Origin of the sequence: Pseudomonas sp. Sample_21, from assembly GCF_004307525.1 — a bacterium.
Taxonomy (GTDB): domain Bacteria; phylum Pseudomonadota; class Gammaproteobacteria; order Pseudomonadales; family Pseudomonadaceae; genus Aquipseudomonas; species Aquipseudomonas atacamensis.
The window spans coordinates 113745-170807 of record NZ_RCNZ01000035.1; the positions used below are offsets into that span (position 1 = coordinate 113745).

Genomic DNA, 57063 nt, shown 5'->3' on the forward strand with positions numbered 1-57063 from the left:
GCACACTCACGGATTCCACGCCCAGGCCCATAACGCGCGCGTCATCGCTCACTCCGAGACTGCGCGGGCTGACAGCGTCCGGCAAATGCAGCTCGAGTCTCACCGCGCCATCCTCCGGCAGGGTTTGCCTGACCTGTTCATTCAACGGGATTTCCAGAGAATTGCCCTGAAAGGCTGTCAGCCGAGTCGAAAGAACTTCAACGCCGTTGAGCCTGACGATGACTCGCTGAGCAAGAGTTGGCGGCATGACGAACGCCAGCGCCTGGATCGAAATCGATTTAGCTTGCGCTGGCACGCGCAGCGCCATTTCCGCGTCATGGCCCTCACTCCAGGTGCCCCACGCTTCCGGCGCCCCCCAGCCTTTGATCAGTTGTCGACTCTTGCGATCGAATGTGTAGACGACGCCAGGACGGCTCAGCGCGATGGATGCCAGCGCCCGCCCCTCATCGATCATCGGCAGACATTGCTGACAACGCTTCCAGCCTGGTGCAAGCACAACGAAGTCATCGACCCGGGTCAGCAGATCGCTATCGCTGTGAACGCTTTTGGCCGCCAGAGCCTGCGCTTCATCGTCCAGGATATATAGAGAATCGGCTTCGTACTCTCCGGTTTGCAGCCGATGCCGAGCCACGCGCTGCGCCTTGTCGAGCGCCGAAATGCTCATGCGCCCCATGTACACCGAGTCGGTTTTCAGTCCATGTGCTCCAGCGAAATCAGCGATCGCTTGCCAGCGTTCGGGCTGGTTTTGCGGCAGCAACCCGCGAACATTCCTGTAGTGGCCGGCCGCGCTGTTCCAGAAGGGGTCGCGCATCGGACTGACCCAGTCCGATGCGGGGGCTACCATCCTTGATGCGCGCAGCCCCGCCCAGCCGTTGTGCGTATCTGCCACCTGCACCACCAGCGCCAAGGCGAGTAACCCTATGGCAACTGGCGCGCGAAAGCCCCGCACAAGCAGGTACACGAGGAACAGTTCGATTGCATAAAAGACCGGCCAGAACATGCGCCCTGAAGCGCGAAAAATACTGGCCAGCCGCTCGATGAATGTCGGCAACGGATAGTTGAAAGTCTGCGTCCCAACACCGATGTGATGGGATAACGCGAACAGGGTCAGGCCGATCATTGCGAACACCAGCCACCACCGCTCGCCCAGCGCAGCCCTCGGCGAAATCCCGCCGCGCAACCCTGCCACCGCCGCCAGCGGTAACAGCATCAGCACACCGAGGCCGAAATAATTGAAGCCTTCATAATCGCCGCCGCCGGTGCGGATGTCCGGCAATACCTGCGACCAGCCATCCGAATCGAATGGCGCCAGCAGATTCATCCGGTAAAAACCGAACCCCCCACTGCCGGCGCCGTCGGCAATGCTGAAGTATCCGGCCTGCCAGCAACACACGCTGACCAGTGCGAACAGACCGCCGAACTCGATCAGCCCCTCACGGCGAGTCAATCGGTCAAAAATGACTTTGCCGAGCAGATCGGCAAACCAGATCAACGCCACCATGACCAACAGATACGCATGCACCAGAGCTGTCGCCGCCAGCAGACAGCCCCAGGCCAGCCGCCGCCGTTGCAACGCGGGATGCAGCGCCAGGTAAAGTGCCGCCAGTAGCAGAAAGTGCCCGGCCAGAGACAGATGTCCTCCGGCACGAACAAACATCGGCGGGGAAAACAGCAACAGTCCCGTGGCCAGAAGCCGGATTACGACGTTATCCGTGATCAAGCCGAGCAGTTTCCAGCCGAACCACGCTTGCAGTACGAAACAGATGAGCAACCACAAGCCAAAATACTGGAACGTCTCTGGCAGCCAGGCGTTGAACGGTTTGAACAGCAGTGCCAGCAGCGGATTGGAGTCAGAAAAGATGATCGCACTGCCCAACTCCATGCCGTAGGACGGGTTGAGCCCGAGGGGAAAAGTCCACGGCGACTGGCGGAAAAAAACCCAGCCCAGATAATGCGTAGCCGGATCGCCCTCGCTGAGCCAGGCAATGTTCTGCGGATCGAGTGCACGCGGACCGATCACCATGAAAAAAGCAAGCACGCCCAACAGCAACGGCAGAATCGTCAACGCTGAAGATCTGTTCGAGGGCTTCATCGATACGTCCAGAAATTATGCAAAACGAAAGTAAATGCCGGCACCGTCAGGGCCACCGCGCCGATCCCGAGCAGATAGTGCAACCCAGCCATTTGCGCCGCCCAGGCAACCAGCATCGCCAATAGAAAACCACCCGCCGAGACCGACACAAAGCGCAGTAACGTGCGCCCGTGCAGGCGAGCTGAAAAGCTCCAGGTGGTGTTGATCACATAAGACACAACAGTCGCCACGGCAAAGGCGAAACCATTGGCCAGCGGCGGTTCGGGCGCGATGAAGCGGATGAACAGCACAGCCACCAGCGCATGCAGCGCAGTGACGAACAGCCCGGTCAGGGCAAAGCGCAGACCACGGCGGACCAACGCTGAACGCTCACTGCCGATCACGGTTTCTGCGCCAGCACGAAGACGCTCAAACCGGCCAGCCGGTTTCTGCCCATCAACGGCAATTCCAGCCGGCACAGGGTCTTGAGCACGCTGTTGACCCACGGGTGATGGCGCTTGAGTTGCGACTGTGGCTGTGCGGTCGGCGGACCTTGAGGCATCAGGCGCAACGCAGCGGCGATAGGAAACACCGCACCGAAATAGTAGGCGCCGCGCTGCACGGTCAAACCGGCATCGCCCGCCAGGGTTTCGAATTGCGCGAGGGTGTAGCGGCGCTTGTGCTCGAGAAAATCATCATGACCGCTCCAGAGAAACTGGAACGCTGGCACCGTCATCAGAAAACGACTGCCCGAAGGCACTTTATCGACATAGCTTTTGAGCAGGCCGAGGTCGTCGTCGACATGCTCGAGCACGTCCATCAGTAACACCAGATCGGCATCGATGCTGTCGATGCCGCGTCGGTAATGCACCGGTTTGCCCGCGCTGGTGGCGCTCGCATCGGCGGGGTAACTGATGTCGACGCACCACGCCTCATGCGCGTCGGTGTGGGTCAGCAAATGGTGCGAGAAAAACCCCGAGCCGGCACCGACATCGAGTATTCGCCGGATCGGCATGTCACCCAGCAATCGCCGGGTCGCCGCCGCTTTGCAGCAGTAATACCAATGCTCATCGATACTGTCGCCGAGGATGTCGGTTTCCTTGAGATCCATCTGTCAGTCCTTGGGGTCGTAGACGCGACGCACCAGAAAAACCGGTCGGCGTTTCGATTCGATATAAGTGCGGCCGAGGTATTCGCCGAGTACGCCAATACCGATCAATTGCAAACCGCCAAGGAACGTGACCGCGACCATCAGCGAGGCATAACCGGGCAAGTCGACGCCGTGGATCAGTGTGCGCAGGACAATGAACATAGCGAACGCAAACGACACCAGCGAAACTGTCGCTCCCAGGTAGGTCCAGACCCGCAGCGGTTCGGTGCTGAAACTGGTGATGCCTTCGAGCGCGAAGTTCCACAGCCGCCAGCCATTGAACTTGCTTTGCCCGGCCACGCGCTCGGGGCGCTCGTAGTCGACATGAGTGGTGCGGAAACCGACCCAGGCGAACAGACCTTTCATGAAGCGCCGCGACTCAGGCAGGGTCAGCAACGCATCGACCACGCAGCGGTCCATCAGGCGGAAGTCGCCAACGTTCTCCGGCAACGGCTGTTCGGCGATGCGGTTGTGCAGGCGATAGAACCAGTGGGCCGAGGTCGACTTGGCCCACGTGTCGCTGCGGCGGCTGACGCGATGACCCAGCACCACTTCGTAACCTTCGCGCCAGCGCTCGATCATTTGCAAGATGACTTCCGGCGGGTCCTGCAGATCGGCGTCGATCGGTACCACGATCTGCCCGCCGGCCATTTGCAGACCGGCCGACAACGCCGCTTCCTTACCAAAGTTTCGACTCAGGTCGACGATGCGCAGACGCGAGTCTTGCCGCTGCCGTTCAAGCAAGCGCTCAAGGGTCATGTCGGTGCTGCCATCGTTGATGAAGACCAGTTCAAGATCGATCAGCGCCTGCGCCTGAAAGACCTCGTCGATGCGCGAAAGAAAGCTGTCGAGGCTGTCGGCCTCGTTGAAAACGGGGATCACCAGCGACAACGCCACCTGCCCGGCCTGTTGCGTTCCGTGCTCAGTCAAAGGAGTGCTCTTTTTATAGTTTGTCGGTCATCGAAAGTTTTTCGAGGCCATGAGCCGTCCCGTATTAAGCAGTAGCAGGCACGCACGTGCAAGCATGACACGGCGTCATATCGGCCAATTCGCCGGGCAGTCGCGGCGCTCTGGGCAGGGTCTTTCAGAAACATCCGCGAACGATTGGAAACAAATCCGCGATAGCCAAAAAAACCCGCTGCGCTAGGCTTGCGTCGATGCGCCACACAGGTTGGCGCGCACATCCATCGCAGGGAGCGAACCCCATGTATTTCGAAATCTACCGACAAACCCGAGGCACCCCGAGCACTGGCAAAGGCCAATGGCGCTGGCGTCTGCGCGCGCGCAACCACGAGACCGTGGCCAGTGGCGAATCGTATGTGAACAAGGCTGATTGCTTGCATGTGATCAATCTGATCAAAGCCGTACAGGGCGAGACGCCGATCAAGGAAATTTGAGCGACGCCCTTTTCATCTGCAAAGCGGCACCGTCTGTCGCCCTGCAAAGGGTTTATTTGAATGCTTGTCAGCGGTGTTCATCAAAGGTGCATGTACTGCAATTTTTGCTGCCATGCACCCAAGGATTTCAGCCATGTCCCATGAGCACCGCTACCTCGTCAGTTTCATCGTCGACAACCAGCCGCAAAGCCGCACGCTGATCCACGATGGCGAGACCCTTGATCCGGGTCTCGCTGAAACCCTGGTCAAGACCGCTTTCGCCGAATTGAAGACCGCTTCACTGAGCGACGTCCAGGTGCAGAAACGCACCAGGCCCGACGAAGGCGACAACGTCCCCGGCCACTATCAGCAGCCATGAGCCGATCCCGGGCCGCCACCATCCATCGATGCTGCGGAGGTTACGCGCCATGAAATCACTCGCCGCGATCTGCCTTGCGGTCTTGGCTATGAGCGTCCAGCCAGGCCATGCAGACACTATCGACGCCTTCATCGAAGAGGCGGCACAGCAAAGCCTGTTCCAGCACAACAGTTCGCGCATCGCCTTGGAAAAGGCAACCTTGCCCGAAGTCAAAGCGTTCGCCAGACAAATGATCTCCGACCATGAGCGTTTCGATAAACAAATCAGGCAGCTGGGGCAAAGCCAGCATATGGTGGTTCCCGCCGAACCCTCGGTGGCATCCAAAGCCAAGCAGCTACGCCTTGAATCAAGGGATGACTCGTTCGACCGCATTTACATCGACAGCCAGGCCGAAACCCTTGAGCAAAAGCTGATGCTGTTCAAGAAAGAAGCGATGTCATCACAAAATCCGCAGCTCAAGGCTTTCGCCCAATCCGCATTGCCGGACATCGAGAAACAGGCAAAAACTGCCCGCGACCTGCAGGAAAAACTCAAGCCCTCCGCTGGCGCACTGAAATCCGTCAACCCCTGACTAACGGGGAACAATCAAAGCTGTAATAGAACCACGGCCACCAGTACGGCAATTACTGCCGATACCGCCAGCACTTGAGTCGAAGTCAAGGCCAGCGCCGCGTCCTTTGAGCGGCCGATAAAGCGGCCACGGGTCTGATGCCGATCCGGCTGCGCTTCGAACAGGTTGTCCGGGTGCTCGTTGTCTTCAGGCTCATTGGTCTGCTGACCGGACCATGCACTTCGCGCCATCAAACGGTCGAGCAGACCGGGCATGACCGATTGGCCGACAACCGCTTTGATCGTCGACCACCCCAGCCACAACTCTCGCGGCGGGTGCTTTACCACACTGAAGATCGCCCGTGCTGCCACGTCGGGGTCGTGAATCGGTGGCACCGGTTGGGGACGCTTGGGCAATTTGTTGCGTGCCCAATCGAACTGCGGGGTATTGATCGCCGGCAATTGCACCATGCACACGCGAATATTGCGGCGCTCATGCAGCAACTCACAGCGCAATGAATCAGTAAAACCGCGCACAGCGAACTTCGCCCCGCAATAGGCGGCCTGCAACGGAATGGCGCGATAGGCCAGTGCCGAGCCGACCTGGATGATCAGGCCCTTGTTGCGCGGACGCATCAACGACAGCGCCGCCAAGGTGCCATGAACCGTACCGAGATAGGTCACCTGAGTGACGCGCTCGATCTCGGCGGCGGACAATTGTTCTATCGGCGAGAGCACCGTGACCATCGCCGCGTTGACCCACACCGCCAGCGGCCCAAGCGTGGCTTCCAGTTGCTGCGCGGCCTGCTGCACGGCGAGCGCATCGGCGACATCGACGCTAACCGCTTCGACCTGAACGCCATACGCTTGCAGCTCTTCTTGCGTGGCGGCCTGTCCCGCCGGATCACGCGCCAACAGGCCGATACGGTAGCCGCCAGCGGCAAACCGGTGGGCCACCGCGCGACCCACGCCAGCACTGGCGCCGCTTATCACCACCAAAGGTTGCTCCTGCATGAACCGTTCTCCCTGATGCTCAGTCGATCGGCCCGATGTTGATCATCAGGTCATCGCCCAGTCCTTGCACCTTGGCCAGTACGTCCACCGGCGTTTCGCTGGAAAAATGCACGACGTAGCCCATGCCGCTGCCGTCCTCTTCGATTGCACTGACCCACGACTCCACCTCGTCAGCATCCAGCCCCAGCGCCTGACCGAACTGGCGGTTGCGGTGATCGGAATCGGTTTCGTCCATCGGATAATCACTCATAGCAAACATCTCCTCGGGGATCGTCCCCTCACTGGTTGCTCAATGTGGTCTTAAGGATGGACGCCGAACGTTCACTGACAGTTCGTTTTTTCAGCCGAGCATCGAGCGCAGCTTGCGCAACAGATCCACCGGCGCGTAGGGCTTGGCGATCAATTCGAACTCATTGTCAGCCAGCTCATTGGGCGTCGACTCGTCCGCGCAGTAGCCGGTCGTCAGCAGGATCTTCATGGTCGGATAGCGCTGGGTGATTTCCCGCGCCAGTGCCAGCCCGTTCATCTCACCGGGCATGACCAGATCGGTGAAGACCAGCTCAAAGTCGCTACTCTGCAACATCGCCAGTGCCTCGCTCGCGTCTGCAGCGATGGTGGTCCGGTAACCCTGTTCGGACAGTACGAAGCGCGCCAGTTCAGCAACTTCGGCGCGATCCTCGACGATCAGGATGCGCTCCGTGCCCTTGAGATTTTCTGCGGTTTCAGCGGAGCCAGGTGCCGATAGCTGACTGTCATCCGCCGGGAAGAACAGGCGCACCGTGGTGCCGAGCCCCAGTGTCGATTCGATTTTGACCACACCGCCGGATTGCTTGACGAAGCCGTAAACCATCGACAAACCGAGGCCGGCACCGTTGCCCTCCTCCTTGGTGGTGAAAAACGGTTCCATGACCTTTTCGAGATCGTCAGCGGCAATGCCCACGCCGTTATCGGCGATTGCGATGCAGACGTAACGCCCCGCCGCCAGTCCGCCCTGGTGCGGATCGGTCGCGTCCGGGACAACGACGTTGCGCGTCTGCACGGTGATCACGGGCTGTTGCTGTTGCTGCTGCCCCAATGCATCGCGGGCATTGGACAGCAGATGATTCAGTGCCATCTCGGCCTGCGCCGGGTCGAGCCGGCAGTTCCACAAATCCTCGGCCAGTTCGAATCGCGGTTCCAGATCGGCGGATTCATGCGTCGGCAGCGCAGAGCGCTCAAGCAAGGCATTGAGATTGATCACCCGGCCTTCGAGCCGCTGTCGGCGGGAGAATGCCAGCAGATGCTGGGTCAGCAAACGTGCTTTTTCCGCCGCCGCGCGAGCGTGGCCGGCGCCGACCACGATGCGTTGCGGATCAATGCTCGGCCGCTTGGCGGTGTGCTGGATCAGCTCGATGTAGCCGATCATCACTTGCAACAGATTGTTGAAATCGTGAGCGATGCCACCGGTCAACTGGCCCAGCGCTTCCATGTTCTCGCTGTAGCGCAAACCGTCCTCGGCGTCGCGTCGGCGGCTGACGTCCATTTGCGAGGCGAAGAAATACACCAGTTGCCCGCGCTCGTTGAATAGTGGCGCGATGAACAGCTCGTTCCAGAACGACGAGCCATCCTTGCGATAGTTGAGTACCTCCACGCAGGTTTCGTGTTGATGTTTGAGCGCTTGCTTGACCTGTTGCAAGACGGAACGATCAGTCTGCTCGCCTTGCAGAAACCTGCAGTTGCGCCCGAGCACTTCTTCCAGCTCGTAGCCGCTGAGTTCAAGAAACGCATTGTTGGCAAAAATGATGGGATCGTCGGGCTGCGCTGGATCGGTGACAATCATGGCCATACGGCTGACCTGCACCGCCGCGAAAAACACATCTTTGCGTTCTTGCGAAAGGGTCGCCGCATCGGCGCGGTCGACGATCGGCCTGGATTTTCTGGGCAAGTTGACCTCCGCTAAGTGACTCCGTTTCGCTGTGACCATCATCAGCGAGCGAAGTGCCAAGGCCGCACACCGCAACGGCGGGTGTCCGATGAATTGTCCCGGTACTTCGATGGATCCGAATCGCCTCGCTGATTGTCGAAAGCTCACCGAGAACTGCACGCAAGATCTGAAATCCGATCCGCCAGGGAGAACCACCGTGGATTTGTTGTTTCTGGGCACGTCTGCCGGCGTGCCGACCCGCCAGCGCAACGTCAGCGCAACAGCATTGATCGCCTCTGCCGGCAAGGGCTGGTACCTGATCGATTGCGGTGAAGGCACTCAGCATCAGGTGCTGCGCACGCCGCTGTCACTGAGTGAATTGCGGGCGATTTTCATCACTCATGTGCACGCCGATCACTGCCTGGGCTTGCCGGGTCTGCTGGCGAGCACCGGCATGTCCGGACGCACGCGGCCGCTGGACATTATTCTGCCGGCGGCGCTGCAGCCATGGCTGAGAATGAGCCTCGAGGTGACGCAATCGCATCTGCCCTTCGAGATCAACCTGCACGCCGTGGAAACGCTTACCGAATGGCGCAACCTCAACGTCCAGGTGCAGACCGTCGAGTTGTCGCACCGTGTGCCGTGTCACGGTTATGTATTTACCGAGTCCGATCCGGAACCGCGTCTCGACGTGCAGCGACTCGACGCTGAAGGCATCGAACGCGGCCCGCTCTGGGGTCAGTTGGCCCATGGTCAGGACGTGGAGGTTGACGGGCGAATGCTGCACGCTCGCGACTATCTGCTGAGCGCGCGACCTGATCGGCGCATCATCGTCTGCGGCGACAACGATCGGCCGGCACTGCTGGCAGAAGTGGCGCAATCGGCGGACGTGCTGGTGCATGAAGCGACATTCGTGCAGGCAGCAATCGACCGCGCTCGAGCCAGTTACGGCCACAGTAGCGCCGCCGCTGTCGCCGGTTTCGCCGAATCCGCTGGGGTGCGCAACCTGGTGCTGACGCACTTTAGCGCGCGCTATCAGGCCAACCCGGCGCTGAGTCCATCCATCGAAGATGTGCGCAGTGAAGCGGCGGCGCTGTATGACGGCCACCTGATTCTGGCGCGGGATCTGCAACGCTATCACTTGGATCGGCTGGGTCATTTGCAACCGGTGGAGATCGAGCGCAAGCCGCTGCAGGTCGCACCGTAATTTGATAGCGCGTCCGCCCGTCTGGCAGGCGGACGCCGGTGGCAAGGGTTACTTCTTGGCTTCTTTGTCCGGATCCGCCGAGCGTTCCAGAAACGCGTCGGTCAGTTGCGGCAAATGCTTGAGCAGCCATTCAGCCATGGCCACTTCCTGCGGCAGAATCTGTTCGCAGGCCTTCTGCGTCTGCGTGTCCCCCGCCGCTTTCGCCGCTGCGATCAGCACGGTATAGCTGGCGACCTCCATGTTCTCGAAAACGTAGCCGGCCATGGCGCCCTTGATCACTTCATCGCTCATCAAGGAGCCGCCGACAGCCTGACCGAACGCCATCAATTTGCCGCCCAGGTCTTTCATCGTCGAGGATTCACCGCCCAGACGTTGCAGGCATTCGTCGATGAGTTTCTGCTGGCCGAGGGTTTCTTCGATGTGCTGATCGATGCGCGCCTTGAGCTGCGGGTAATGTTCCAGACGCTTGGATTGTGCCTTGAGCATTTGCTCGGCCTGTTGCTCCATGGCATGGGCATCACGCAGCCAGTCGAGCAGGTTTTCCTGTGGAGTAGCCATTGTCGAGTCCTCTTCTTGATGATTTCACAGTGATCAACCGGGGCGCGCCGCTCGATGTCCGGCGCGCCCCACGTGCCTTACAAACCAGGCTTGGCCTGCGCGCCGGAGCCCAGATCCGCACCGGTGACCGGCTCGCTGTTGGGGTCGGACATGGTGCGCATCTTCATGTTTTCCAGCAGCGCTTCGTCGGCGCTGTCCAGTTGCACGGTGGCCAAGCCATCGCCGCCGTCGACCGCTGGCGTCGGGGTTTCGACGAACTCCCAATCGTCGCCCTGATTCCACGGGCCGCGCATGCTTTCGGTGCCTTGCGACATGTTGAAGTAGACGTTGGTGAACTCAGGCATGCCGGGCAGCTTGCCTTGCGGGAAGTTTGGCTGAATCGAATGCAGGGCTTTTTCGAACGACAACTGGTGGGCGATCTCACGGGTCATCAGAAAGCCCAGAGCCTCTTTCACGCCGGGGTCATCGGTCACGTTCATCAAGCGCTCATAAACAATCTTCGCCCGTGCCTCAGCAGCGATGTTGGAACGCATGTCGGCGGTCGGCTCACCGATGGTATCGACGTACGCCGCCGTCCATGGCACACCGGCAGAGTTGGTCAGCGGCGAACCGGCACCGTAGAGCAGGCTGGTGATGTGCGAGTCATTGCCGTTGCCATTGAGCGAGCGATACAGCTCGCCCTCCTGCTCGACGCCTTCGGCCATCCGGCCTTTCGCGCCCTTGTTGAGCATGACGATGATCGAGCCAATGATTTCCAAATGGCTGAGTTCTTCAGTGGCGATATCCATCAGCAAGTCCTTGCGTCCCGGATCGTCCTCGGCCAGGGCTTGAGTGAAATAGCGCGAAGCCGCCGCCAGTTCACCTTGTGCGCCGCCAAACTGCTCGAGCAACAGATTGGCCAGCCCCGGATTGGGCTCGGCGACACGAACGGTGTATTGAAGTCGCTTGTTATGTAGAAACATGACAAATCTCCTCAGTCGGGTAAGCGTGGCAAGTTCTGGGTAAAAGTTTGCCTACCCTTTTGTGAAGCATTGTCGTTGCGGAAATTTCAAAAAATTTGCGGCGACAGGACAAATGGTTTGAACCGCGCGAACAAGCGAAACGGGGTTATACCGCTGGGGATATTCGCACTGGAATGACCGGAACTTATTGCCGGAATCGAGTCTCCAGCGCGCGATTCGATTTCCGGCGCCGCGATCACTAACGCAGCAAATGCACCACCAACCCAACCAACGCACAGCCCAGCAACACCTGAATCACTCCGCGCTTGAAGCGAAACAGGGCAATGGCCGCGGCAAGCGCAATCAACGCCGACGGCCAATCCAGGCTGCCGCTGAAGCCTTGCGGCCAGAGCACGTGGTAGCCGAAGAAACACGCCAGATTGAGAATCACCCCAACCACCGCAGCGGTGATCGCGGTCAGTGGGGCGGTGAATTTGAGTTCGTCGTGCGTCGACTCCACTAGCGGACCGCCGGCGAGGATGAACAGGAAGGAAGGCAGAAAGGTGAACCACGTCACCAGCGCGGCGGCGACCGCTCCGGCGAAAAACACCTGATCGGCGCCGAACACCTGCGACACATAAGCCCCGACAAAACCGACAAACGCCACCACCATGATCAGCGGCCCCGGTGTGGTTTCGCCCAGCGCCAAGCCGTCGATCATCTGCGTCGGGGTCAGCCAGCCGTAGTGACCGACCGCACCTTGATAGACATAGGGCAGCACCGCATAAGCTCCACCGAAGGTGAGCAGCGCTGCCTTGGTGAAGAACCAGCTCATCTGCGTCAGTGTGCCCTGCCAGCCGAATAGCGCGGTCAACACGCCCATCGGCAACGCCCACAGCGCGGCGCCAATCACGGCGAGCGTGGCCAGTTTCGTCCAGCTGAAACGGGCATGGGCCGGGGTTGGCGTGTCGTCGTCGATCAACGCCGCGCCGAAAGACTTCTTCGCTGCGCTATGCCCGCCGGCCCTGAATTTCTCCGGCGCCAGTCGACCGCCGAAATAGCCAATCACCGCCGCACCCAGCACGATCAACGGGAACGGCACATTGAACGCAAAAATCGCCGTAAACGACGCCGCCGCAATCGCCCACAGCCAATTGTTCTTCAGCGCCCGCGAACCGATGCGATGCGCCGCCTGCACGACGATGGCCGTCACCGCAGGCTTGATCCCGTAAAACAGCCCGGCGACCATCGGCACTTCACCGAAGGCGATATAGAGCCACGACAGGAAAATCAGGATGAACAGCGAAGGCAACACAAACAACGCCCCGGCCACAATCCCGCCCCAGCTCCGATGCATCAGCCAGCCAATGTAAGTCGCCAACTGCTGCGCCTCAGGCCCGGGCAGCAACATGCAATAGTTCAAGGCATGCAGAAAACGCCGCTCGGAAATCCAGCGCCGCCGCTCGACCAACTCCTGGTGCATGATCGAAATCTGCCCGGCCGGCCCGCCGAAACTGATGAAGCCCAGCTTCAACCAGAACCAGAACGCCTCGCGCAGACTCACGGCCTGCGGCCTAACGTCGTCATCACTCACCAACGGCTGAACTTCACTCATCGAGCTGTTCCTTTTATGCAGTCGGCAGGTTGTACCCGAAAAGCCTCACGAACGAAACGCCAGAAACGAAAAAACCCCCGTAATCATCAATGATTACGGGGGCTTCGTCTTGTTCAATAATGGCGGAGAGATAGGGATTCGAACCCTAGGTACCGGTGAAGGTACAACGGATTTCGAATCCGTCCCATTCGGCCACTCTGGCATCTCTCCAACGGCGCGCATCATAACAACACTTTCGTTGGTTGCGAACCCCCCAAACGAAATTTTTTCCGTGCTATCAGATGCTTGCGTCGATTAAAGCGGTACGCCCAGACGAGCGGCGACTTCTTCGTAGGCTTCGATGACGTCACCGAGGCCTTGGCGGAAGCGGTCCTTGTCCATCTTCTTCTTGGTGTCCTTGTCCCACAGACGGCAGCCGTCCGGGCTGAACTCGTCGCCGAGGACGATGGAGCCGTCGCTGAACACGCCGAATTCAAGCTTGAAATCGACCAGCAGCAGGCCGGCGTCGTCGAACAGTTTGCTCAGGACTTCGTTGACCTTGAGCGACAGTTCTTTCATGCGCGCCAGTTGCTCGGCGGTGCCCCAACCGAATGCCACGACGTGGGATTCGTTGATGAACGGGTCGCCCTTGGCGTCGTCCTTCAAGAACAGTTCGAAGGTGTACGGGTTGAGCTTCATGCCCTCCTCGACGCCCAGACGCTTGACCAGGCTGCCGGCGGCGTAGTTACGCACGACGCATTCGACCGGGATCATGTCGAGCTTCTTCACCAGGCATTCATTGTCGCCCAGCAGTTTGTCGAACTGGGTCGGCACGCCGGCCGCTTCGAGTTTTTGCATGATGAAGGCGTTGAACTTGTTGTTCACCATACCTTTGCGATCAAGCTGTTCGATGCGCTTGCCGTCGAACGCCGAAGTGTCGTTGCGAAACAGCAGGATCAAGCGGTCAGCGTCGTCGGTCTTGTAAACCGATTTGGCTTTGCCGCGGTAGAGTTCTTCACGTTTTTCCATGATGGGCTCCGCTTGCTAAGTAGGTGGGCTAGGCGATGTGGCGCCAGTCGAGCCCTGAATCTTGATCGGCCAGTTGCAGCCAGTCCGGGTCGCACCCGAGGGTGTCGACAAAACATTGCCGGGCCAGCTGCGGCAGGTTGTTCTTGCTGCTCAGATGGGCCAGCACCAGGTGTTGCAAACCCTGCCAGCCCAACTCGGCCACCAGGAATGCCGCCTGATGGTTGTTCAGATGTCCGCGTTCGCCGCCCACCCGTTGCTTGAGAAAGTACGGGTAGTGACCACGGGCCAGCATGTCGCGGCAATGGTTCGACTCGATCATTAATGCATCGAGGTCCCGATAGCCATCCAGCACCCGCTCGCAGAACGATCCCAGGTCGGTCAACAGGCCGAAGCGCCGCTGTTCCTGATCGCTGAAAACGTACTGGGTCGGCTCCTGCGCGTCATGGGCCACGGCAATGACCCCGACGTTCAGTGCGCCGATCTGCAGTTGCTCGCCGCCGGCCAGAAAGCCTGCCGGTTCAAGCGGTTTGCGCATCCCGCGCAACGTGCCACGACTGAGGTAGACCGGCAGATTGTAGCGCCGAGACAGTAAACCCACGCCATGCACGTGGTCGGCATGTTCGTGGGTCACGAGTATCGCGCTCAGTTGCGCCGGGTGAACACCCAGGCGCAACAGACGTCTTTCGGTTTCCCGCAGGGAAAAACCACAATCCACCAGCACGTACGTATCAGCACTGGCGATCAGCGTGCCGTTCCCTTGGCTACCGCTGCCGAGAACGGCAAAACGCATATCGGATCAGCCCAGGTTGTCCTGAATCACGCTCAACACTTTACGCGCGACATCGGCCGGCGCGACGGTGTTGATGTTCTTTTCGACGGTGACCTGGATGTTCTCTCCCACCTTGCTCAGGCGAACCTGATAGCGCTCGGCACGGGCTTCGACTTCTTCCTTGCTCGGCGCACTGCCGAACAGGCTGCTGAAGAAGCCAGGCTTGTCGTCTTTCTTCTCGGCTTTTTCGGCCAGGTTGATGTAGTACAGACCCAGGCTGCGGTTGATGTCTTCAACGCGCCATTCGCCCTGTTCCAGCGCACGGCCGACGCTCGACCAGGCGCGGTCCAGATCGGTACCGACGTTCAACACCGGGTTGCCGCTGCCGTCTTCGTTCAGGCTGACACGGCTCGGCGCATCGAAATCACGCGAGGCCAGCATCGACACCGAACCGCCCTTCTCGGAGGTGCGGCTCATGCTCGCGAGCATGTCGTCGACCAGCGCAGCGTCCAGGCCAGTGTTGACCGAACGGTTGGTGAAAGCCACGTCGGCCGTGCTGCCGGCAGGACGCTCGGCGCTGACCACGTAGATCTCACTGGTGTTGCGCTGCACACCCGGCTCGATGCGCACACGCACGCGGGTTTCGCTGTCGCTGGCGATACCGGCCGCACTCAGGCGCTTGGCCATCGACGCGGACAACTCGTCGGAGTGCTGCCAGGTGGTGGTGAACTCACCGGTCTGCGGACGCTGTTCATCCAGACGGAAACCGTTGTCCTGGAAGAACTGCAGCGCCACTGGCCAGACTTCGGCCGGCGGGTGCTGGGCCACGACCCAACGCGAATCACCGCTCTTCTGCAGCGAGTAATCCGTGGCATCGGCAACCGCCGAAAGCGGCTGAGGACGCGGCACGACGTATTCGCCCGTCGCGGTGTCATCGGCCACGTTGCGCGGGATCGGCAACAGCGGATCGAGACGTTTGGCAGTGCTCACATCCGGTGGCAATTGCATCGGTGCAGTCTGTTGCGCTTGCAGGTAATCGCTTCCACGGTCGCGGAAATAACCTTCCGGCCCCCAGACCCATCCGCAGCCACTGGTGCTGGAGATAATCAAGGCAAGTGCGGAAAGTCCGGCCATTCGCTTCATGCGTTGTACTTCCTCAATTAAACCAGGACGTTGCACTGGCGCAGGGCCGAGCGCAGCGTTTCATGACAAGGGGTGCTCAGCCAGGTCAGTGGCAGGCGGATGCCTTCGTGCATCAGGCCCATTTCGACCAAAGCCCACTTCACCGGAATCGGGTTGGCTTCGATGAACAGGTCCTTGTGCAGCGGCATCAGTTTTTCGTTGATTGCGCGTGCGGTATCGGCGTCGCCCTTGAGCGCGGCCTCGCACAGGTCAGCCATTTCGCGCGGGGCGACGTTGGCGGTGACCGAGATGTTGCCTTTGCCGCCCAGCAGGATCAGCTCGACAGCGGTCGGATCATCGCCGGACAGGACGATGAAATCCTTGCTCACGCCATCGATGATCGCTTTGGCGCGCTTGAGGTCGCCGGTGGCTTCCTTGATGCCGATGATGTTCGGCACGGTGGAAAGGCGAATCACCGTCTCGGCCTGCATGTCGCAGGAGGTGCGGCCGGGAACGTTGTAGAGAATCTGCGGAATGTCGACCGCTTCAGCGATGTGCTTGAAGTGCTGGTACAGGCCTTCCTGGGTCGGCTTGTTGTAATAAGGAACCACCAGCAGGCAGGCATCGGCGCCGGCGGCCTTGGCGTTGCGAGTCAGCTCGACGGCTTCGCGGGTCGAATTGGCGCCGGTGCCGGCGATGACCGGAATGCGCCCGGCAACCTGTTTGACCACGGCTTTGATGACGGCGATGTGCTCTTCTACATCAAGGGTGGCCGACTCGCCGGTTGTACCGACGGCGACGATGGCATGGGTGCCGTTCTTGAGGTGGAAGTCCACGAGTTTGCTGAGGCTGTCCCAGTCAAGACGCCCTTGTGCATCCATGGGAGTGACCAGTGCCACCATACTGCCCGCAATCATGAAACCGCTCCTGCCGGAAAAAGAGAGCGGTAATGGTACTGGCGCCAAGATGCTTGCACAAGCGAAGTACTGCGCCGCCGCCATTCCCCTTGGCGCCGCTTTTCGCTACCCTTCAGACTTTGATCGGTACAGATCAGCTTGTACGCCGGGTTTCAGCCTCTCCTTTCGGCCTCCCAGGCCCCGTTCCTGCGTCGCATCGACGCGCTCCCGCACAGCGGAGCGAGCCGCGAACGCTGGCCGGGGCTCTTTATACGGACCGCCAGAACAGGCACTCCCGGCCGCCAATGCCCGTCAACCTACCGACCGCTCATCGCTTTAGGAATGCTGCATGTCCACCCCCACAGTTCGCGAACAATTCCTTGTCATCAGTGCCCTCGGCGCCAACCCCATGGAGCTGACCAACGTCCTGTGCCGCGCCAGCCATGAAAACCGCTGCGCCGTCGTCACCTCTCGCCTGACCCGCCACGGCGAGTGCAGCGCCCTGGTGCTGGAAATTTCCGGCAGCTGGGACGCCCTCGCGCGCCTCGAAGGCAGCCTGCCATTGCTGGCCAAGCGTCACGCATTCACCGTCAACGTGGTGCGCAGCGCCGCTCTGGAAAATCGCCCGCAAGCGCTGCCTTACGTGGCTTACGTCAGCTCGGCGTATCGCCCGGACATCATCAATGAGCTGTGCCAGTTCTTCATGGACCACAACGTCGAGCTGGAAAACCTCACCTGCGACACCTATCAGGCGCCACAGACCGGCGGCACCATGCTCAACGCCACGTTCACCGTGACCCTGCCGGCCAACACCCAGATCAGCTGGCTGCGCGATCAGTTCCTCGATTTCGCCGACGCGATGAACCTGGATGCCCTGATCGAGCCTTGGCGCCCACAAAACCCAATGTAAGGAAGCTTTCATGGCCGTTGTCATCGACCAACCGGTTGCGGATTTCACCGCACCTGCGACCAGCGGGCAGACCGTCAGCCTGTCCGAACTCAAGGGCAAGCAAGTGGTGATCTACTTCTACCCGAAGGACAGCACCCCGGGCTGCACCACTCAGGGCCAGGGCTTTCGCGATCAATATGCGGCGTTCAAGGCTGCCAACACCGAAGTCTTCGGCATTTCCCGCGACAGTTTGAAGTCGCACGAAAACTTCAAAGGCAAACAGGAGTTCCCCTTCGAACTGATCAGTGACAAGGACGAAGCGGTTTGCCAGTTGTTCGACGTGATCAAGCTGAAAAAACTGTATGGCAAGGAATACCTAGGCGTTGATCGCAGTACTTTCCTGATTGATAAGGACGGTGTGCTGCGTCAGGAATGGCGTGGCGTGAAAGTGCCGGGGCATGTTGATGCCGTGCTGGCGGCGGCTGAGGCTCTGAATAAAGCCTGATGTTTTTGCTGCGTCTGTAAAGACGCCTTCGCGAGCAGGCTCGCTCCCACAATTGAAATCTAATCACCGTGGGAGCGAGCCTGCTTGCGAATAGCCTCTCTGTAAAATCCGGATCAACCGCTAAAGCAACGGCGCCACCACCGGCTCCTTGCGAGGCCACGCATCCAGCACAGCCTTGAACAGCGTCGCCAGCGGGATCGCGAAGAACACACCCCAGAATCCCCACAACCCACCAAACAACAGCACCGCGCAGATGATTGCCACCGGATGCAGATTCACTGCTTCCGAAAACAGCAACGGCACCAGCACGTTGCCGTCCAGCGTCTGAATGATTCCGTAGACCGCCATCAGGTAGATGAACTGATCGCTCCAGCCCCACTGGAACAGCGCAATCAGCAGCACCGGTACGGTCACCACTACCGCACCGACATACGGCACCACCACCGACAAACCGACCAGCAACGCCAGCAGCGCCGCGTAGTTCAGGCCCAGCGCGATGAAGGCGATGTAGGTCACGCCGCCGCAAATCACGATCTCGATGCCTTTGCCACGTATGTAATTGGCGATCTGCCGGTTCATTTCCTGGGCGACGCGGGTGATCAGCGCGCGCTCGCGAGGCAGATAGCCGCGCACCCACTCGCCGATCATCGCCCGATCCTTGAGGAAGAAGAACACCAGAATCGGCACCAGCACCAGGTAGATCATGATGTTCACCAGCAGTGGCAAACTCGACAATGAGAAAGTCAGAGCCCACTGACCGAACTTGCCAATCTCGCCCCGCGCCGCTTCGATCGCTTGCAGGACTTGCTCGTCAGACACCAGATGCGGATAGCGCTCGGGCAATAGAAGCAGCAGCGATTGCCACTTGGCGAGCATGCCCGGCAACTCGTTGAACAGGGTGATCAACTGATGCCACAGCAATGGCAGCACCACGACGATAAACAGCATCAGCGCGCCCATGAACAGCGCAAACACCAGCCCCACGGCCACCCCGCCGGGCACACGCAGCCGCTCGAGCGTCACTACCAGGCCCTGCATCAGATACGCCAGCACCATCCCGGCCAGAACCGGCGCAAGCATGCCGCCGAGGGTAAGCACGGCGGTGAAGGCGAGAAACAGCAGCACTGCCAGCACCACCGCTTCTTCATCGGAGAAGTAGCGCTGAATCCAGTCGCGTAACACTTTGAACATCAATAATCCCTTCGATTTTAGGCGCGGCGCTTCAGGCTTTTTTCAACCAGTAACGGTAGACGCCAGCCTCGTCTTCTTCGCGCAACAGCGCATGACCGGCGAGTTTGGCAAAGGTACGGAAGTCGCGTTGCGAGCCGGCATCGGTAGCGATCACCTTGAGCACAGCGCCACTTTGCAGTTTGTTGAGTTCCATTTTTGCCTTGAGCAACGGCAACGGACAGTTCAGGCCACTGGCGTCCAGTTCCACGTCATGGGCTACAGCGTCAGTCATTGCGTCACTCCGGTTCGGGTTGTCGAGCTGCCTAGAATATCTGGTCGCGGCTTCGGTGTCCGGCTACAGTAAGGTCTTTGTCCTCCAAGGCTTTGTGCATGACTTTTCTGCGCCCTACCCTGCTGACGCTCGCTTGCCTGCTCGCCTCACCAGGCTTTGCCGACGATCTGCCGTCACTCGGCGACGCCAGCTCTGCCATTGTCTCGCCGCAACAGGAATACCAGCTCGGCCGTGCCTGGCTGGCCATGCTGCGCAGTCAGGTTTCCCAGCTCAACGATCCGCAGCTCAAGGATTACGTCGAATCCAGCGTGTACAAGCTGGTGGAGACCAGCCAGGTCTCCGACCGCCGCCTGGAATTCATCCTGATCAACAGCCCACAACTCAACGCCTTCGCAGCGCCGGGCGGCGTGGTCGGGGTCAACGGCGGCCTGTTCCTCAACGCCCAGACCGAAGGTGAATACGCCTCGGTGCTCGCTCACGAACTGGCGCACTTGTCGCAACGTCACTTCGCTCGAGGCGTCGAAGCCTCACAAAGAATGCAGGTGCCGATGATGGCCGCGTTGCTGGCGGGTATCGTCATCGCGGCGGCAGGCGGCGGTGATGCCGGCATCGCCACCATCGCCGGCACCCAGGCTGCGGCGTTGCAGGAACAACGGCGCTTCTCGCGGCAGAACGAACAGGAAGCGGACCGCATCGGCATCCTCAACCTGGAAAAGGCCGGTTACGACCCGCGCTCGATGCCGACCATGTTCGAGCGCCTGATGCGCCAGTACCGTTTTGACGCCAAACCGCCGGAATTCCTCCTGACTCACCCGGTCACCGAATCGCGTATCGCCGACACTCGCAACCGCGCCGAGCAGGCGAAACCGGGCGGCATCGAAGACAGCATGCGCTACCAGTTGATTCGCGCGCGGGTGCAGTTGATCTACGAGGAAACCCCGGGGCTGGGCGCCAAGCGTTTCCGCGCCCTGCTTGATGAGAACCCGAAAAACGATGTGGCGCGTTACGGCCTCGCCATCGCGCAGATCAAGGGCGGCCAGCTCAACGAAGCGCGAGAGAACCTCAAGCAATTGTTGGCCAAGTCGCCGAACGAGATCATCTACAACCTCGCGCAGGTCGATCTGGACATCACCAACAATCGTCTGCCCGATGCGCAGTCACGGGTCGACCGCATGCTTACGCAGTTCCCGGGCAACTACCCGCTGAATCAGGTGCGCGTCGATCTGCTGTTGAAACAGAATCGCGCTGCCGATGCCGAGAAGGCACTCGACAGCCTGCTCAAGTCACGCCCGGATGATCCGGACGTCTGGTATCAGGTTGCTGAAACCCGCGGCTTGTCGGGCAACATCATCGGCCTGCATCAGGCGCGCGCCGAGTATTTTGCACTGGTCGGCGATTACCGCCAGGCCATTCAGCAGCTGGACTTCGCCAAGCGCAAGGCGGGCAACAACTTCCCGCTGTCCTCGCGCATCGATGCCCGCCAGCGCGAGTTGATGGAGCAGGAGCGCATGGTCAAGGACATGATGGGCTGAGTCTTTCCCGACAAAGACAAAAGCTGCAGACACAAAAAAACCGCCTCTTTCCGAGGCGGTTTCTTTTTACCTGCCTGCTGGCTTATTCAGCCAGTTTGAAGGTGATGAAGCTGGCACGGCCCTGACGCAGCACGCGCATCGACACCGAACGGTTCTTCGGCAACGCCTTGGCGATGTCGGTGAACTCCTTGGCCGAGCCGATGGCTTGATTGTTCAGGTGGGTGATCACGTCACCCGGTTGCAGACCGATCAGGGCCGCAGGACCGTCCTGCACTTCCTTGATCACCACACCACCTTTGAGGTCGTAGGTTTTCTTCTGCTCGTCGGTCAATTCACCGACCGCAACACCGAGGCGGTTGCTGCTGCTTTCAGCGCCGGATTTCGGCAGACCTGCCAGCTCCTTGTCCTCGTCCGGGATTGCGCCGACGGTCAGCTCGACGTTCTTGCGCTTGCCTTCACGAATCACTTCCAGATTGGCTTTGGCGCCAGCCTTCAGCGCGCCGACCAGATGCGGCAGATCGGCGGACATGACGATCGGCTGACCGTTCATGCTCAGGATCACGTCGCCAACCTGCAGGCCGCCCTTGGCCGCAGGGCCGTCATCCTGGATCTGCGCTACCAGCGCGCCAGCTGGCTTGTCCAGACCGAACGACTCGGCCAGATCCTTGTTCACTTCCTGAATGACCACGCCCAGCCAGCCGCGGCTGACTTTGCCACCGCTTTTGAGCTGATTGGAAACATCCATCGCCACGTCGATCGGAATGGCGAAAGACACGCCCATGAAGCCACCGGAGCGGGTGTAGATCTGCGAGTTGATGCCGACCACTTCACCGTTCAGGTTGAACAGCGGGCCACCGGAGTTGCCCGGGTTGATCGGCACGTCGGTCTGAATGAACGGCACATAGTTTTCGTTTGGCAGGCTACGACCGACGGCGCTGACGATGCCTTGGGTCACGGTGTGGTCAAAGCCGAATGGCGAACCGATCGCGACGACCCACTGGCCGGCCTTCAGGTCCTGGGACTTGCCGAGCTTGAGCACCGGCAGATCCTTGCCTTCGATTTTCAGCAACGCCACGTCAGAGCGTGGATCGGTGCCGACCAGCTTGGCTTTCATCTCACTGCGGTCAGCCAGACGGACGAGGATTTCGTCAGCATCGGCGATCACGTGGTTGTTGGTGAGGATGTAGCCATCCGGCGAAATGATGAAACCCGAACCCAGCGATTGCGCTTCACGCTGGCGGCCATCGCCACGTGGCGAGCGCTGCTGAGGCGGCATGCCGCGCTCGAAGAATTCGCGCAGCATCGGTGGCAGGCCTTCCAGATCCGGCATCTGCTGGTTGACCCGACGGTCCGGCAGTTTCTGCGTGGTACTGATGTTCACCACCGCTGGCGACGCTTGTTCGACCAATTGGGTGAAATCAGGCAGATCGGCCGCTTGCGCTGCAGGCACCGCCTGACCGAGCAACAGCACGGTGGCGAAGATGGAAAGGTAAGACTTCAAACTTGGTATCGACATACAGCTCCCGTTACGACGAGCAGGGTTAAGCGATATGGAGCAAAGGAACACCGGAAACCACAGACCGGCATTTTTGTTCCGGGAACAACAAACAAGGCCAGAGCCGTGAGGCTCTGACCTATAAAAAATTTTCAGGGCTTTTGCAAATGAAAATGCTCAGCAAACATTTCGACGTCTCGACGACGAAGTGGAAATGACTGAAATCAGCTCACTGCTTGCTGGTCGCAGCGCCATCGTTGTTACGCATCGATAGAGCGATTCGTTCGGCGGTGCCAATCGGGATTTCGCCGACCACCGTGACCATCATTTCGCCTTGCGGCGTGGTCAGGCGACGGGATACCGCGACGGTCGGGCCCAACTGAGTGCGGGTGTCAGTGACCGTTGCGCCATTCAACGGTTCAAGGAACACCGAGAAACGCGCCAGACCATCGTCATACATCAAGCTGCTGACTTGGGTCTTGGTTTGCGCATCCTTGTGCGAACTGCTGCTGGTCAGCTCAAAGCCTGGCGGGAGCCAGTCCGAACGCCAGTTTTGCACGGTTTTAGCTGCAGAAGCCTTGTCGCTTGCGATATTGATCGGCTTACAATCCGGGTCCGCCAACAAGTCCTTGTCCGACGGGATTTCATCCGTGTCGAGGCTGGTGAACTGGAAACGCTCGAGCAACTGCCCTTTGTCGTTCAACAGTAACGACTTGAGCGGCAGCCCGGTTTTCTTGTCCAGATGCAGCTCGAAGCCGTAACGGTGCTGATCACGAGGGGTCAGCGACACGATCACTGCATCACGACCGGCCACGCGCGACTTGCCAATGACGGCAAGGTCATACCAATTCTTCAGCTTTTTGGGGTCCAGCGCACGGGCGGCAGCGTTGGGTGAATCACCCAATCCCGCAATCAGGGTGCCGCTGACGCATTGAGTACGTCCATCAATGCGCACGACTTCCTGAGCCGAACCGTCGAGCTGCAATAACCGCTCGCGGACCTGGCCATTCTGGACGCGATGCCAGATGTTGTGCGTGGAAAAACTGCCGTTGCGCTCGTAAACGAAAGTACCGTGAAAGCTTTGCTGCTGCTCGGCCTGGCCCAGACGGGTCAACCAGTCCTGGGCCTCGTCAGCGTGGGCTGGAACTATGAACCAGCCACTGAGCAGAAGCGAAAGTAGAGGGATGGCGCGCATGATCCTCCTTAACGGTTTTCCAGGCTTGCGGCACGTGCGTATGGCAGCGCGCTTTCAGTTCCTTTGAGTGCAGCCTGCTGAGCATGCTGACGCAGGTAGCCTGGCAGACGCTGATCATGCCAGCCTGGCTGACCTTGCAGAACGCCGTTGGCCATAGGGCCAGTCGCTTCCGAGCTTTCGCTATAACCAGCCAGAACTGCCGGACCCTTGACCTGTGGAGTAGCCAGAGTAGGCTGATTCGACTGCTGCGCCAGCTCAACACCAGCGATTTCGTCCTGGTTGTACAGGCGAACACCGGCCAGAACGGCCACGGTTACCGAAGCGGCAACAGCGAGGCGACCCAGGTTACGCCATGGGCTGCGGGATACTTTGGCCGGAGCCGTTTCGTCTTCCAGCGCAGCGGACACTGCCGCAGCGATATCCAGACGCGGAAGCAGCAGATCCTTGTGCATGGCTGCCCGAGCGATCTGGTAACGAGCCCAGGTCTCACGGGTATCAACATCATCCAGTGCGCTGAGCACTCGACGCAATTCCAGTTCGTCCGCTTCGTTATCCATCACTGCGGACAGCGATTCCTGCAGGGCTTCACGACTCATGGCGTTCCTCTCTTGGCTGTCGCCGCTGTCTCAGTTTTCCTGCAACAACGGTTGCAGGGCTTTGTCGATGGCCTCCCGAGCGCGGAAAATCCGGGAGCGCACGGTACCCACCGGACACTGCATGACGCTCGCAATGTCCTCGTAACTCAGACCATCGAATTCACGTAAAGTTAAAGCCGTACGCAAATCCTCTGGCAGTTGCTGGATGGTCCGATGGACAGTGCCTTCGATCTCATCCCGCAGCAATGCACGTTCTGGTGATTCGAGATCCTTGAGGCCGTGATCGCCATCGTAGAACTCTGCATCCTCCGAACTTACATCGCTATCCGGCGGCCGACGGCCGCGGGAAACCAGGTAGTTCTTTGCCGTGTTAATGGCAATACGGTACAGCCACGTATAAAACGCACTGTCACCGCGGAAATTTCCAAGTGCCCGATACGCCTTGATAAAGGCTTCCTGAGCAACGTCCTGGGCTTCATGGGTGTCGTGCACAAAACGCACGATCAACCCGAGAATTTTGTGCTGATATTTCAGCACCAGCAGATCGAAAGCTCGCTTGTCGCCACGCTGTACGCGTTCGACCAGCTGCTGATCCTCTTCCTGGGTTAGCATGAACACTCCTCGATAAGCCCGGAGGAGACTTGCATTACTAAACGACCAGACTTGCAAACATAGACTCGGGCTTTTCGCAAAAGTTCTCCCCCTCCAAGCAAGTTTCCTGCGGGCTCTGATTTGGCACGCACGAAAAACGCAGCGCGGGATAAACCGGCTGCGCGAATAATCTTGTTATCGGTTTCGCCGGCAGGAATCCAAACGCAGATTCCGCACTGAAGCCGACACTGTCCCTGGTTTCTGGCACCGTCTATTGATCTTGGGCCTTTGGCAAAAGTTCCAATTATTTATAGCCGTACCCACCTGACATTGCGCAACCCTGCTCGGAAAAGACTGTTTCAGCGCCGATACAGGTGTCATTTTTCAAAACCGATGAAAAAAACTTCCGACGAAGCACAGCGCTTTTTACTGCGCAGTAGTCTCACAATGCCATCTGGGCCCGGCTATTGTGCCGCCCAACCCCTCTATATACTAGTGGGCTGTGTGGCTGTCTTGACTCGCCGATCCAGCTGTCTTGCGCCAACCCCGACCCGGGTCGCTTTGAGCGGAATCCTGAAATGAGCCAACAGTTCCAACACGATGTTCTGGTGATTGGCAGCGGTGCTGCCGGTTTAACTCTCGCTTTGACCTTGCCCGGTCATCTGCGCATTGCCGTATTGAGCAAAGGCGATCTCGCCAACGGTTCGACCTTCTGGGCCCAAGGCGGCGTCGCTGCGGTGCTCGACGATACCGACACTGTCGAATCCCATGTCGACGACACCCTAAATGCGGGCGGCGGCTTGTGCCATGAAGACGCCGTACGCTTCACCGTCGAGCACAGCCGCGAAGCCATTCAATGGCTGATTGACCAGGGCGTGCCGTTCACCCGCGACGAACAGTCCGGCACTGAAGACGGTGGTTTCGAATTTCACCTGACCCGCGAAGGTGGCCACAGCCATCGACGGATTATCCATGCTGCCGACGCCACCGGCGCTGCGATCTTCAAGACCTTGCTGGCCCAGGCCAAAGAGCGCGATAACATCGAATTGCTGGAACAGCGCGTCGCCGTCGATTTGATCACCGAACGCCGCTTGGGCATGGAAGGCGATCGTTGCCTGGGCGCTTACGTGCTGAACCGCGCCACCGGCGAAGTCGACACCTACGGCGCACGCTTCGTGATTCTGGCTTCAGGCGGCGCAGCCAAGGTCTACCTTTATACCAGCAACCCCGACGGCGCCTGCGGTGACGGCATCGCCATGGCTTGGCGCTCCGGCTGCCGCGTAGCCAATCTGGAATTCAACCAGTTCCACCCGACCTGCCTGTATCACCCGCAAGCCAAGAGTTTCCTGATCACTGAAGCGTTGCGTGGCGAAGGCGCGCATTTGAAGCTGCCCAACGGCGAGCGCTTCATGTATCGCTTCGATAAACGTGCCGAGCTGGCGCCTCGTGACATTGTCGCGCGGGCCATCGACCATGAAATGAAGCGTCTGGGTGTCGACTGCGTATATCTCGACATCAGCCACAAGCCTGAATCGTTCGTCAAAAGCCACTTCCCGACTGTTTATGAGCGCTGCCTGGGCTTCGGCATCGACATCACCAAACAACCGATCCCGGTGGTCCCCGCCGCGCACTACACCTGTGGCGGGGTGATGGTTGATCAGCACGGTCGCACCGATGTACCCGGCCTCTACGCCATCGGCGAAACCAGCTTCACCGGCCTGCACGGCGCCAATCGCATGGCCAGCAACTCACTTCTGGAATGCTTCGTTTATGCCCGTTCGGCAGCGGCGGACATTCTTGCGCAACTCGATGACGTCGCGGCACCAAGCGCCCTGCCCGTCTGGGACGCCAGTCAGGTGACCGACTCGGATGAAGACGTGATCATCGCGCACAACTGGGACGAATTGCGCCGATTCATGTGGGACTACGTCGGCATCGTGCGCACCAACAAACGCCTGCAACGGGCGCAGCACCGGGTGCGTCTGCTGCTGGATGAGATCGATGAGTTTTACAGCAACTATAAAGTCAGCCGTGACCTGATCGAGTTGCGCAACCTGGCACAGGTTGCCGAATTGATGATCAGCTCAGCCATGGAACGCAAGGAAAGTCGCGGGCTGCATTACACCCTCGACTATCCGGATATGCTGCCCGAAGCGCTCGACACTATTCTGGTGCCGCCCACCTACGCCGGCTGAACTTGAGCCGCACTCGCAGGCGTCGGTGCAGATCCGCCGCTTGCGAGTCACGTGGCACGCAGATTGACCTGACCCGCCACTCTCCGCGCAGGCGAAAGCGCAGCACTACGATCAATGGCAGCGCCAGACTGTCCGGTCGTAACTGCGCAGCCTGCCAGCCATCAGCCTGATTCCACACCTGCCAGCCATCGCCGTCGCGCCGCAACCCGCAAAATGCTTTCGGATGACTCAGCAGAATCTGCCGTGGCAGCATCCAAAAACCGTGCAGCGCACAGGCGCAAGCGCCGAGCAGACTGGCCCAGAGCGGAATCGACAGCAGACACAGCGAACCCATGGCGAACGCCTGGGCCAGCAGATACGCCGCCAGCAACTGCCGTGAGGCATGCCAGCGGCATTCGAACGTATTACTTGGGCTGGACACGATCCAGAATCATCCGGACCATGCGTTGCAGCTCCGGATCTTCCGACTCGCTGCGCTCCATGAACCAGCCGAACATGTCCTGATCCTCACAGGTCAGCAAACGCACGTACAGATCGCGATCCACTTGATTCAACGTCGCGTAAACCTCCTGCACGAACGGCACCAGCAGCACGTCAAGCTCAAGCATGCCGCGACGGCTGTGCCAAAAGAGGCGATTCAGTTCAACTTGTTCGACCATGGAGCCCTCCTCGAATTTGCCGGGCAGTATACAGCCCCGGCGCGGGCCGCACAGTCGGCTTTGGTCGGGCACCCGTGATCCTTTATCAACTACCCATTTCAACCCTGCCCCCTTATGATGTGCCCCAGTCTATTTACCCTGCGATGACCCATGGCCGATTCTGCTTTTTTCTGCACCCTGTCTCATGAAGGCGTACTCGCGGTTCGCGGTGCGGACGCCGGAAAATTCCTGCAAGGCCAGTTGACCTGCAATATCAATTACCTGAGCGACACCCGCGCCAGCCTCGGCGCCCGCTGCACGCAGAAAGGCCGGATGCAGTCGAGCTTCCGCATCCTGCTTGAGGGCGACGGCGTGGTGATGGCGATGGCCAGCGAGCTGCTCGAGCCGCAACTGGCCGACCTGAAAAAGTACGCAGTGTTCTCCAAATCGAAACTGACCGATGAAAGCGCCGCCTGGGTGCGCTTCGGTCTGGCACATGGCGATGCAGCCCTGACCAGCCTCGGTCTGGCACTGCCGGCCGAAACCGACAGCGTTGTACGCAATGAAGGCCTGATCGCAATTCGCGTTTCGCCCGAGCGCGCCGAACTCTGGGTGCCTGCCGCTCAGGCGCCAAACATTCAAAGCCAACTGTCCGCCACGCTGGCTAAGGGCGAACTGAATCAATGGCTGCTGGGCCAGATCCGCGCCGGTATCGGCCAGGTCATGCCTTCCACTCGCGAACTGTTTATCCCGCAGATGCTCAATCTGCAGGCGGTCGGCGGGGTGAGTTTCAAGAAAGGCTGCTACACCGGCCAGGAAATCGTTGCGCGCATGCAGTACCTGGGCAAGCTCAAGCGGCGCCTGTACCGCCTGCGCCTCGACGCAGCCGAGTTGCCGGAGCCCGGCACTCAGTTGTTCGCGCCCAGCCACAACAGCTCGATCGGCGAAGTGGTGCTGGCGGCCAATGCCGAGGGAAACATTGAACTCCTGGCCGTGTTGCAGGCCGAAGCTGCCGAAGCCGGTGATTTGCGTCTGGGCGCCCTCGAAGGCCCCGCGTTGCACGTGCTCGACCTGCCTTACGAACTGGATCGCGACCGCGAAATCCAGCGTTGATCGCAGCATTGTTGCAACACCCTAGAGAGTCCAAATGAGCGAACTGGCGGAAAAGGTCCAACAGGATTTGGTTGCGGCCATCGATAACGATGACCTGGTTCTGCCAACTTTGCCGGAAGTGGCCCTGCAGATTCGCAAGGCCGCCGAGGATCCGGAAATCAGCGTCAGCGATCTGAGCAAAGTCATCGGCCGCGACACTGCGCTGTCGGCGCGCCTGATCAAAGTGGTCAACAGTCCGCTGCTGCGCGCGGCGCAGGAAGTCACCGACCTGCACACCGCCATCACCCGTTTGGGCATCAACTACAGCAGCAACCTGGCGATCGGTCTGGTGATGGAGCAGATCTTCAATGCCCGCTCCGAGGTGGTCGAACAGAAGATGCGCGAAGTCTGGCGCAGCAGTCTGGAAATCGCTGGCGTCAGCTATGCGCTGTGTCGTCGTCACACTCAGCTCAAACCCGATCAGGCGGCACTCGGCGGGCTGGTGCATCAGATTGGTGTGTTGCCGATCCTGACTTACGCCGAAGACCACAATGAACTGCTCTCGGATGCGGTCAGCCTGACCCATGTGATCGAGCAGATTCACCCATTGCTCGGCGAGAAATTGCTGCGGGTGTGGGAGTTTCCCGAGCGCCTGGTGCATTTGCCGTTGCTGTATCAAGACTTCAGCCGCGACTCGACGCGCATCGATTACGTCGATGTCGTGCAGGTGGCCAATCTGTATTGCCGCAAGGACACCGACCATCCGTTTGCGCGGATTGACCCGTTTAGCGTGCCGGCGTTCAGAAAGCTGGGGATTGACCCGGAGAACAAGCAGTTCTGCGCGGATCTGGAAGAATCGCGGTCGATGTTCTACTGACCTGTGGTGAGGGGATTTATCCCCGTTGGGTTGCGAAGCGACCCTAGACTCTGCGATCCGAACCGCGACTGCTGCGCAGCCGAGCGGGGATAAATCCCCTCGCCACAAAAAAACCTTGCCACAAAAGTATTACCCGGCAATAAAACTGACCCGCACCTTCAACCCTGCCTGCTCGCCATCATGCAAGGTGATCTGCGCCAGATGCGCGCGACAGATCTCGCCGACAATCGCCAAGCCCAGACCTGAACCGGCAACCTGCTGATTGCGCCGATAAAACCGTTCGAACACCCGATCACGCTCGTGCAGCGGGATGCCCGGCCCGTCGTCCTCGACCTCAAGCACCGCCGGGGCCGTGACCCGCAGAATCACATTGCCGCCCGATGGCGTATGCGCCAGCGCGTTGTCGACCAGATTGCTCAGCAGCTCATTGAGCAGCGTCGGCTCACCGCGCAGCCACACCGGTTCATCCGCTTCAAGCGCCAGCGCCACGCCGCGCTTGTGCGCCAAAGGCGCCATGGCCATGCCCAGCTCTCGGGCCAATTGACTCAGATCGAGCAACTGCGCGCCGCCCTCGGCAATCGCCCGCGCGCCGTTTTCGACCCGGGCCAGCGATAGCAGCTGATTGGCCAGATGGGTCAGGCGATCGGTGCTTTGCGCGGACGATTCAAGGGTGGTGCGCCAGGTCTCCGGCTCGTTCGAGCGCAGGCCCAGTTCCAGGCGTGCCTTGAGTGCGGCCAGCGGCGTACGCAACTCGTGAGCGGCATCGGCGATGAACTGCGCCTGCCGCTCGAACTGGCCGCGCAGACGCTCGGTGAAATGATTGAGCGCGCGGACCAGGGGTCCCAGTTCATGCTGCACTTCCACCAGCGGCAGTGGCCGCAAATCATCGGGCTGGCGTTCCTCAACAGCGGTTCTTAACCGCTCCAGCGGGCGCAACGCCGCACTCACCGCGAACCACACCAGCAGCAATGCACCGACAGCCAGCATGCCCAAGCGCAACAGGGTGTCAGCCGCCAGACTGCGCGCCATGCTGACCCGCGCTTCGTCGGTTTCAGCCACGCGGATTTCCGCCATGCCGTTCATGTTCGGCTCGCTTACGGCCTTGAGCAGACTGACCACACGCACGTTCTGGCCGTTGTACTTCGCGTTGTAAAAGCGCGCGAGCGCCGGATAGCTGTCGGTGCGCGGCGTGCCGGGCGGTGGCCCGGGGAGATTTTCGTAGCCGGAAATCAGCTTCTGGTGAATGTCGTTGACCTGGTAGTAAATGCGCCCGGCGCTGTCGTAGGCGAAGGTATCCAGCGCCACGTAAGGCACGTCGGCGCTGAGGCTGCCATCGCGCTGCGACAACCCGGCAGCGATGGTGCGTGCCGAGGCCAGCAGCGTGCGGTCATACGCGGTGTCGGCGGCTTCGCGACCGTTCCAGTAAGCGCTCAAACCACTGGCGAGCATCAGCACCACCAGCAACCATCCAAGGTTCCACAGCAACCGCCAGCGCAGGCTGCTGGGCTTATGCATCGCGGCTTTCCAGCAGATAGCCGAGGCCACGGAAGGTGACAATGGCCACGGGCTGGCCATCGAGCTTCTTGCGCAAGCGGTGCACGTAGATTTCGATGGCGTCGGGGCTGGCTTCTTCGTCGAGGCCGAACACCTGCGCGGCCAGTTGTTCCTTGCTCATCACTCGCCCCGGCCGCGCGATCAACGCTTCCAGGACAGCTTGCTCGCGGGAGGTGAGGGTCAGCAGTTCGTCGCCGAGGGTGAAGCGCCGCGTATCGAGGTCGTAAGCCAGCACACCACAGCGCTGCTGACGCTCGCCGCCCAGCACACTGCGGCGCAGCAAGGCTTTGACCCGCGCTTCCAGTTCCGTCAGTTCGAACGGCTTGGCCAGGTAGTCGTCAGCACCGAGATTGAGGCCATGCACGCGATCCTTGACGTCACTGCGCGCGGTCAGCATTAACACCGGCAGGTTCTTGCCGCGAGCACGCAGCCGCGCCAGCACCTCGAAACCGTCCATGCGCGGCAGGCCGACATCGAGGATCGCCACGGCGTATTCCTCACTGCCCAGCGCCAGGTCGGCAGCTACGCCATCGTGCAACACATCCACCGTCAGACCGGTGCTCTTGAGCGCCTGAGCCACGCTTTCGGCCAGTTGCAAATGGTCTTCGACGAGCAGGACACGCATGGATTTGTACCTCGTTCAGGGTTGGCCGACGCCGCGCTTTGCCGCGGAGTTTACAGCCGCAACCGCCGCTGTGAAGCCCGAAAACCGTGAAAGACAACTGAAAGGTTGTTGAAAGGTTAGCCGGTTAGAGTCGGCCCACGGACAGTTTCGACTGTCGCCGCTGCCGCCACACAGCGCAACGAAAAACGCCATGAAGCGTTTTCGACTCATAAGAACAATAACGGAGTACCCCAGCATGCCCTCCATGCGCACCAAGGCTGTAATGCCTGCTCGCCTTGCTCGATTCCACCGTTGCACTGTCGGTTTTTCGCCGCAGTCCTGTTTCCCCTCCGTTGTTTCAGTCGTTGCGCTCGCGCCGCGAGAGAACTGCGCCTGCCGCTAGGTTTTCGCGTTGCCCTTTGGTCATTCGGTCCATCCATAACAACAACTCCTCTGGAGACTCAAATGAACGTATCACTGCGTAAAGTCGCTCTCGCCGCTGGCGCGATGCTGTTTGCCGGCCAACTCATGGCCGAGCCGAAACGTCCGGAATGCATCGCCCCCGCCTCCCCCGGCGGTGGTTTCGACCTGACCTGCAAACTGGTGCAGAGCGCACTGGTCAACCAGAAGCTGTTGAGCAAACCGATGCGCGTCACCTACATGCCCGGCGGTGTCGGCGCGGTGGCATACAACGCAGTAGTGGCGCAACGTCCGGCGGATGCCGGAACGCTGGTGGCGTGGTCGAGCGGTTCGCTGTTGAACCTGGCTCAGGGCAAGTTCGGTCGCTTCGATGAAACCAACGTGCGCTGGCTCGCGGCCGTCGGCACCAGCTACGGCGCCATCGCAGTGAAAAGCGATTCGCCCTACAAGACCCTCGACGATCTCGTCCAGGCGTTGAAAAAAGATCCAGGCTCGGTGGTTATCGGCTCCGGCGGCACCGTCGGTAGCCAGGACTGGATGCAGACCGCACTGATCGCCAAGGCTGCCGGGATCAACCCGCGCGAACTGCGTTACGTGGCACTCGAAGGCGGTGGTGAGATCGCCACGGCCCTGCTCGGCGGCCACATCCAGGTCGGCAGTACCGACATCTCCGACTCCATGCCGCACATCCAGAGCGGTGACATGCGTCTGCTCGCGGTGTTCTCGGACAAGCGTCTCGACGAACCGGAAATGAAAGATATCCCGACCGCTCGCGAGCAAGGCTATGACATCGTCTGGCCAGTGGTGCGTGGCTTCTACCTCGGGCCAAAAGTCAGCGATGAAGACTACGCCTGGTGGAAAGACGCGTTCGACAAACTGCTGGCTTCCGACGAGTTCGCCAAGCTGCGCGATCAGCGTGAGCTGTTCCCGTTCGCCATGACCGGCCCGGAACTGGACACCTACGTGAAGAAGCAGGTCGCCGACTACAAAGTGCTGGCCAAAGAGTTCGGCCTGATCCAGTGATCGTCTCTGTCTAGTGGCTGCGTCTCCTACGCGGGGACGCAGCACAGGAGCTCCCATGCTTATTCAACGCATTTTCGCCTCGGTGTTGCTGCTGGTGTGTGCCGGCCTGGCACTGATGGCGTGGCCGTACCAAGCGGCTTTTTCCTATGAACCGGTCGGTCCACGCGCCTTTCCGCTGCTGATGCTCGGCCTGATGGGCCTGGCGCTGCTGTACATGGTGTTTCGCCCGGCGCCGATCAAACACAACCCGGATGAGCCGCCGCTGGATCGCGAAACCCTGACCAAGATCGGTCTGTGCGTGGTGTTGTTGCTGGTGTTTGCCGGCACCTTCGAACCCCTTGGTTTCATCGTGGCCAGCATCATTACCGGCGTACCGATGGCCCGTCTCTATGGCGGCCGCTGGCTGCCGAGCGTGGTGATCATCAGCCTGATGGCGGTTGGTCTCTATCTGCTGTTCGATCGCTTGATGGATGTTCCGCTGCCCCTCGGCCTGCTCAGCGTCCTGGAGAACTGATATGGATACCCTTGGCTATTTGGGTCAGGGCTTCGGCGTCGCGCTGAGCCCATACAACCTGGTGACCGCACTGTGCGGCACCCTGATCGGCACCGTCGTCGGCCTGTTGCCGGGCCTTGGTCCGATCAACGGCGTGGCGTTGCTGATTCCGATCGCGTTCGCGCTCGGCCTGCCGCCGGAGTCGGCGCTGATCCTGCTCGCGGCGGTGTATCTGGGCTGCGAATACGGCGGCCGGATCAGCTCGATCCTGCTGAACATTCCGGGTGAAGCTTCCACCGTCATGACCACCCTCGACGGCTACCCGATGGCCCGCAAAGGTATGGCCGGTGTCGCGCTGTCACTGTCGGCGTGGAGTTCGTTCATCGGCGCGTTCATCGCCACCTGCGGCATGGTCCTGTTTGCGCCGCTGCTGGCGAAATGGGCGATTGCCTTCGGACCGGCGGAATACTTCGTGCTGATGGTGTTCGCGATTGTCTGTCTCGGCGGCATGGCCGGTGATCGACCGTTGAAGACCTTTATTGCGGCGCTGATCGGTCTGTTCCTTTCCACCGTTGGCATCGACGCCAACAGTGGCGTATACCGCTTCACCGGCGACAACATTCACCTGACCGACGGCATCCAGTTCGTTGTGCTGGTGCTGGGTCTGTTCTCGATCAGCGAAATCCTTCTGCTGCTGGAAAAAACCCACCACGGCCAGGAAGCGGTGAAAGCCACCGGCCGGATGATGTTCAACTTCAAGGAAGCGGCGTCGGTTTTCGTCGTCAACGTGCGCTGCGGCGTGCTCGGTTTCATCATGGGCGTGCTGCCCGGTGCCGGCGCAACGCTCGCCAGTGCCGTGGCCTACATGACCGAGAAGCGCATCGCCGGCACCAGCGGCAAATTCGGTGAAGGCGATCCCCGTGGTCTGGCCGCGCCGGAAACCGCTATCGGCGGCGCGGCGTGCGGCGCTCTCGTTCCGATGCTGACCCTCGGCGTTCCGGGTTCGGGTACCACCGCAGTGATGATCGGCGCGCTGTCGCTGTACAACATCACCCCGGGCCCACTGCTGTTCCAACAGCAACCGGACATCGTCTGGGGCCTGATCGCTTCGTTGTTCATTGCCAACGTGATGCTGGTGATCCTCAACATCCCGATGATCCGCGTCTTCACCCGCATCCTCGCCGTGCCGAACTGGGCGCTGGTGCCGATCATCGCGATCATCACCGGGATCGGCGTTTACGCTGTGCACGCGACCACCTTCGATCTGTTCCTGATGATCGGTATCGGCATCTTCGGTTACATCCTGCGCAAGCTGGATTTCCCGCTGTCGCCGCTGCTGCTGGGCTTCATCCTCGGTGGCCTGATGGAGCAGAACCTGCGTCGCGCCCTGTCGATCTCCAATGGCGCGCTGGAGATTCTCTGGTCGAGTCCGATCACCTTCGGTTGCTGGATCCTCACCGCGATCATGCTGCTGATGCCGCTGATCCGCATCTGGCGCAAGCGTTCGGCGGCACGGCGCGTCATTGCCGATGTTTGATCGCTTGTCCCTGAGAGCTTGGTGGGGCACCCCGCTGGTCGGTCTGCTTGGTGGTTTCATCGCCAGCCAGATCGGCTGGCCGCTACCGTGGATGGTCGGCTCGTTGCTGGCGATCATCCTGGTGCGCTGCCTGACGCCGTGGCAACTGGCGGAAATCCCTGGCGGGCGCAAGTGCGGTCAGTGGATCGTCGGCATCGGTATCGGCCTGCACTTCACCCCGCTGGTGATGGAACAGGTGCTCAGTCATTTCGGTTTGATCTTCTTCGGTGCGCTGGTCACCAGCCTGTCGGCGGTGGTCGGCGTATGGCTGATGCGCCGCACCGGCGAGGATCGCGCCACGGCGTTTTTCTCAAGCATGCCCGGTGGTTCCGGGGAGATGGTCAACCTCGGTGCGCGCAACGGTGCTCTGCTCAGCCATGTCGCGGCCGGGCAGAGTCTGCGGGTGTTGGTGGTGGTGTTGTGCGTGCCGGCGGCGTTCAAGTATCTGCTCGGTGACGGCACGCCGATTTCTCACGCCGGCAGTGTCGATTGGCGCTGGCTGGCGATTCTGTTTCCGGCGGGCGCCCTGCTCGCCTGGCTCTGGCAGCGTCTGCGCCAACCCAATCCATGGCTGTTCGGGCCGTTGCTGGTCAGTGCGGCGGTGAGCATTACGTGGGATCTGCACATCGGCTTACCCAACGGCGGCAGTCAGATCGGCCAATGGCTGATTGGCAGCGGCCTGGGCTGTCACTTCAATCGGCAGTTCTTCCGCCGCGCGCCGTCGTTCATGGGCCGGACGTTGATCGGCACGGCGCTGACCATGTTGATCGCGTCGCTGGCGGCGCTGGGCTTGAGTGCATTGACCCATCTGGATCTGCGTTCACTGACCCTGGGCATGATGCCTGGGGGGATCGCCGAGATGAGCCTGACTGCGGAGACCCTGCAACTGTCGGTGCCGCTGGTGACGGCGATGCAGGTGATGCGGCTGTTGTTTGTGCTGTTTCTGGCGGAGCCGTTGTTCAGGTATTGGAATCGTATTCCAGAGTCCTGACTGACTGATCGTTCCCACGCTCTGCGTGGGAATGCCTCAATGGACGCTCCGCGTCCGCTTTGGGACGCAGAGCGTCCCGGGCTGCATTCCCACGAGGAGCGTGGGAACGATCTCAGGCGAGAGGTGGCAAGCGCCAGTCGATCGGCGTTTCGCCATTCTGTTCGAGAAACTTGTTGGTCCGGCTGAAATGCCCGCAGCCCAAAAACCCGCGATAGGCCGACAACGGCGACGGATGTACCGAGGTCAGCACCAGGTGCTTGGTCGCGTCGATCAGCTTCTGCTTGCTCTGCGCATGGGCGCCCCAGAGCATGAACACCAGATGCGGCTGCCGTTCGCTGACCACTTCAATGATGCGGTCGGTGAAGTGTTGCCAGCCCTTGTCCTTGTGCGCGTTGGCGTTGGCGCGCTCAACCGTCATGGTGGTGTTGAGCAGCAGCACGCCCTGTTCGGCCCAGCTCTGCAGGTAGCCGTGGTTGGGAATGTCGATGTTGAGGTCGCGTTTCAGCTCTTTATAGATGTTGACCAGCGACGGCGGCGCCGGCACGCCCGGTTGCACCGAGAAGCACAGACCGTGGGCCTGGCCCGGGCCGTGGTAAGGGTCCTGGCCGAGAATCACCACTTTCACCTTGTCCAGCGGCGTTGAGTTCAGGGCATTGAAAATCATCGGTCCCGGCGGATAGATCTCCTTGCCGGATGCCCGCTCCTGCTGCAGAAAGCTGCGCAACTCTGCCATGTAAGGCTGGTCGAACTCAGCACGCAGTGCCTCCTTCCAGCTCGGTTCGAGTTTGATACGGTCGTCAGCAGTCATGGTCATTTCCGGCAAAAACAATGGGGCGAACCCTAGGAAAGCCGACCACGCTTGTCAATTGATCTGACGCAGATCCGGCACTTTCCCCCATAGCGATCATACTGTTCGCTCAAATTCCCGATCGAGGTCACGATGAATCTGCACTTCGAAGAACTAACCGGTACCGACGGCGCCCGCATCGGCATCGCCAGCCTGGATGCCGAAAAATCGCTGAACGCACTGTCCCTGCCGATGATCAATGCGCTCAGCGACAAATTGAACGCCTGGGCCTCTGACCCGCAAATCGTCTGCGTGCTGCTGCGCGGCAACGGCAGCAAAGCCTTCTGCGCCGGTGGCGAAGTGCGCAGCCTGGTCGAAGCCTGCCGCGCTCACCCCGGCGAAGTGCCGCCGCTGGCCGCGCAATTTTTCAGCGCGGAATATCGCCTTGATTACAGCCTGCATACCTATCCGAAGCCGCTGATCTGCTGGGGTCACGGTTATGTGCTCGGTGGCGGCATGGGCCTGTTGCAGGGCGCGAGCACGCGGATCGTCACGCCGAGCAGCCGTCTGGCGATGCCGGAAATCACCATTGGACTGTATCCGGACGTTGGCGCCAGCTGGTTTCTTGCGCGGTTACCGGGCAAGCTCGGCTTGTTTCTCGGTCTGACCGGCGCGCATATCAACGGCCGTGATGCGCTGGATCTGGATCTGGCCGACCGCGTCCTGCTCGACGAACAGCAACCGCAATTGATCGAAGGCTTGCTGCAATTGAACTGGCAGGAACAGACCGCCATGCAGCTCAACAGCCTGCTCAAGGCTCTGCAGCAGGAAGCACTCGAACAAATGCCCGAAGCGCAGTGGCTGCCGCGTCGTCAGCAGATCGACGAACTGCTCGATGTCAGCGACGTTGCCTGTGCGTGGAAAGCCATCAGCCTGCACCGCGACAGCAGCGATCCGTTGATTGCCCGCGCGGCGAAAACCATGACCGAGGGCTCGCCGCTGACCGCGCATCTGGTCTGGGAACAGATCAGCCGCGCGCGGCACATGTCGCTGGCCGAAGTATTCCAGATGGAATACACCCTGAGCCTCAATTGCTGCCGTCATCCGGAATTCAGCGAAGGCGTGCGCGCGCGTTTGATCGACAAGGATCAGAAGCCGCACTGGCACTGGCCGGATATCAATAACGTGCCGGATGCAGTGGTCGAGGCGCACTTTCACAAGGTTTGGGAGGGGCGGCATCCGTTAGCGGATCTGACCCAGTATTGAGGTGACGCGAGGCCCGCGATGGCGACTGGATTGCCATTGCGGGCCGGCTCAATCGGTCGTCCTGTCAGACATTCAGTTCGTAGAACTCAATGATTTCCTTGATTGCCCGCTGCGCTGCATCGTCGCCTTTTTGCAAAATATCCTCGACATCCCTCAGTGGCGGAAGCGGGTGCAGACGTTCAGCAATTTGCCTTTCGCTGTAGTCTTGAATCGCTGTTCCTTCGCTGACTCTTATGAAGCCAATAGCGCTTTCACCTGCGGCAAAGTGCCTGGAAACCCGGATTTTCGGCGCCATGCCGTAATCCACCACGATCACCAGATCATCGCGCTCACGGTGAAATTTCAGGTTGTCGATCGTCAGCCTGCGTTCGGAAAAATCGATTCCGTCCAAACCGCCTCCGTTGTTGATGATCACGTCTCTGCCGAGGCCATCGTATCGGTAGAGATCATTTCCAGCACCGCCGGTCAGCGTGTCATTGCCCGGCCCACCCACCAGCAGGTCGTCACCGAGGCTGCCCGTGAGCACGTCATCCCCGTGCATGCCTCGGATCTCCGCCGCGCCGCTTATGGTGTCGTTGCCGCGACCGCCCACGAGTGGCAGCGCTCGTCCGTCTCGCAGGGAGGTTGAACGGGTGGGATGGTTGACGATGACACCCGTACGAAAAGTCTCGGGCGCAGGGCCGAGCTGACTTGATTCCAGGAGCTGCCTCAAACTTGCGACCGAGCCATCGGCGAACTTGACGAGCTCAATACCGGCGCCCTCAAGTTCACCGTTATGGGGCAAGACGATGCGGACTTTCTGCGTCCCACCCCATTGGATATCGAGTGTCGGATGAAGCATTTTCGCTCTCGGCGGGTTGCGGTAAGCCGCGCGATCCGGGTTGGGCTCCAGCTCGACATGGGTGGTCTCTATCAGCGCAGCACCCCAGCTCAATTGCAGTGCATCGCGCTGCGCATCTGCTGGAAGAACGACCGTGTCCTGATCGATCAATCCGTACTCGTCTTTCCACCCCGCTACGCCAACTTCTGCTCGGTGGAAAACAGGGTTGAGCACGTCCGCAATCGTGGTTGTCGCCCCGGCATGCGCTTGCACGATGTAAGTGTCGGCGCCGTCTTCGCCGTAGAGCCAGTCATCACCCGAGCCGCTGAGCAGATAGTCGGCGCCCTCGGAGCCGAGCAAGGTATCGTCACCTGCCCCGGCGGATAAAAACGCGCCCGGTGTTCTGTCGCCGACAGTGCCGTAGTCAAGTGGGGAGCCTGCATAAGCGACGATCAGATCATCACCCGCGCCGCCGTGGAAAACGTTTTCCACTTCGACGTTGACTCGCCCGCCGGCATCGTTGCCATGGACGATTTTGCGTTTGATCGTTTCAGTTGTGACATCCCAGCGAAACGCCTTGGGCACTGTTGCGCCCGAACTGAAGCTTGCCGCCGGATAGACGTACCAGCCTTCAAGCGCGCCGGATTCCTTTCGGTCTTCAACCAATACGTCGCCCGTATTGAAGGAAAACCCGTTGGCCGAGCCGGATCGATAATAGCGAGGCGCCTGACTTGAGGAGGCGACTGCTCCCTCGGCTTTCACCGGTTTATGTTCGACACGGGTTGTGGTTGTCGACTGCCTTTCACTGACTACGGCTTGCCTGCCATCAGCCTTCATCCATGGCGGCGTTTCCGACAGTGTTCCTGCGTCGACGCTGTCCTCGCTCAGCTCGGTGTGAGTGGTGTAACCGGTGTCGCTGGTGGTGACATGACTGCGCACCCAAACGCCTTGCTCATTCAAGGTAAAACCTGTGGCGTGTTTGCGGGCGGAGCGTTTTGACTTGGTTTGCGCGAGGAACTCATCGGTCCAGTTGACCGTTTGAACAGACGCCACCGGGCCTTGCGCCGCAGCGGTGACATCGTCTGGCTGAACCGGATCCTCAACTTTGCTTTCAGGGGCTGCCGAGGCGGTGACAGGTTCCGGTACGGGTGGCTCGGACATCTCTATCGGTGGCAATGTTTTGCGCAGGATATCTGCGTAATCCAGTACCCCGCCGTCGCTGAAACTGAATGTGGAATCCTTCCACTTCTCGTGATTCTTGATGAGTATCGCGTCGCCCGTGCCATTGGCCAGTCGCAACACCGTGCCGACGGTAGCGTCGATAACGTCGGCCTTCAGGCTTTGGGCGCAAAACCCTGCACCGAACTTGATGATGTTGCGGCCGCCGGCATCGGTGACGATATCCAGGCCGTCGCCAGCGCCGAAATAGTAGATGTCGGCGCCATCCATGCCATCCAGCACGTCAGCACCGGGACCGCCATCAAACACGTTGTCGCCAGAATCGCCGCGAAGGTAGTCCGTCCCTTCCCCGCCCAGCAAGGTGTCGTTGCCACCGCCTCCGAGCAGCGTGTCGTTACCTGAGCCACCGTGCAGATAATCGGCATTGTGCTCGGCCTCAGCGCTGTTTTCGTAATCGCCGGCAAGAATGTCGTCACCCGCACCGCCGTCCAGCGTGTCGGCACCGAAACCACCCTGTAACGTATCGTTTCCTTCGCCGCCCTGAAGCACGTCATTGTTGCTTCCGCCCGGTTTCAGGTCAGATACATCGCCATCGAGAAAATCAGCCCCTGAGCCACCCGCCAGCGTATCCGCGCCACCCATGCCGCGCAGGGTGTCATCCCCCGCGCCGCCATCGAGAAAGTCGTTGCCGTGATAGCGAACCGGATGCTCAGGGCTATCGCCGATCAGATCGTCATTACCTTCGCCGCCGAAAAGCAAATCATCGCCACCGCCGCCCCAGAGCGTGTCATCGCCGGAGCCACCGTCCAGCAGATCATCGCCAAAAAAATGCGCGGCATCGCCTTCGACGCCATCCAGTACGCCGTCATCACCCTGCAAAATGTCGTTGCCAGGGCCGCCATACAAAGCGTCGCTGCCACCGTTACCGCCGAGTGAATCATCACCACTGCCGCCGTCCAGCACATCGTTGCCATGGTGTCTGCTGGGCAGGCCACCGCCCCAATCGAGGTTGTCACCAAGCATCACGTCGTTGCCGCTGCCACCGGCCAGGGTGTCGTTACCTTGATCGCCTTTGAGAAAATCGTCGTCAGCTCCGCCGTCAAGCAGGTCCTCCCCCCAGCCGCCGTCGATAAAATCCCTGCCACCCTGCCCGTACAGCACGTCGTCACCGCCCTCGGACGCACTGTTTATCGAGGCCTTTGAAAAGACCGTTCGGTGACTGGTGACACCACCAGCTATGGGGACGTCAGCGCGTTTGACCGCCCAACCTTGTTCCAGCGCACCGGTGGTTTCGTCTCCTGACAAGACATCGTCACCAGCACCGCCGATCAAGGTATCCCGGTCATTGCCACCGAGCAGAACATCTCGGGACGCCGTACCGATAAGCAAATCGTCACCTTGCCCGCCGTCGAGCCAGTCTCCGCGATTCGCCTTGCCCTTTGCGTCACCGTCGGCCATAGCTTTTTCGAGCGTCGTCTGCTTGTCGCCGAATAACCGATCGTCTCCAGCCTTACCGAACAATCGATCAGAACCACCCAGGCCGAGAATGACGTCGTCTGCGGCGGAACCGTAAAGTACGTCGGCCTTGTTGCGCTGTTTGACCTTGGGCAGCAGCACCACGTTGCCCAGCTCATCAAAGGAGGGCTGATCGCCGGGGACAGTGGGATCGGCGTCTTTGGCTTTCCAGTCGCCCTGAAGCGTCAAATCCGCAGCAGTGAGCGGCTGCCCCTCGTATTCAGGGAGGCGGATGCCAAGCATTCCGGGCTGGAAGTTTTTGATCACCACCAGATCGCCCTGGCCGTATTTGATGTTGAGGGTGTTTTCAACAAGCGCCAGGGTGATGGACCGATCCTCGGTAGACCAGATATTGCTCAGAGGCGCGCGGCGTTTGAGATGGGGAATCGGCGCGCCGTTGATCCGCAGTTGCCCATCGGCGTTGGCATCAAGAATCTCGTCGATGCCATCGCCGCTGGCGAATTCATAACGGTCGTTGCCTTCGCCCCCAATCAAGGAGTCGTTACCCTTTCCTCCGAGCAGAACATCGTCACCGGCCATCCCGTACAACTCATCATTGCCGTCACCTCCGGTAAGCGAGTCATTGCCGCGACCACCTTCAATGACATCGTGACCGGCCATCCCATGGATCGAGTCATTGCCCACGCCGCCATACAGATGATCGGCATTTGCGCCGCCGGCGAAAGATCGCCCACCGTCATCACCGAACATGGCCAGCGGGTTCAGCACTCCGGTGGTCATCGGCGCCTGTTTGCCTGAGGCGAGATCGGAGTAGGAAAACTGCTGCAGCGAGTGTTCGCCAAACGAGCCCTGGGTTCGGGCAATCAACCGCGCCAGCATTTGCGCTCGATCCGCCAGCCACTGCGCGGTGATAAAGCCTTCGCCAGTATGCGGATCGTAAAGCTCGAGGTTGCGATCGGGATAACCGTCGGCTCGTTCTATGACGACTTCACTGAGTTGCTGCAAAGAGTTGCGCAACGCCAGCCCGAGCGGCGTCGCCTCGCCTGCCAGTTTCGCCCATGCATTGGCATTGCCGAACTCGCTTATTGTCCGGGTGACGATGCTTTGCGACTGCTCTGGGGAAAATGCCGAGAAGAAGGCGTAAGCGTTGCTGGCGAAGGTGTCGTTGGTGGTGGGTATGGCAGCAGAATCGCCGTCGTAAGTGCGCTTGGACATGTCGAGAAATTCGTTCTGGCCGTAGCGCAATATCAGCTCGACCACGGCGGCAACAGGCGTGCCTTTGACTACATGCTGAATCAGCGGATTCACACTGCCACTGGCCAGCGCGATGTTGATTTGCTCGGGTACGACCGAGAGCAGACTTTGCAGTGGATTGATGCCGAAATTGCTGATCGCCGCTTGCAGGCCGACGCTGTAGGCGTCGATGGCGAAGAGAATGTTTTTATAGTCGTCGAGCCGGTTGGGCTTTGCCTGGATGGGTGGGCCGCCATCTTCCGCATCCGGGTCGCCCGCAGAGATCAGTCTCCACGTTTCATAGGGAGGTTTACCGCCCAACAGGCTGAATCCGACTGTTCCAGACCAGCCGGCATTGCGTTTCACGGCGGTATCGTCCTCCCCGCAAACCTCCTTGAACAGCGCCTCGCCAATCGCGCTGGCGTCGATTTCAGCGATCTGGCTGATTGACGGAACCGTCCACGGCGCCAGTTGACCGGCAAGGGATCCGTTGATCAGGGTATTGATGAAGTTGACGGCAACCTGGTTGGATGAAAGCTGCATCAGGTCTTCACTGAAAATTGTATTCAGTCTCAGTTCACCCTGGCGGGAGGTGTAACCACGAATCAGGGCAGAGTAGGCACCGTTTCCACCGTTGGCATCAATGGCCACGGCGAGCCAGAGTCTGGCGCTTTTCAGCACGTCTCCAGCCTCTTTATCGGCAGCTGCAACGTCAGAAACTTTTTCACCAATAATGTCGAATAGCTTTTGGTACAGGGGTGCGCAGCTTGCCCCTGCTAATTCCAATGCAATGTACTCCACACCCTCAGAATTTAATGTCATGCCTTTGCAACTATTTGCCGCATTGAAAATTTCGGATTTTTCCATATCGTTAAAAACATAACTCATTGTTACTTCCTTGTAATAACAGAGCGTGAAAGATAATCACTGAGATACTTGAGCATCTCAGGTGCTTCGCGTAATGACGACAGACCAAGACCTACACTACCGTGCCCTCCAGCGAAGTCGAAGTTATCCAGATTGACCGTGCAGAAGAAATTCAGCTTGCCGAAATCCAGATTCTCCAATTCAGCCCTACCAAAACCTGCCAGCTTTTTGTCAGTCAGTTGCTCTTCGGAAGCCGGGCGAATCAAGCCGTCACACTTGATCAGCCGAGGGGTTCCGTCTCGCCGCGGCCAACCTGCAATGACAAAATTTCGTACGGATGACACATTCTTGAAATGCGGTGGCGGAGCATTCAGCCAAACTTCCAGCCCCGGATAATTCTTTAGTTTCACAATCAACTCATCCGGCCAGTTGACGTGCCGATAACCCCGTTCATGGGGCTCGGTAGTTTCCTTCCTGGTAAAAAGCCCGGCATTCAATTTATAGAGCCGCCAGCTTTCGGGGATCGGTTCCAGGCGCTGATTCTGGTGCCGATGCAGCCCCGTCCCGGTCCACCAGAAAAGGCCCTTCAGAGCAATCGCCAGACACGCTTTCTTGTTCACCATCTCAGGCATGCCAACGTAAAACTCAGGGACTAGCGTCTTATCTATATAGGCGCCGCCTAATATCGGCACTTGCTTCATGCTCGCCAGCTTGTTCTGGCAAGCTTTCTCGTTTGCCTGGTGAATAGCCGCCGACTCGGCAGATTGTTCTTTGCGAATATAAAATTCCGCTACGCAATAACAGACATAAAAGAACAATCCATACTTCAACAACCTTTTAAACCACTTGATCGCCTGCTTACGCGACTTCCTGGACATTTCAAACCTCCCGCTCAAACTGCGGAACGGTTGGTATGTCGTTATGCCCGGATATCGCGCTTGCAAAAACCTCAAAGTATTGGCTCACGCCCGATTCCACACTGAACCGACCTGCCGTCAACTTCGCGGCGCTGGCAAGTCCATCGTACTCACCTGCCGACTTCAAAACCTTGCTGACACTTCTGGCAATTCCTTGATGGTCGAAGAAATCCACCAACACGCCATTAGCCCCATCGACAATGACTTCCCTTACCGGAGCCGTATCCGACGCAACAACCACACAACCAGACGCCATCGCCTCCAGTAACGACCACGACAAGACAAACGGATACGTCAAATAAACATGGACTTTGGAACATGTCAGAACCGCGCGGTAAGTCTGGTAAGGAAGTTTCCCTGTGAAATGCACTCTGGAGTGATCGAAACTGAGCTCCGCCTCCATCCTGCTGCGCCAATCTGGGTACCCGACCGGCTTACTCCCATAACTGACACCATCACCGCCAACCACGATGATCTGCGCATCGGGGCACTCGGCCTGAATAAGCGGGATCGCTCGCATGAAACTGTGAAAGCCGCGATAAGGCTCAAGGTTTCTGGCGACATAGGTAACGATCGGCTGTCCCGCTTTGAGCTCGATTCCATTGGGCAATCTGACTGCCCCGACTTTCGCCAGGTCTGAACGTTGAATCACACCTTCGTGAATGACCCGAATCGCCGACCGGTAAGCGGCCGGAAACAGGCTGCGCTGCCACTGCGTAGGCGCGATTGCGATATCGCATTGTTCAAGATTCAACAGATGCAGCGAGTTGAGCACGCGCAGCCGTGACGACTCCCTCGCGGCTCGCCGGAATTCAGGGTCGAACCCGCAATCGGCGCCCTGCGCTCGATAGTAATACTCGCAATAGTGAATCAGCGGCGTATCGGCATAGACATCCTTGGCAAACAGCGTCTCCCCCCATCCCGGATGAGCAAGAATGACATCTGGCTGATAACCCGAACGCTTCAGCCTGCCCAGGATTTCAAAAACCTTCTGACCGTCGATCACCGCTTGTTCATAGCGGATCAGATAGGGGTGAATATTGCCGGGCGCTCGGCTGGTCGCTCGATATCGATGGATTTGCACACCGACGACGCCCGGTGCCGTGTCCCGACCTATCGCCACAACCTCATCACCGCGCTCCAGCGCTGCCAGCACCACATGACGGAACTGACCGGGAAAATTTTGATGAATAACCAGTAGCTTCATAGCGCTGAACGTCCATTTTTCGCCGCTATCGAGCTGAGGATTGCTCGCCTCGTTCGGCATCCACGAACGCTAACAAACACCACAAAATGAAACTGTAGGACGCTTCCGGGATTGCCTTGGGAGATGGCCCACGGAAGGACTTTTCGACGGGCAAAAAAAAGCGGCGCATCATGCGCCGCTTTTTTATTTACGGTCAGTTACCAGCGGTTACCACGGCCGTTGTAGTCACGGCGACCGCTGTGACGATCATAGTTGCCGCGACCCCGGTGGTCATTGTCCCAACCGCCGCGACGGTGGCCGTCCCAGCGTCCGCGATCATTGCCGTGCCAGCGACGGCTTTCGTAATGACGCGGGGCCGGTTGATAGTGCCGCGGCGCCTGGTAATACCGCGGTTGCTGGTAGTAACGCGGCGCTGGCTGGTAGTAGCGCGGCTGAGTGTAATAAGTGCCGCCGCTGCGGTAATAGGAGCCGCCACCGCTGTAATAGGCCGGTGCGGGTGATGTGTAGACCTCTGACCTGTAGTAGCTGTCTCCATAGGAATAAGGAACGCATCCGCCAAGGGAAAAAAGCATCACGGCAAGCAGTACGATTCGGCGATACATGGCGGCCTCCTGGACCGCGGGTTGGCCACACCAGCGACGCTGGCAGGCGACCGTCAGCAATTGAGTGACTGTCGAAGAATCAGACAGCGGTTTCGGAATCTGGTGCGTTCCTGCAACAAGTTGAAACAAGTGATCATGAAATCTTGTTTATCCGCAAAATCAGCGACCAGTTATGCGTAAACGCGCTGCATGACGGTGCAACCACGCACCACCACGATGCGCCGTCGCTCGCCCCGCTCACCTCGGCAATCCAGCAGATCCCCGCCGCAGAGGCCTCGGCGCGACTTGGCACGCCTCTCGCTTTAGCAAACCCGTGCAGGAGTCATCACAGGTTCGCGGCACCACAATTTGCAATGGCTGACTAGGGTTCCGGCTCGCAAGCGCGAGTGGCTGGTCCGAGAGTTGGCGACCTCCAGTTGAGGTTACACGGCGGGACAAAAGCCCGGGAGACAAGCCACCGTTCGCGGTGCCGCGTTGCCTTCCTGTCCGTCCTCGATCAACTGGAGAATCCGCAATGATCCGACTACGTTTCCCCGCCCTGCTCGCCGCCGCCTTCGCCGCGCTTATCAGCACGCAATCTTCCGCCGCCCAGAAAGACCACTTCAGCGTGTGCTGGACGATCTACGCCGGCTGGATGCCATGGGAATACGCCGGCAGCCAGGGCATCGTCGACAAATGGGCGAAGAAATACGGGATCAAGATCGACGTCGTGCAACTCAACGACTACGTCGAATCGATCAACCAGTACACCGCCGGCCAGTTCGACGGCTGCACCATGACCAACATGGATGCGCTGACCATTCCCGCTGCCGGCGGCGTTGACAGCACCGCGCTGATCGTCAGCGATTTCTCCAATGGCAACGACGGCATCGTGCTCAAAGGCGAAGGTAAAAAAGTCGTCGATCTGAAAGGCATGGACGTCAATCTGGTCGAGCTGTCGGTCTCGCATTACCTGCTGGCCCGCGCGCTGGACTCGGTGGACCTGACCGAGAAAGACCTGAAGGTGGTCAACACCTCCGACGCCGACATTGCCGCCGCGTTCAACACCGCCGACGTCAACGCCGTGACCACCTGGAACCCGATGCTCTCGGATATCAAGGCCAAACCCGGCGTCACCGAAGTGTTCAATTCCAGCCAGATCCCCGGCGAGATCATGGACATGATGGTGGTCAACAGCGCCACCCTCAAAGACAACCCGGCGCTGGGCAAAGCGCTGACTGGCGCGTGGTTCGAAGTGGTCGCTTTGATGAACGCGAAAACCGCCGCGAGCAAAGCTGCGCTGGAACACATGGCCAAGGCCTCGGGTACTGATCTCGCCGGCTTCCAGGCGCAACTGGACACCACAAAACTGTTCGCCACGCCGAGCGAAGCGCTGAGTTTCGCCACCAGCAAACAACTGCCGGACACCATGCGCAAGGTCGCCGAATTCTCCTTCGAGCACGGCCTGCTCGGCGAAGGCGCGAAGGACCCGAGCGCGGTGGGCATGTCCTTCGCCAACGGCGTGACCAGCGGCGACACCGCCAATCTCAAGCTGCGTTTCGATCCGACCTACGTGCAGATGGCCGCCGACGCCAAGCTGTAAGCCACGGAGGATTTGGCCATGCGCCTGATCAATCGCCACCCTGATCGCCCGAGCCGCCTGTTGCTGGTGATCCTGCCGTTCGCGCTGGTGCTGTTCGCCTACTTCACAGGCTCGGCCGAGCGCCTGGCGGACAACCCCAACGACAAACTGCTGCCCAGCGCCGTGCAGATGAGCGACGCGGTAAAACGCCTGGCCTTCAACGCCGACAGCCGCACCGGTGAATATCTGTTGTGGCAAGACACCGCGTCGAGTCTGCGCCGTTTGGCCATCGGCCTCGGCATCGCGGCGCTGGCGGGTCTTTGCCTCGGTATAGCGGCGGGCACCCTGCCGCTGTTCGGCGCGCCGTTGTCGCCGTTGCTGACGGTGCTGTCGATGGTGCCACCGCTGGCGATCCTGCCGATTCTGTTCATCGTCTTCGGCCTGGGCGAGTTATCGAAAGTCATGCTGATCGTGATTGGCATCACCCCGGCGCTGGCTCGGGATCTGGAACAGCGGGCCCGTGACATTCCGGTCGAACTGCTGATCAAGGCGCAGACCCTCGGCGCCTCGACCTGGACGCTGATGCTGCGCGTGGTCTTGCCGCAGTTGTTGCCGCGCTTGCTGATCTCGCTGCGCTTGATGCTCGGTTCAGCGTGGCTGTTCCTGATTGCCGCCGAAGCGATCGCCTCCACCGATGGCCTCGGCTACCGGATCTTTCTGATGCGGCGCTACCTGGCGATGGATGTGATCCTGCCCTACGTGGTGTGGATCACCCTGCTCGCCTGGCTGATGGACTGGGGCTTGAAACAGCTGGCCCAGCGCGCTTTCCCTTGGTACGAGGGAGCGGCGAAATGAGCTTCATCACAGTAAAAAACGTCTGGCAGCAGTACGCCGATCAAGTGGTTCTGGAAGGCTTGAACCTGAGCGTCAACGAAGGCGAGTTCTGCACCTTGGTCGGCGCCTCCGGTTGCGGCAAATCGACCTTCCTGCGCCTGCTGCTCGGCCAGGAAAGCGCCAGTCGCGGGGAGATTCTGCTCGACGGCCAGCCCTTGGCCAGCGAGCCGGATGCCAGCCGTGGCGTGGTCTTTCAGCGCTACTCGGTGTTCCCGCATCTGAGCGTGCTCGACAACGTCGCCCTCGGTCTCGAATTGCCGCGCGCGCCCTTGCTTGGCCGGCTGTTCGGCAACGCCAAACGCGAAGCGCGCGAGCAGGCTGCAGCCCTGCTGACAAAAGTCGGCCTCGGCCATGCGCTGGACAAGTACCCGGCACAGCTGTCCGGCGGCATGCAGCAACGCTTGGCCATCGCCCAGGCGCTGATCATGAAGCCGCGCGTGTTGCTGCTCGACGAGCCCTTCGGCGCGCTCGATCCGGGCATTCGCAAAGACATGCACGCGCTGCTGCTGGAGCTGTGGCGCGAGACGCAACTGACGGTGTTCATGGTCACCCACGACCTGTCGGAAGGCTTCAGCCTGGGCACGCGCCTGCTGGTGTTCGACAAGGTGCGCCTCGACCCGCACGCCCCCGGCGCCTATGGCGCCCGCATCACCTACGACATCCCGTTGAACAGCGACCGCCGCGCCCAGCGCGCCGCCGTCGAGGCCCTGCCGCTGCCGCTGGCGGGCACCCTTCGCACTGCTTGAGAGGACTGCTGCAATGACTGATTCAATCCAACTATTCCCACCCTTCGCTGAAGAACTACTGCCGGGCGGCGGCCACCGTTCCTTCGTACTGAAGCGCGGCCAATTGCTGCGCCTGACCGACCTGCGCGGTGGCGCTAACGTCAGCCTGACCTTGCTCAATGCCAATGAAAAAACCGAGCGATTGAACCTGCCCGACAGCCTCAAATGCCAACACACCGCCAAGCTCACCGCCGGCCACTGCCTGTACTCGGACATGGGCCGCGTACTCGCCGCGATCACCGCCGACACCTGCGGCTGGAGCGACAGCCTCGGCGGTGTGCTGTGCGCACAGGAAGTCGCCGAAAAGTACGGTCAGGGCCGCTACCAGGAACTGCGCAACGGCTTCTTTCGCAATGGCACCGACAACCTGCTGGTGGAGCTCGGCAAGTGGGGCCTGGGCCTGTCCGACCTGCTGATGACCCTCAATCTGTTCAGCCGCGTGAACGTCGATGAGGCCGGGCGTTTCCACTTCGTCGAAGGCAACTCGAAGGCCGGTGACTACATCGAGTTGTACGCGCCGATGGACACCCTGATGGTGCTCACCGCCCTGCAACATCCGATGGACCCGTCCCCCGAATACGCTCCGAAACCCTTGAAGCTGAGCTGGATGAACGCCGACGCCAGCGTCGCCGAACACTGCCGCACTTCGCGCCCGGAAAACGAGCGCGGCTTCATCAACACCGACCGTTTGTTCGCCTGAGGATCGCCGCCATGTCACTCGCAATCGCCACTTCGCACAAGCAAGCCGACAGCGCGATCTACCGCGCGACCATTCCCGCCGGCGAGCCCTGGCTGATGGAAGTCAAGGCCGGGCAGACCCTGCGCATCCTCGATCTGGAAGGCAATCAGGCCGTCGACACTTTGTTCTACAGCCTCGCCAACCCCAAGGAACGCTACGACGTGCAACGCACCTTGCGCCGGCAGAACAGCGTCTACCTGAGCACCGGCAGCGTGCTGTATTCCAACCTCGGCCAGCCGATGCTGACCATCGTTGCCGACACCTGCGGGCGCCACGACACCCTCGGCGGCGCCTGCGCGCAAGAGAGCAACACCGTGCGCTACGCCCTGGAAAAACGCTACATGCACAGCTGCCGCGACAACTACCTGCGCGCCTGCGCCCACGACGGCCGATTGAGCAAGAGCGACATCGGGCCGAACATCAATTTCTTCATGAACGTGCCAGTGACGGCGGATGGCGGGCTGACCTTCGAGGACGGTATTTCCGCGCCGGGCAAGTACGTTGATTTGCGCGCGGAGATGGACGTCATCGTGCTGATTTCCAACTGCCCGCAGTTGAACAACCCGTGCAATGCCTACAACCCGACCCCGGCGGAGTTGCTGGTATGGAATTGACCATCAGCCGTTTACGCCGTTGGCTTTTTGCCCTGTGCCAGGCGCGTTCCGCGCAGTGCCTGAAATCCACCAGACAACCCTGAACGCTGTGGGAGCGAGCCTGCTCGCGAATGCGCCGTGTCATTCAGCATTGATGTGGCTGATCCACCGCCTTCGCGAGCAGGCTCGCTCCCACAGGGGGGTTGTGGTGGGTTGGAGTGAAGTGTGTTTTTTCCATCCGGGACGGCCCGGATGTATGTCGAAAAACAGCGGGACGGCCCGCTCCCCCTTCAGGGGTTATGCCATGTTCGAAAAAATCCTGATCGCCAACCGAGGCGCGATTGCCTGTCGCATCCTGCGCACGATCAATGTGCTCAAGGCCAAAGGCATCGCGGTGTACTCCGAAGCCGACGCGGCCAGCCTGCATATTTCCCAGGCCGCTGAAGCGCACAGCCTCGGCGAAGGCGCGGCGTCCGCGACCTATCTGGCGGTCGACAAAATCCTCACGATCGCCAAACAAAGCGGCGCCACGGCGATTCATCCCGGCTACGGATTTCTCTCCGAGAACGCAGCGTTCGCCGAAGCCTGCGAAGCGCAGGGCATCGCCTTCATCGGGCCGACGCCGGAGCAATTGCGGGTGTTCGGCCTCAAGCACACTGCTCGCGCGTTGGCCAAACAGCACGGCGTACCCATGCTCGAAGGCACCGACCTGCTCGACAGCCTCGATTGTGCGCTGAGCGCCGCCGAACAGGTCGGCTACCCGGTGATGCTGAAAAGCACCGCTGGCGGTGGTGGCATCGGCATGCGCGTGTGCCGCAGCGCCAGTGAATTAAGCGAATCATTCGAAGCGGTGAAACGCCTCGGTCAGAACAACTTCAGCGACGCCGGGGTGTTCATCGAGAAGTACATCGAACGCGCGCGGCATCTGGAAGTGCAGGTGTTCGGCGACGGCTGCGGTGAAGTCATCGCTCTCGGCGTGCGCGACTGTTCAGTGCAGCGGCGCAACCAGAAAGTCCTCGAAGAAACCCCGGCGCCGAACCTGCCCGAAGACATGGCCGATGAGCTGTGCGCGGCGGCGATCAAACTGGCGCGAGCGGTGAATTACCGCAGCGCCGGCACCGTCGAGTTCGTCTTCGACAGCGAGGCCCAGCGCTTCTATTTTCTCGAAGTGAACACGCGGTTGCAGGTCGAGCACGGCGTCACCGAACAGGTGTGGAACGTGGACCTGGTGCGCTGGATGATCGAGCTGGCCGCTGGTGATCTGCCGCCGCTGAACGAGTTGTATCAAGGCCTGGAACCGCAGGGCCATGCGATTCAGGCACGTCTGTACGCGGAAGATCCGGGGCGTGATTTCCAGCCGAGCCCGGGCCTGCTGACCGCTGTGCAATTTCCGCCCGCCAACGGCGTTGAGTTGCGTATCGACACCTGGGTCGAGGCCGGCGTGGAAATCCCGCCGTATTTCGATCCGATGATTGCCAAGCTCATCGCGTGGGCGCCGACTCGCGAACAGGCTCGCGCCGAACTCCATCAGGCATTGGGCGATAGCCTGCTGTATGGCGTGGAAACCAACCGCGATTACCTGCGCCAGATTCTGCTCGATGCTCCATTCGCCAGCGGTCAGCCGTGGACCCGTTGTCTGGAAAATCTGCTGTATCACGCCAACACCTTCGAAGTGCTCAGCGCCGGCACGCAGACCAGCGTGCAGGACTATCCCGGACGCCTCGGCTATTGGGCCGTCGGCGTGCCACCCTCGGGGCCGATGGACAGCCGAGCGCTGCGCCTGGGCAATCGTCTGCTCGGCAATGAACAAGGCGCCGCCGCACTGGAAATCACCATGAGCGGGCCGATCCTGCGCTTCAATTGTGACGCGGTGGTCGCGGTGACCGGCGCGCCGATTGCCTTGACCCTTGACGCTGAACCGGTGCCGATGAACACCGCGTTGCTGATCCCGGCCGGCGCGACGTTGCAGCTGGGCAGCATCAGCGGCGCCGGCGCGCGCAGTTATCTGTGCCTGCGCGGCGGCGTGCAGGTGCCGGATTATCTGGGCAGCAAAAGTACCTTCACCCTCGGCCAGTTTGGCGGGCATGGCGGTCGCGCGTTGAGGGCCGGTGATGTCTTGCATGTACCGGCATTGACCGAGCGCAGCGCCGGCCAGCAACTGGCCGAACAGCACATCACTGCGCTGCCGAGCGTGCGCCAGATCCGGGTGATCTACGGCCCGCACGGCGCACCGGAATACTTCAGCGAAAACTACATCGCCACATTCTTCGCGACCCAGTGGGAAGTGCATTTCAACTCCAGCCGCACCGGCGTGCGCCTGATCGGACCGAAGCCTGAGTGGGTGCGTGAGGATGGCGGTGAAGCGGGTCTGCACCCGTCGAACATCCATGACAATCCGTATGCGATTGGTGCGGTGGATTTCACCGGCGACATGCCGGTGATCCTCGGCCCGGATGGCCCGAGTCTGGGTGGGTTTGTCTGCCCGGTGACGGTGATCGAGGCGGATCTGTGGCAGCTGGGACAGCTCAAGGCGGGCGATAAAATTCAGTTCATTCCCGTCTCTCTGGCTGACGCCCGCGATCTTGCTCTGAAATGGGATCTTCCCTGTGGGAGCGAGACTGCTCGCGAAAGCGTCGGCCAAGACAAATCGATATTGACTGACACGGCCTCTTCGCGAGCAGGCTCGCTCCCACAGGGTTTAGTGTCGCCTGTGGTGTTAGCGTTGGGTCAAGGCGATCAGCGACTGGTTGCACGGGTTTCTGGCGACACTCATTTACTGCTGGAAATCGGCGCGCCGGAGCTTGATCTGGTCCTGCGCTTTCGCGCCCACGCGCTGATGCAGGCGCTGGAAAGCCAAGCCCTGCATGGCGTGATCGACCTCACCCCGGGCATTCGCTCGCTGCAAGTGCACTACCAGCCGGAGCAACTGCCGCTGGCCGATCTGCTCGGCATCATCGCCGGCGAATGGGACGCGGTGTGCGCCGCCAAGGACTTGCAAGTGCCGTCGCGCATCGTGCACTTGCCGCTGTCGTGGGACGACCCGGCCTGCCAGTTGGCGATCGAGAAATACATGACCACGGTGCGCAAGGACGCGCCGTGGTGCCCGAGCAATCTGGAGTTCATCCGGCGCATCAACGACCTGCCGAATCTCGACGAAGTGCAGCGCACGGTGTTCGATGCGAGCTATCTGGTGATGGGCCTTGGCGATGTTTACCTCGGCGCGCCGGTGGCCACGCCGCTCGACCCGCGTCATCGTCTGGTGACCACCAAGTACAACCCGGCACGCACCTGGACCGCCGAGAACTCGGTGGGCATCGGCGGCGCCTATATGTGCGTGTACGGCATGGAAGGCCCGGGCGGTTATCAGTTTGTCGGGCGCACTCTGCAGATGTGGAATCGCTATCGCGAAGTCGCCGCGTTCGACGGCAAACCGTGGCTGCTGCGCTTCTTCGATCAGATCCGCTTCTACCCGGTCAGAGCTGAAGAACTGCTGCGCATCCGCCGCGATTTCCCCCTTGGGCGCTTCGATCTGAACATCGAACACAGCCAGCTCAACCTCGCCGGCTATCAGGCATTTCTCAGTCAGGAAGCCGAGGGCATCAGCGCTTTCCGTGCGCAGCAACAGGGCGCGTTCAAGGCTGAACGCGAGCGCTGGATCGCCAGCGGCCAGGCGCATTTCGACAGCGAAGAAGCCGTGCCTGACGCCAGCGAAGAAGCACCGCTGCAAAGCGGTGAACACAGCGTTGACAGCCACATCGCCGGCAATCTCTGGCAGGTGCAGGTCGAGGCTGGTCAGCGTGTCGCGGCGGGCGATGTGCTGGTGATTCTCGAGTCGATGAAGATGGAAATCCCTGTGCTCGCGCCGCTGGCCGGCGTGGTGCGAGAGATCCGCGTGCAACCCGGTTCGGCGGTGCGCGCCGGACAACGGGTGGTGGTGCTGGAACTCGACTGAAGCCATTTCTGAAAAGGATCAACCAATGAATCTGCAACTCGATGCACTGCGCCAGGCCTATCGCAATGGCGACACCACACCGCGCCAACTGCTGCTGCAATTGCGCGAAAAAGCCGCTGCGCTGAATCCCGACTATCACCTGTTCATCCACCTGCTCAGCGTCGATGAACTGGAGCCGTATCTGGCCGCCCTCGACGGTCGTGACCTCGACAGCCTGCCGCTGTATGGCGTGCCATTCGCGATCAAGGACAACATCGATCTGGCCGGCATTCCCACCACAGCCGCGTGCCCGGCGTTTGCCTATGTGCCGCAGCAGTCGGCGACCATCGTCGAGCAACTGTTGGCGCTGGGGGCGATCCCGCTGGGCAAGACCAATCTCGATCAGTTCGCCACCGGCCTCAATGGCAGCCGCTCGCCTTATGGTGCGTGCCCGAACAGCGTATTGCCCGAATATCCGTCCGGCGGCTCCAGCGCCGGCTCGTCACTGGCGGTGGCGCTGGGCCTGGCCAGTTTTGCCTTGGGCACTGACACCGCCGGTTCCGGGCGAGTGCCGGCGGCGCTGAATAATCTGGTGGGTTTGAAGGCGAGCAAAGGCCTGATTTCCACCGCTGGCGTGCTGCCGGCGTGCCGCACGCTGGACTGCGTAACCACCTTCACCGCGACCGCCCGTGAGGCCAGTCAGTTGCTGGCGTTGACGGCCAAACACGATCCTCGCGATGAGTACAGCCGAGGCAACCCGGCATGGAACGACGGCTCGGCATTCGGCGCGCCACGGCCGTTTCGCTTCGGCGTGCCACGGGCGCAGGACCTTGAATTTTTCGGCTGCAACGAGGGGCCACAGTTGTTCGCAGCGGCCATCGAACGGCTCAAGGCTCTGGGTGGCGAAGCGGTCGAACTGAACCTGTCGCCATTTCTCGAAGCAGCGCGCCTGCTCTACGACGGGCCGTGGGTCGCCGAGCGTTACAGCGTCGCCGGTGAGCTGCTGGAGCAGAATCCCGAAGCGGTGCTGCCGGTGATCCGAGCGGTGCTGGCCAAGGCTCCGGCAGTGACTGGCGTGCAGACCTTCCGCGCGCAATATCGATTGCAGGCGCTGAAGGCCCTCTGCGACGAGGCCCTGGAAAATCTCGACTGCGTGCTGACACCGACCATCGGCCGTCCGGTGACCCTGGCCGAGCTTGAGGCCGAGCCGGTGCTGCGCAATTCCGAACTCGGTTATTACACCAACTTCATGAACCTGCTCGACTACGCCGCCGTCGCCGTGCCGACCGCGTTCATGGGCAATGGTTTGCCGTGGGGCGTGACGTTGTTCGGGCGGGTATTTACCGATCAGTATCTGTTGAGCGTGGCCGATGCCTTGCAGCGCCAGCAGGACAGCGCCCTGCCAGCTCCGGCGAACTCAGCGCGCAATGACCGCGCTCGATTGGTGGTGTGTGGCGCGCATCTGCAAGGGCTGGCGTTGAACTGGCAACTGACCCAGCGCGGCGGGCGCTTGCTGGAAACCACGTTCAGTTCGCCGGACTATCGACTGCACGCCCTCGCCGGCGGCCCGCCATTGCGCCCGGGGATGGTGCGGGTCAAGGATGGCGGCGTGGCGATTGCCGTGGAGGTTTGGGAGTTGCCGAGCAGCGAATTGGGCTCGTTTCTCACCGGGATTCCGGCGCCGCTGGGACTGGGCAAGGTGCAACTGGCGGATGGGCGCTGGGAGAGCGGGTTTATCTGTGAGCCGTATGGGTTGGAGGGTGCGGTGGATATCAGTCATTTGGGGGGATGGCGGGCGTATCTGGCATCCCGGGGCTGATCCGAAAGCTCGCCCTCACCCTGGCCCTCTCTCCAGGGAGAGGGCCAGGGTGAGGCGATTGTCCATCGGTTGCCATTGGCTGATACCGAGTCGATCACAGA

At 60.4% G+C, this 57063-nt stretch carries 51 protein-coding genes, 1 tRNA gene and 1 riboswitch (1 of these 53 cut by a window edge); of the genes, 22 read left to right on the forward strand and 30 right to left on the reverse strand.

Translation table 11 applies throughout. The features are described 5' to 3' along the window. The 4 genes in view from D8U71_RS04230 to D8U71_RS04245 are tightly spaced (at most 3 nt apart) and all read right to left on the reverse strand, a layout consistent with a single transcriptional unit that may run on beyond the window. A protein-coding gene (locus tag D8U71_RS04230) for a DUF6311 domain-containing protein (RefSeq protein ID WP_130887218.1) crosses the window boundary here: on the reverse strand, positions 1-2092 show its 5' portion. The gene continues 5 nt to the left of window position 1, outside the view; 2092 of the gene's 2097 nt are visible here — the first part of the coding sequence; its start codon is at positions 2090-2092; its stop codon lies off the left edge, out of view. Beyond that, positions 2089-2475 carry a GtrA family protein gene (locus D8U71_RS04235; protein WP_024012011.1) on the reverse strand — a complete coding sequence of 129 codons (387 nt, stop codon included), beginning with the start codon at positions 2473-2475 and terminating at the stop codon, positions 2089-2091. Before D8U71_RS04235 ends, D8U71_RS04230 begins: the two co-directional genes overlap by 4 nt. Beyond that, positions 2472-3182, reverse strand: a complete 711-nt coding sequence (locus tag D8U71_RS04240; protein WP_130887219.1) for a class I SAM-dependent methyltransferase — start codon at positions 3180-3182, stop codon at positions 2472-2474. The genes D8U71_RS04235 and D8U71_RS04240 overlap by 4 nt, the downstream gene beginning before the upstream one ends. Before the next feature lie 3 nt (positions 3183-3185). Beyond that, positions 3186-4151 (reverse strand): glycosyltransferase family 2 protein, encoded by a 966-nt coding sequence (locus D8U71_RS04245; protein ID WP_130887220.1) that lies wholly within the window; start codon positions 4149-4151, stop codon positions 3186-3188. A gap of 275 nt (positions 4152-4426) precedes the next feature. Here D8U71_RS04245 and D8U71_RS04250 point away from each other — a divergent pair, with 275 nt between their 5' ends. The 3 genes from D8U71_RS04250 (at position 4427) to D8U71_RS04260 (ending at position 5547) form a co-directional block, all read left to right on the forward strand. Further along, positions 4427-4618 (forward strand): DUF1508 domain-containing protein, encoded by a 192-nt coding sequence (locus D8U71_RS04250; RefSeq protein ID WP_016771242.1) that lies wholly within the window; start codon positions 4427-4429, stop codon positions 4616-4618. 133 nt (positions 4619-4751) lie between these two features. Then, positions 4752-4976: a hypothetical protein gene (locus D8U71_RS04255; RefSeq protein WP_071174681.1), complete on the forward strand. Its 225-nt coding sequence runs from the start codon at positions 4752-4754 to the stop codon at positions 4974-4976. 49 nt (positions 4977-5025) lie between these two features. Continuing rightward, positions 5026-5547, forward strand: coding sequence for a DUF4142 domain-containing protein (locus D8U71_RS04260; RefSeq protein ID WP_177433318.1), 522 nt, complete (start codon positions 5026-5028; stop codon positions 5545-5547). 14 nt (positions 5548-5561) lie between these two features. On the opposite strand, the gene D8U71_RS04265 is transcribed toward D8U71_RS04260, so the two are convergent. From D8U71_RS04265 to D8U71_RS04275, 3 genes are all read right to left on the reverse strand, one after another. Beyond that, positions 5562-6539 (reverse strand): SDR family oxidoreductase, encoded by a 978-nt coding sequence (locus tag D8U71_RS04265; protein WP_130887222.1) that lies wholly within the window; start codon positions 6537-6539, stop codon positions 5562-5564. Positions 6540-6558: 19 nt separating this feature from the next. Then, complete coding sequence (locus D8U71_RS04270) at positions 6559-6789, reverse strand: hypothetical protein (protein WP_071174678.1); 231 nt, start codon at positions 6787-6789, stop codon at positions 6559-6561. A gap of 90 nt (positions 6790-6879) precedes the next feature. Then, on the reverse strand, positions 6880-8463 hold the full coding sequence (locus D8U71_RS04275) for a histidine kinase famiy protein (protein WP_232245398.1): 1584 nt from the start codon (positions 8461-8463) through the stop codon (positions 6880-6882). Between the two features lie 196 nt (positions 8464-8659). On the opposite strand from D8U71_RS04275, the gene D8U71_RS04280 reads away from it, so the two are divergent. Then, the gene (locus tag D8U71_RS04280; protein ID WP_122700043.1) at positions 8660-9649 is read left to right on the forward strand and encodes a ribonuclease Z; all 990 of its coding nucleotides are present in this window, start codon (positions 8660-8662) and stop codon (positions 9647-9649) included. 48 nt (positions 9650-9697) lie between these two features. On the opposite strand, the gene D8U71_RS04285 is transcribed toward D8U71_RS04280, so the two are convergent. The 8 genes from D8U71_RS04285 to dapA all read right to left on the reverse strand — a co-directional run bounded on the left by D8U71_RS04285 (position 9698) and on the right by dapA (position 16579). After that, positions 9698-10207, reverse strand: a complete 510-nt coding sequence (locus D8U71_RS04285; RefSeq protein ID WP_024012005.1) for a DUF892 family protein — start codon at positions 10205-10207, stop codon at positions 9698-9700. A 77-nt stretch (positions 10208-10284) separates the two neighbouring features. Continuing rightward, positions 10285-11169 carry a manganese catalase family protein gene (locus tag D8U71_RS04290; protein ID WP_125925300.1) on the reverse strand — a complete coding sequence of 295 codons (885 nt, stop codon included), beginning with the start codon at positions 11167-11169 and terminating at the stop codon, positions 10285-10287. Between the two features lie 238 nt (positions 11170-11407). Continuing rightward, positions 11408-12763 (reverse strand): chromate efflux transporter, encoded by a 1356-nt coding sequence (chrA, locus tag D8U71_RS04295; protein WP_130887223.1) that lies wholly within the window; start codon positions 12761-12763, stop codon positions 11408-11410. Positions 12764-12883: 120 nt separating this feature from the next. Then, positions 12884-12973 (reverse strand) — tRNA-Ser (locus D8U71_RS04300). Positions 12974-13057: 84 nt separating this feature from the next. After that, positions 13058-13771 (reverse strand): phosphoribosylaminoimidazolesuccinocarboxamide synthase, encoded by a 714-nt coding sequence (gene purC / locus D8U71_RS04305; RefSeq protein WP_016771262.1) that lies wholly within the window; start codon positions 13769-13771, stop codon positions 13058-13060. A gap of 28 nt (positions 13772-13799) precedes the next feature. After that, positions 13800-14561 (reverse strand): MBL fold metallo-hydrolase, encoded by a 762-nt coding sequence (locus tag D8U71_RS04310; protein WP_024012002.1) that lies wholly within the window; start codon positions 14559-14561, stop codon positions 13800-13802. Positions 14562-14567: 6 nt separating this feature from the next. Further along, positions 14568-15683 (reverse strand): outer membrane protein assembly factor BamC, encoded by a 1116-nt coding sequence (gene bamC / locus D8U71_RS04315; RefSeq protein ID WP_016771264.1) that lies wholly within the window; start codon positions 15681-15683, stop codon positions 14568-14570. 17 nt (positions 15684-15700) lie between these two features. Continuing rightward, positions 15701-16579, reverse strand: a complete 879-nt coding sequence (gene dapA / locus D8U71_RS04320) for a 4-hydroxy-tetrahydrodipicolinate synthase (protein ID WP_016771265.1) — start codon at positions 16577-16579, stop codon at positions 15701-15703. Positions 16580-16907: 328 nt separating this feature from the next. Here dapA and D8U71_RS04330 point away from each other — a divergent pair, with 328 nt between their 5' ends. Continuing rightward, on the forward strand, positions 16908-17468 hold the full coding sequence (locus tag D8U71_RS04330) for a glycine cleavage system protein R (protein WP_071174673.1): 561 nt from the start codon (positions 16908-16910) through the stop codon (positions 17466-17468). Positions 17469-17478: 10 nt separating this feature from the next. Further along, positions 17479-17952 (forward strand): peroxiredoxin, encoded by a 474-nt coding sequence (locus D8U71_RS04335; protein ID WP_041478861.1) that lies wholly within the window; start codon positions 17479-17481, stop codon positions 17950-17952. 120 nt (positions 17953-18072) lie between these two features. On the opposite strand, the gene D8U71_RS04340 is transcribed toward D8U71_RS04335, so the two are convergent. Together D8U71_RS04340 and D8U71_RS04345 are read right to left on the reverse strand one after the other, a co-directional pair. Further along, positions 18073-19143 carry an AI-2E family transporter gene (locus tag D8U71_RS04340; RefSeq protein ID WP_016771268.1) on the reverse strand — a complete coding sequence of 357 codons (1071 nt, stop codon included), beginning with the start codon at positions 19141-19143 and terminating at the stop codon, positions 18073-18075. A 31-nt stretch (positions 19144-19174) separates the two neighbouring features. Then, entirely contained in the window at positions 19175-19414 is a 240-nt protein-coding gene (locus D8U71_RS04345) for a sulfurtransferase TusA family protein (protein ID WP_016771269.1), read from the reverse strand. A 98-nt stretch (positions 19415-19512) separates the two neighbouring features. Here D8U71_RS04345 and D8U71_RS04350 point away from each other — a divergent pair, with 98 nt between their 5' ends. Beyond that, positions 19513-20946: a M48 family metalloprotease gene (locus D8U71_RS04350; protein ID WP_024011999.1), complete on the forward strand. Its 1434-nt coding sequence runs from the start codon at positions 19513-19515 to the stop codon at positions 20944-20946. A gap of 82 nt (positions 20947-21028) precedes the next feature. Here D8U71_RS04350 and D8U71_RS04355 read toward each other — a convergent pair whose 3' ends face one another. From D8U71_RS04355 to rpoE, 4 genes are all read right to left on the reverse strand, one after another. Beyond that, positions 21029-22462, reverse strand: a complete 1434-nt coding sequence (locus D8U71_RS04355; protein WP_130887224.1) for a DegQ family serine endoprotease — start codon at positions 22460-22462, stop codon at positions 21029-21031. 208 nt (positions 22463-22670) lie between these two features. Beyond that, positions 22671-23636, reverse strand: a complete 966-nt coding sequence (locus D8U71_RS04360) for a MucB/RseB C-terminal domain-containing protein (protein WP_016771272.1) — start codon at positions 23634-23636, stop codon at positions 22671-22673. An 8-nt stretch (positions 23637-23644) separates the two neighbouring features. Continuing rightward, the gene (locus D8U71_RS04365; protein ID WP_008077804.1) at positions 23645-24232 is read right to left on the reverse strand and encodes an RseA family anti-sigma factor; all 588 of its coding nucleotides are present in this window, start codon (positions 24230-24232) and stop codon (positions 23645-23647) included. A 30-nt stretch (positions 24233-24262) separates the two neighbouring features. Further along, positions 24263-24844, reverse strand: coding sequence for an RNA polymerase sigma factor RpoE (gene rpoE, locus D8U71_RS04370; RefSeq protein WP_003172477.1), 582 nt, complete (start codon positions 24842-24844; stop codon positions 24263-24265). A 557-nt stretch (positions 24845-25401) separates the two neighbouring features. Between rpoE and nadB the strand changes: the two genes are divergently transcribed. Beyond that, complete coding sequence (nadB, locus tag D8U71_RS04375; protein ID WP_125925295.1) at positions 25402-27018, forward strand: L-aspartate oxidase; 1617 nt, start codon at positions 25402-25404, stop codon at positions 27016-27018. Here nadB and D8U71_RS04380 read toward each other — a convergent pair. After that, positions 26987-27439 carry a protein YgfX gene (locus D8U71_RS04380; RefSeq protein ID WP_125925294.1) on the reverse strand — a complete coding sequence of 151 codons (453 nt, stop codon included), beginning with the start codon at positions 27437-27439 and terminating at the stop codon, positions 26987-26989. The two genes, nadB and D8U71_RS04380, sit on opposite strands and share 32 nt — an antisense overlap. After that, positions 27423-27677: a succinate dehydrogenase assembly factor 2 gene (locus D8U71_RS04385; protein ID WP_007911418.1), complete on the reverse strand. Its 255-nt coding sequence runs from the start codon at positions 27675-27677 to the stop codon at positions 27423-27425. Before D8U71_RS04385 ends, D8U71_RS04380 begins: the two co-directional genes overlap by 17 nt. Before the next feature lie 150 nt (positions 27678-27827). Here D8U71_RS04385 and D8U71_RS04390 point away from each other — a divergent pair, with 150 nt between their 5' ends. Beyond that, a complete protein-coding gene (locus D8U71_RS04390) occupies positions 27828-28769 on the forward strand; it encodes a folate-binding protein YgfZ (protein ID WP_130887225.1) in 942 nt (313 codons plus the stop codon). A gap of 34 nt (positions 28770-28803) precedes the next feature. Further along, positions 28804-29625, forward strand: coding sequence for an HDOD domain-containing protein (locus D8U71_RS04395; protein ID WP_016770675.1), 822 nt, complete (start codon positions 28804-28806; stop codon positions 29623-29625). Positions 29626-29754: 129 nt separating this feature from the next. On the opposite strand, the gene D8U71_RS04400 is transcribed toward D8U71_RS04395, so the two are convergent. Continuing rightward, on the reverse strand, positions 29755-31140 hold the full coding sequence (locus D8U71_RS04400) for a sensor histidine kinase (RefSeq protein WP_024011993.1): 1386 nt from the start codon (positions 31138-31140) through the stop codon (positions 29755-29757). After that, complete coding sequence (locus D8U71_RS04405) at positions 31133-31804, reverse strand: response regulator (RefSeq protein ID WP_024011992.1); 672 nt, start codon at positions 31802-31804, stop codon at positions 31133-31135. The genes D8U71_RS04400 and D8U71_RS04405 overlap by 8 nt, the downstream gene beginning before the upstream one ends. Positions 31805-32248: 444 nt before the next feature. Between D8U71_RS04405 and D8U71_RS04410 the strand changes: the two genes are divergently transcribed. The 4 genes from D8U71_RS04410 to D8U71_RS04425 are packed head-to-tail and all read left to right on the forward strand — an operon-like array spanning position 32249 to position 36286. After that, complete coding sequence (locus D8U71_RS04410; RefSeq protein ID WP_016771275.1) at positions 32249-33226, forward strand: tripartite tricarboxylate transporter substrate binding protein; 978 nt, start codon at positions 32249-32251, stop codon at positions 33224-33226. Positions 33227-33281: 55 nt separating this feature from the next. Further along, positions 33282-33740 carry a tripartite tricarboxylate transporter TctB family protein gene (locus D8U71_RS04415; protein WP_016771276.1) on the forward strand — a complete coding sequence of 153 codons (459 nt, stop codon included), beginning with the start codon at positions 33282-33284 and terminating at the stop codon, positions 33738-33740. Between the two features lies 1 nt (position 33741). Next, complete coding sequence (locus tag D8U71_RS04420) at positions 33742-35256, forward strand: tripartite tricarboxylate transporter permease (RefSeq protein ID WP_016771277.1); 1515 nt, start codon at positions 33742-33744, stop codon at positions 35254-35256. After that, positions 35249-36286 (forward strand): AbrB family transcriptional regulator, encoded by a 1038-nt coding sequence (locus D8U71_RS04425; protein ID WP_130887226.1) that lies wholly within the window; start codon positions 35249-35251, stop codon positions 36284-36286. The genes D8U71_RS04420 and D8U71_RS04425 overlap by 8 nt, the downstream gene beginning before the upstream one ends. Before the next feature lie 112 nt (positions 36287-36398). On the opposite strand, the gene ung is transcribed toward D8U71_RS04425, so the two are convergent. Further along, positions 36399-37094: a uracil-DNA glycosylase gene (gene ung, locus D8U71_RS04430; RefSeq protein ID WP_016771280.1), complete on the reverse strand. Its 696-nt coding sequence runs from the start codon at positions 37092-37094 to the stop codon at positions 36399-36401. 132 nt (positions 37095-37226) lie between these two features. On the opposite strand from ung, the gene D8U71_RS04435 reads away from it, so the two are divergent. Beyond that, complete coding sequence (locus D8U71_RS04435) at positions 37227-38339, forward strand: enoyl-CoA hydratase/isomerase family protein (protein ID WP_130887227.1); 1113 nt, start codon at positions 37227-37229, stop codon at positions 38337-38339. A gap of 64 nt (positions 38340-38403) precedes the next feature. Here D8U71_RS04435 and D8U71_RS04440 read toward each other — a convergent pair whose 3' ends face one another. The 4 genes from D8U71_RS04440 to D8U71_RS04455 all read right to left on the reverse strand — a co-directional run bounded on the left by D8U71_RS04440 (position 38404) and on the right by D8U71_RS04455 (position 46640). Further along, entirely contained in the window at positions 38404-43935 is a 5532-nt protein-coding gene (locus D8U71_RS04440) for a calcium-binding protein (RefSeq protein ID WP_130887228.1), read from the reverse strand. Positions 43936-43937: 2 nt separating this feature from the next. Beyond that, positions 43938-44792 (reverse strand): hypothetical protein, encoded by an 855-nt coding sequence (locus D8U71_RS04445; protein ID WP_130887229.1) that lies wholly within the window; start codon positions 44790-44792, stop codon positions 43938-43940. Between the two features lies 1 nt (position 44793). Next, positions 44794-46098 carry a glycosyltransferase family 4 protein gene (locus tag D8U71_RS04450; RefSeq protein WP_241664197.1) on the reverse strand — a complete coding sequence of 435 codons (1305 nt, stop codon included), beginning with the start codon at positions 46096-46098 and terminating at the stop codon, positions 44794-44796. Positions 46099-46235: 137 nt separating this feature from the next. Next, the gene (locus D8U71_RS04455) at positions 46236-46640 is read right to left on the reverse strand and encodes a hypothetical protein (protein ID WP_016771286.1); all 405 of its coding nucleotides are present in this window, start codon (positions 46638-46640) and stop codon (positions 46236-46238) included. Positions 46641-46990: 350 nt separating this feature from the next. Continuing rightward, positions 46991-47091, forward strand: a riboswitch (guanidine-I (ykkC/yxkD leader). 63 nt (positions 47092-47154) lie between these two features. Here D8U71_RS04455 and D8U71_RS04465 point away from each other — a divergent pair. The 7 genes from D8U71_RS04465 (at position 47155) to atzF (ending at position 56962) form a co-directional block, all read left to right on the forward strand. Then, a complete protein-coding gene (locus D8U71_RS04465) occupies positions 47155-48222 on the forward strand; it encodes a putative urea ABC transporter substrate-binding protein (RefSeq protein ID WP_130887230.1) in 1068 nt (355 codons plus the stop codon). Between the two features lie 18 nt (positions 48223-48240). Then, positions 48241-49056, forward strand: coding sequence for an ABC transporter permease (locus tag D8U71_RS04470; RefSeq protein ID WP_130887231.1), 816 nt, complete (start codon positions 48241-48243; stop codon positions 49054-49056). Beyond that, the gene (locus D8U71_RS04475) at positions 49053-49841 is read left to right on the forward strand and encodes an ABC transporter ATP-binding protein (RefSeq protein WP_125925287.1); all 789 of its coding nucleotides are present in this window, start codon (positions 49053-49055) and stop codon (positions 49839-49841) included. The genes D8U71_RS04470 and D8U71_RS04475 overlap by 4 nt, the downstream gene beginning before the upstream one ends. Before the next feature lie 13 nt (positions 49842-49854). Continuing rightward, a complete protein-coding gene (locus D8U71_RS04480) occupies positions 49855-50580 on the forward strand; it encodes an urea amidolyase associated protein UAAP1 (RefSeq protein ID WP_110644979.1) in 726 nt (241 codons plus the stop codon). A gap of 11 nt (positions 50581-50591) precedes the next feature. Further along, positions 50592-51233, forward strand: coding sequence for an urea amidolyase associated protein UAAP2 (locus D8U71_RS04485; protein WP_016771291.1), 642 nt, complete (start codon positions 50592-50594; stop codon positions 51231-51233). A 283-nt stretch (positions 51234-51516) separates the two neighbouring features. After that, positions 51517-55164 carry an urea carboxylase gene (gene uca, locus D8U71_RS04495; protein ID WP_130887232.1) on the forward strand — a complete coding sequence of 1216 codons (3648 nt, stop codon included), beginning with the start codon at positions 51517-51519 and terminating at the stop codon, positions 55162-55164. A gap of 25 nt (positions 55165-55189) precedes the next feature. Further along, positions 55190-56962, forward strand: a complete 1773-nt coding sequence (gene atzF, locus D8U71_RS04500; protein WP_130887233.1) for an allophanate hydrolase — start codon at positions 55190-55192, stop codon at positions 56960-56962. The last annotated feature ends 101 nt before the right edge of the window (positions 56963-57063 follow it).

What these genes read in the sequence shown, in the direction of transcription:
- D8U71_RS04240 (WP_130887219.1), bottom strand. Translation starts at nt 3,182, where the DNA reads ATGGATCTCAAGGAAACCGACATCCTCGGCGACAGTATCGATGAGCAT.
- D8U71_RS04250 (WP_016771242.1), top strand. Translation starts at nt 4,427, where the DNA reads ATGTATTTCGAAATCTACCGACAAACCCGAGGCACCCCGAGCACTGGC.
- D8U71_RS04255 (WP_071174681.1), top strand. Translation starts at nt 4,752, where the DNA reads ATGTCCCATGAGCACCGCTACCTCGTCAGTTTCATCGTCGACAACCAG.
- D8U71_RS04260 (WP_177433318.1), top strand. Translation starts at nt 5,026, where the DNA reads ATGAAATCACTCGCCGCGATCTGCCTTGCGGTCTTGGCTATGAGCGTC.
- D8U71_RS04265 (WP_130887222.1), bottom strand. Translation starts at nt 6,539, where the DNA reads ATGCAGGAGCAACCTTTGGTGGTGATAAGCGGCGCCAGTGCTGGCGTG.
- D8U71_RS04270 (WP_071174678.1), bottom strand. Translation starts at nt 6,789, where the DNA reads ATGAGTGATTATCCGATGGACGAAACCGATTCCGATCACCGCAACCGC.
- D8U71_RS04285 (WP_024012005.1), bottom strand. Translation starts at nt 10,207, where the DNA reads ATGGCTACTCCACAGGAAAACCTGCTCGACTGGCTGCGTGATGCCCAT.
- D8U71_RS04290 (WP_125925300.1), bottom strand. Translation starts at nt 11,169, where the DNA reads ATGTTTCTACATAACAAGCGACTTCAATACACCGTTCGTGTCGCCGAG.
- chrA (WP_130887223.1), bottom strand. Translation starts at nt 12,763, where the DNA reads ATGAGTGAAGTTCAGCCGTTGGTGAGTGATGACGACGTTAGGCCGCAG.
- purC (WP_016771262.1), bottom strand. Translation starts at nt 13,771, where the DNA reads ATGGAAAAACGTGAAGAACTCTACCGCGGCAAAGCCAAATCGGTTTAC.
- D8U71_RS04310 (WP_024012002.1), bottom strand. Translation starts at nt 14,561, where the DNA reads ATGCGTTTTGCCGTTCTCGGCAGCGGTAGCCAAGGGAACGGCACGCTG.
- bamC (WP_016771264.1), bottom strand. Translation starts at nt 15,683, where the DNA reads ATGAAGCGAATGGCCGGACTTTCCGCACTTGCCTTGATTATCTCCAGC.
- dapA (WP_016771265.1), bottom strand. Translation starts at nt 16,579, where the DNA reads ATGATTGCGGGCAGTATGGTGGCACTGGTCACTCCCATGGATGCACAA.
- D8U71_RS04330 (WP_071174673.1), top strand. Translation starts at nt 16,908, where the DNA reads ATGTCCACCCCCACAGTTCGCGAACAATTCCTTGTCATCAGTGCCCTC.
- D8U71_RS04335 (WP_041478861.1), top strand. Translation starts at nt 17,479, where the DNA reads ATGGCCGTTGTCATCGACCAACCGGTTGCGGATTTCACCGCACCTGCG.
- D8U71_RS04340 (WP_016771268.1), bottom strand. Translation starts at nt 19,143, where the DNA reads ATGTTCAAAGTGTTACGCGACTGGATTCAGCGCTACTTCTCCGATGAA.
- D8U71_RS04345 (WP_016771269.1), bottom strand. Translation starts at nt 19,414, where the DNA reads ATGACTGACGCTGTAGCCCATGACGTGGAACTGGACGCCAGTGGCCTG.
- D8U71_RS04350 (WP_024011999.1), top strand. Translation starts at nt 19,513, where the DNA reads ATGACTTTTCTGCGCCCTACCCTGCTGACGCTCGCTTGCCTGCTCGCC.
- D8U71_RS04355 (WP_130887224.1), bottom strand. Translation starts at nt 22,462, where the DNA reads ATGTCGATACCAAGTTTGAAGTCTTACCTTTCCATCTTCGCCACCGTG.
- D8U71_RS04360 (WP_016771272.1), bottom strand. Translation starts at nt 23,636, where the DNA reads ATGCGCGCCATCCCTCTACTTTCGCTTCTGCTCAGTGGCTGGTTCATA.
- D8U71_RS04365 (WP_008077804.1), bottom strand. Translation starts at nt 24,232, where the DNA reads ATGAGTCGTGAAGCCCTGCAGGAATCGCTGTCCGCAGTGATGGATAAC.
- rpoE (WP_003172477.1), bottom strand. Translation starts at nt 24,844, where the DNA reads ATGCTAACCCAGGAAGAGGATCAGCAGCTGGTCGAACGCGTACAGCGT.
- nadB (WP_125925295.1), top strand. Translation starts at nt 25,402, where the DNA reads ATGAGCCAACAGTTCCAACACGATGTTCTGGTGATTGGCAGCGGTGCT.
- D8U71_RS04385 (WP_007911418.1), bottom strand. Translation starts at nt 27,677, where the DNA reads ATGGTCGAACAAGTTGAACTGAATCGCCTCTTTTGGCACAGCCGTCGC.
- D8U71_RS04390 (WP_130887225.1), top strand. Translation starts at nt 27,828, where the DNA reads ATGGCCGATTCTGCTTTTTTCTGCACCCTGTCTCATGAAGGCGTACTC.
- D8U71_RS04395 (WP_016770675.1), top strand. Translation starts at nt 28,804, where the DNA reads ATGAGCGAACTGGCGGAAAAGGTCCAACAGGATTTGGTTGCGGCCATC.
- D8U71_RS04400 (WP_024011993.1), bottom strand. Translation starts at nt 31,140, where the DNA reads ATGCATAAGCCCAGCAGCCTGCGCTGGCGGTTGCTGTGGAACCTTGGA.
- D8U71_RS04405 (WP_024011992.1), bottom strand. Translation starts at nt 31,804, where the DNA reads ATGCGTGTCCTGCTCGTCGAAGACCATTTGCAACTGGCCGAAAGCGTG.
- D8U71_RS04410 (WP_016771275.1), top strand. Translation starts at nt 32,249, where the DNA reads ATGAACGTATCACTGCGTAAAGTCGCTCTCGCCGCTGGCGCGATGCTG.
- D8U71_RS04415 (WP_016771276.1), top strand. Translation starts at nt 33,282, where the DNA reads ATGCTTATTCAACGCATTTTCGCCTCGGTGTTGCTGCTGGTGTGTGCC.
- D8U71_RS04420 (WP_016771277.1), top strand. Translation starts at nt 33,742, where the DNA reads ATGGATACCCTTGGCTATTTGGGTCAGGGCTTCGGCGTCGCGCTGAGC.
- D8U71_RS04425 (WP_130887226.1), top strand. Translation starts at nt 35,249, where the DNA reads ATGTTTGATCGCTTGTCCCTGAGAGCTTGGTGGGGCACCCCGCTGGTC.
- ung (WP_016771280.1), bottom strand. Translation starts at nt 37,094, where the DNA reads ATGACTGCTGACGACCGTATCAAACTCGAACCGAGCTGGAAGGAGGCA.
- D8U71_RS04435 (WP_130887227.1), top strand. Translation starts at nt 37,227, where the DNA reads ATGAATCTGCACTTCGAAGAACTAACCGGTACCGACGGCGCCCGCATC.
- D8U71_RS04440 (WP_130887228.1), bottom strand. Translation starts at nt 43,935, where the DNA reads ATGAGTTATGTTTTTAACGATATGGAAAAATCCGAAATTTTCAATGCG.
- D8U71_RS04445 (WP_130887229.1), bottom strand. Translation starts at nt 44,792, where the DNA reads ATGTCCAGGAAGTCGCGTAAGCAGGCGATCAAGTGGTTTAAAAGGTTG.
- D8U71_RS04450 (WP_241664197.1), bottom strand. Translation starts at nt 46,098, where the DNA reads ATGCCGAACGAGGCGAGCAATCCTCAGCTCGATAGCGGCGAAAAATGG.
- D8U71_RS04455 (WP_016771286.1), bottom strand. Translation starts at nt 46,640, where the DNA reads ATGTATCGCCGAATCGTACTGCTTGCCGTGATGCTTTTTTCCCTTGGC.
- D8U71_RS04465 (WP_130887230.1), top strand. Translation starts at nt 47,155, where the DNA reads ATGATCCGACTACGTTTCCCCGCCCTGCTCGCCGCCGCCTTCGCCGCG.
- D8U71_RS04470 (WP_130887231.1), top strand. Translation starts at nt 48,241, where the DNA reads ATGCGCCTGATCAATCGCCACCCTGATCGCCCGAGCCGCCTGTTGCTG.
- D8U71_RS04475 (WP_125925287.1), top strand. Translation starts at nt 49,053, where the DNA reads ATGAGCTTCATCACAGTAAAAAACGTCTGGCAGCAGTACGCCGATCAA.
- D8U71_RS04480 (WP_110644979.1), top strand. Translation starts at nt 49,855, where the DNA reads ATGACTGATTCAATCCAACTATTCCCACCCTTCGCTGAAGAACTACTG.
- D8U71_RS04485 (WP_016771291.1), top strand. Translation starts at nt 50,592, where the DNA reads ATGTCACTCGCAATCGCCACTTCGCACAAGCAAGCCGACAGCGCGATC.
- uca (WP_130887232.1), top strand. Translation starts at nt 51,517, where the DNA reads ATGTTCGAAAAAATCCTGATCGCCAACCGAGGCGCGATTGCCTGTCGC.
- atzF (WP_130887233.1), top strand. Translation starts at nt 55,190, where the DNA reads ATGAATCTGCAACTCGATGCACTGCGCCAGGCCTATCGCAATGGCGAC.